The organism is Methanoregula sp. UBA64, from assembly GCF_002502735.1.
Lineage (GTDB): Archaea > Halobacteriota > Methanomicrobia > Methanomicrobiales > Methanospirillaceae > Methanoregula.
On the sequence record NZ_DAQC01000001.1, the window covers coordinates 394,695 to 449,156 of the forward strand.

At 58.2% G+C, this 54,462-nt stretch carries 63 protein-coding genes, 3 tRNA genes and 1 pseudogene (2 of these 67 running past the window's edge); 38 read left to right on the forward strand and 29 right to left on the reverse strand.

Annotation, left to right across the window (positions count from 1 at the left end):
- The 7 genes from BP758_RS01915 to BP758_RS01945 all read left to right on the forward strand — a co-directional run.
- Positions 1-407, forward strand: the 3' portion of a protein-coding gene (locus BP758_RS01915) for a hypothetical protein (RefSeq protein ID WP_292368180.1). The gene continues 163 nt to the left of window position 1, outside the view; the window shows 407 of its 570 coding nt (coding positions 164-570); its start codon lies beyond the left edge, outside the window; the stop codon is at positions 405-407.
- Between the two features lie 172 nt (positions 408-579).
- Positions 580-1,113 (forward strand): YeeE/YedE thiosulfate transporter family protein, encoded by a 534-nt coding sequence (locus BP758_RS01920; RefSeq protein ID WP_292368182.1) that lies wholly within the window; start codon positions 580-582, stop codon positions 1,111-1,113.
- A gap of 2 nt (positions 1,114-1,115) precedes the next feature.
- On the forward strand, positions 1,116-1,637 hold the full coding sequence (locus BP758_RS01925) for a YeeE/YedE thiosulfate transporter family protein (RefSeq protein WP_292368184.1): 522 nt from the start codon (positions 1,116-1,118) through the stop codon (positions 1,635-1,637).
- An 18-nt stretch (positions 1,638-1,655) separates the two neighbouring features.
- Positions 1,656-1,883: a sulfurtransferase TusA family protein gene (locus tag BP758_RS01930; RefSeq protein WP_292368186.1), complete on the forward strand. Its 228-nt coding sequence runs from the start codon at positions 1,656-1,658 to the stop codon at positions 1,881-1,883.
- An 87-nt stretch (positions 1,884-1,970) separates the two neighbouring features.
- Complete coding sequence (locus tag BP758_RS01935; RefSeq protein ID WP_292368188.1) at positions 1,971-3,197, forward strand: DsrE family protein; 1,227 nt, start codon at positions 1,971-1,973, stop codon at positions 3,195-3,197.
- Between the two features lie 76 nt (positions 3,198-3,273).
- On the forward strand, positions 3,274-3,459 hold the full coding sequence (locus BP758_RS01940) for a hypothetical protein (protein WP_292368190.1): 186 nt from the start codon (positions 3,274-3,276) through the stop codon (positions 3,457-3,459).
- Complete coding sequence (locus BP758_RS01945) at positions 3,456-3,815, forward strand: hypothetical protein (protein WP_292368192.1); 360 nt, start codon at positions 3,456-3,458, stop codon at positions 3,813-3,815. The genes BP758_RS01940 and BP758_RS01945 overlap by 4 nt, the downstream gene beginning before the upstream one ends.
- Positions 3,816-3,869: 54 nt before the next feature.
- Here the strand turns inward: BP758_RS01945 and BP758_RS01950 are convergent, their stop codons facing one another.
- The 13 genes from BP758_RS01950 to BP758_RS02010 form a co-directional block, all read right to left on the reverse strand.
- Positions 3,870-4,361 (reverse strand): C-GCAxxG-C-C family (seleno)protein, encoded by a 492-nt coding sequence (locus tag BP758_RS01950; RefSeq protein ID WP_292368194.1) that lies wholly within the window; start codon positions 4,359-4,361, stop codon positions 3,870-3,872.
- Positions 4,362-4,397: 36 nt separating this feature from the next.
- A complete protein-coding gene (locus BP758_RS01955; protein ID WP_292368196.1) occupies positions 4,398-5,147 on the reverse strand; it encodes an acyl-CoA dehydratase activase in 750 nt (249 codons plus the stop codon).
- Entirely contained in the window at positions 5,144-6,424 is a 1,281-nt protein-coding gene (locus tag BP758_RS01960; RefSeq protein WP_292368198.1) for a double-cubane-cluster-containing anaerobic reductase, read from the reverse strand. The genes BP758_RS01955 and BP758_RS01960 overlap by 4 nt, the downstream gene beginning before the upstream one ends.
- Before the next feature lie 24 nt (positions 6,425-6,448).
- Positions 6,449-6,970: an OsmC family protein gene (locus BP758_RS01965; protein WP_292368200.1), complete on the reverse strand. Its 522-nt coding sequence runs from the start codon at positions 6,968-6,970 to the stop codon at positions 6,449-6,451.
- Positions 6,971-7,190: 220 nt separating this feature from the next.
- On the reverse strand, positions 7,191-7,367 hold the full coding sequence (locus tag BP758_RS01970; RefSeq protein ID WP_292368202.1) for a hypothetical protein: 177 nt from the start codon (positions 7,365-7,367) through the stop codon (positions 7,191-7,193).
- Positions 7,368-7,445: 78 nt separating this feature from the next.
- On the reverse strand, positions 7,446-8,063 hold the full coding sequence (locus tag BP758_RS01975) for a cobalt-precorrin-7 (C(5))-methyltransferase (RefSeq protein WP_292368204.1): 618 nt from the start codon (positions 8,061-8,063) through the stop codon (positions 7,446-7,448).
- On the reverse strand, positions 8,060-9,064 hold the full coding sequence (locus tag BP758_RS01980) for a cobalt-precorrin-5B (C(1))-methyltransferase (protein WP_292368206.1): 1,005 nt from the start codon (positions 9,062-9,064) through the stop codon (positions 8,060-8,062). The genes BP758_RS01975 and BP758_RS01980 overlap by 4 nt, the downstream gene beginning before the upstream one ends.
- Positions 9,061-9,726 carry a precorrin-8X methylmutase gene (locus BP758_RS01985; RefSeq protein ID WP_292368208.1) on the reverse strand — a complete coding sequence of 222 codons (666 nt, stop codon included), beginning with the start codon at positions 9,724-9,726 and terminating at the stop codon, positions 9,061-9,063. Before BP758_RS01985 ends, BP758_RS01980 begins: the two co-directional genes overlap by 4 nt.
- On the reverse strand, positions 9,674-10,456 hold the full coding sequence (gene cobJ, locus BP758_RS01990) for a precorrin-3B C(17)-methyltransferase (RefSeq protein WP_292368209.1): 783 nt from the start codon (positions 10,454-10,456) through the stop codon (positions 9,674-9,676). The genes BP758_RS01985 and cobJ overlap by 53 nt, the downstream gene beginning before the upstream one ends.
- Entirely contained in the window at positions 10,446-11,318 is an 873-nt protein-coding gene (gene cbiG, locus BP758_RS01995; protein WP_292368211.1) for a cobalt-precorrin 5A hydrolase, read from the reverse strand. The genes cobJ and cbiG overlap by 11 nt, the downstream gene beginning before the upstream one ends.
- Positions 11,315-12,061: a precorrin-4 C(11)-methyltransferase gene (gene cobM / locus BP758_RS02000; RefSeq protein ID WP_292368213.1), complete on the reverse strand. Its 747-nt coding sequence runs from the start codon at positions 12,059-12,061 to the stop codon at positions 11,315-11,317. The genes cbiG and cobM overlap by 4 nt, the downstream gene beginning before the upstream one ends.
- Positions 12,062-12,063: 2 nt before the next feature.
- A complete protein-coding gene (locus BP758_RS02005; RefSeq protein ID WP_292368216.1) occupies positions 12,064-12,672 on the reverse strand; it encodes a cobalt-factor II C(20)-methyltransferase in 609 nt (202 codons plus the stop codon).
- Complete coding sequence (locus BP758_RS02010; RefSeq protein ID WP_292368218.1) at positions 12,663-13,205, reverse strand: bifunctional cobalt-precorrin-7 (C(5))-methyltransferase/cobalt-precorrin-6B (C(15))-methyltransferase; 543 nt, start codon at positions 13,203-13,205, stop codon at positions 12,663-12,665. Before BP758_RS02010 ends, BP758_RS02005 begins: the two co-directional genes overlap by 10 nt.
- Before the next feature lie 243 nt (positions 13,206-13,448).
- Between BP758_RS02010 and modA the strand changes: the two genes are divergently transcribed.
- The 19 genes from modA (at position 13,449) to BP758_RS02105 (ending at position 30,366) form a co-directional block, all read left to right on the forward strand.
- Complete coding sequence (modA, locus tag BP758_RS02015) at positions 13,449-14,297, forward strand: molybdate ABC transporter substrate-binding protein (protein ID WP_292368220.1); 849 nt, start codon at positions 13,449-13,451, stop codon at positions 14,295-14,297.
- An 18-nt stretch (positions 14,298-14,315) separates the two neighbouring features.
- Complete coding sequence (tsaA, locus tag BP758_RS02020; protein ID WP_292368222.1) at positions 14,316-14,822, forward strand: tRNA (N6-threonylcarbamoyladenosine(37)-N6)-methyltransferase TrmO; 507 nt, start codon at positions 14,316-14,318, stop codon at positions 14,820-14,822.
- A gap of 28 nt (positions 14,823-14,850) precedes the next feature.
- Positions 14,851-15,624 (forward strand): ABC transporter permease, encoded by a 774-nt coding sequence (locus tag BP758_RS02025; RefSeq protein ID WP_292368224.1) that lies wholly within the window; start codon positions 14,851-14,853, stop codon positions 15,622-15,624.
- A 12-nt stretch (positions 15,625-15,636) separates the two neighbouring features.
- A complete protein-coding gene (locus BP758_RS02030) occupies positions 15,637-16,746 on the forward strand; it encodes an ABC transporter ATP-binding protein (RefSeq protein ID WP_292368226.1) in 1,110 nt (369 codons plus the stop codon).
- A gap of 121 nt (positions 16,747-16,867) precedes the next feature.
- Complete coding sequence (gene tsaA / locus BP758_RS02035) at positions 16,868-17,272, forward strand: tRNA (N6-threonylcarbamoyladenosine(37)-N6)-methyltransferase TrmO (protein WP_292368228.1); 405 nt, start codon at positions 16,868-16,870, stop codon at positions 17,270-17,272.
- Between the two features lie 122 nt (positions 17,273-17,394).
- On the forward strand, positions 17,395-18,459 hold the full coding sequence (locus BP758_RS02040) for a sensor histidine kinase (RefSeq protein ID WP_292368230.1): 1,065 nt from the start codon (positions 17,395-17,397) through the stop codon (positions 18,457-18,459).
- A gap of 138 nt (positions 18,460-18,597) precedes the next feature.
- A complete protein-coding gene (locus BP758_RS02045; RefSeq protein ID WP_292368232.1) occupies positions 18,598-18,957 on the forward strand; it encodes a hypothetical protein in 360 nt (119 codons plus the stop codon).
- 11 nt (positions 18,958-18,968) lie between these two features.
- Positions 18,969-19,358: a DUF134 domain-containing protein gene (locus BP758_RS02050; RefSeq protein ID WP_292368234.1), complete on the forward strand. Its 390-nt coding sequence runs from the start codon at positions 18,969-18,971 to the stop codon at positions 19,356-19,358.
- A gap of 124 nt (positions 19,359-19,482) precedes the next feature.
- Positions 19,483-20,199: a DUF169 domain-containing protein gene (locus BP758_RS02055; protein ID WP_292368236.1), complete on the forward strand. Its 717-nt coding sequence runs from the start codon at positions 19,483-19,485 to the stop codon at positions 20,197-20,199.
- A 178-nt stretch (positions 20,200-20,377) separates the two neighbouring features.
- Entirely contained in the window at positions 20,378-22,339 is a 1,962-nt protein-coding gene (gene cooS, locus BP758_RS02060; RefSeq protein ID WP_292368239.1) for an anaerobic carbon-monoxide dehydrogenase catalytic subunit, read from the forward strand.
- On the forward strand, positions 22,336-23,160 hold the full coding sequence (locus BP758_RS02065) for an AAA family ATPase (protein ID WP_292368241.1): 825 nt from the start codon (positions 22,336-22,338) through the stop codon (positions 23,158-23,160). The genes cooS and BP758_RS02065 overlap by 4 nt, the downstream gene beginning before the upstream one ends.
- 123 nt (positions 23,161-23,283) lie before the next feature.
- Complete coding sequence (locus BP758_RS02070; RefSeq protein WP_292368243.1) at positions 23,284-23,427, forward strand: DUF5320 family protein; 144 nt, start codon at positions 23,284-23,286, stop codon at positions 23,425-23,427.
- A gap of 16 nt (positions 23,428-23,443) precedes the next feature.
- A complete protein-coding gene (gene atwA / locus BP758_RS02075) occupies positions 23,444-25,039 on the forward strand; it encodes a methyl coenzyme M reductase system, component A2 (protein WP_292368245.1) in 1,596 nt (531 codons plus the stop codon).
- A gap of 26 nt (positions 25,040-25,065) precedes the next feature.
- Positions 25,066-25,968, forward strand: a complete 903-nt coding sequence (locus BP758_RS02080) for an Mrp/NBP35 family ATP-binding protein (RefSeq protein ID WP_292368248.1) — start codon at positions 25,066-25,068, stop codon at positions 25,966-25,968.
- A 14-nt stretch (positions 25,969-25,982) separates the two neighbouring features.
- Positions 25,983-26,336 carry a hypothetical protein gene (locus tag BP758_RS02085; protein ID WP_292368250.1) on the forward strand — a complete coding sequence of 118 codons (354 nt, stop codon included), beginning with the start codon at positions 25,983-25,985 and terminating at the stop codon, positions 26,334-26,336.
- A 30-nt stretch (positions 26,337-26,366) separates the two neighbouring features.
- A complete protein-coding gene (locus BP758_RS02090) occupies positions 26,367-26,705 on the forward strand; it encodes a cupin domain-containing protein (RefSeq protein WP_292368251.1) in 339 nt (112 codons plus the stop codon).
- Between the two features lie 70 nt (positions 26,706-26,775).
- On the forward strand, positions 26,776-28,140 hold the full coding sequence (locus BP758_RS02095) for a deoxyribodipyrimidine photo-lyase (RefSeq protein WP_292368253.1): 1,365 nt from the start codon (positions 26,776-26,778) through the stop codon (positions 28,138-28,140).
- Between the two features lie 111 nt (positions 28,141-28,251).
- Positions 28,252-29,397: a hypothetical protein gene (locus BP758_RS02100; RefSeq protein WP_292368255.1), complete on the forward strand. Its 1,146-nt coding sequence runs from the start codon at positions 28,252-28,254 to the stop codon at positions 29,395-29,397.
- Between the two features lie 15 nt (positions 29,398-29,412).
- Positions 29,413-30,366: a hypothetical protein gene (locus BP758_RS02105; RefSeq protein WP_292368257.1), complete on the forward strand. Its 954-nt coding sequence runs from the start codon at positions 29,413-29,415 to the stop codon at positions 30,364-30,366.
- Between the two features lie 465 nt (positions 30,367-30,831).
- On the opposite strand, the gene BP758_RS02110 is transcribed toward BP758_RS02105, so the two are convergent.
- From BP758_RS02110 to hemB, 5 genes are read right to left on the reverse strand one after another with little or no spacing between them, the layout of a single operon-like run.
- Positions 30,832-31,302, reverse strand: coding sequence for a phosphate-starvation-inducible PsiE family protein (locus BP758_RS02110; RefSeq protein WP_292368259.1), 471 nt, complete (start codon positions 31,300-31,302; stop codon positions 30,832-30,834).
- A complete protein-coding gene (cobA, locus tag BP758_RS02115) occupies positions 31,299-32,060 on the reverse strand; it encodes a uroporphyrinogen-III C-methyltransferase (protein WP_292368261.1) in 762 nt (253 codons plus the stop codon). The genes BP758_RS02110 and cobA overlap by 4 nt, the downstream gene beginning before the upstream one ends.
- A complete protein-coding gene (gene hemC, locus BP758_RS02120; protein WP_292368263.1) occupies positions 32,057-32,941 on the reverse strand; it encodes a hydroxymethylbilane synthase in 885 nt (294 codons plus the stop codon). Before hemC ends, cobA begins: the two co-directional genes overlap by 4 nt.
- The gene (hemL, locus tag BP758_RS02125; RefSeq protein WP_292368265.1) at positions 32,938-34,179 is read right to left on the reverse strand and encodes a glutamate-1-semialdehyde 2,1-aminomutase; all 1,242 of its coding nucleotides are present in this window, start codon (positions 34,177-34,179) and stop codon (positions 32,938-32,940) included. The genes hemC and hemL overlap by 4 nt, the downstream gene beginning before the upstream one ends.
- A complete protein-coding gene (gene hemB / locus BP758_RS02130; protein ID WP_292368267.1) occupies positions 34,180-35,154 on the reverse strand; it encodes a porphobilinogen synthase in 975 nt (324 codons plus the stop codon).
- A 129-nt stretch (positions 35,155-35,283) separates the two neighbouring features.
- Here hemB and BP758_RS02135 point away from each other — a divergent pair, with 129 nt between their 5' ends.
- Positions 35,284-35,934, forward strand: a complete 651-nt coding sequence (locus BP758_RS02135) for a hypothetical protein (RefSeq protein WP_292368270.1) — start codon at positions 35,284-35,286, stop codon at positions 35,932-35,934.
- A gap of 9 nt (positions 35,935-35,943) precedes the next feature.
- Here BP758_RS02135 and BP758_RS02140 read toward each other — a convergent pair whose 3' ends face one another.
- The 3 genes from BP758_RS02140 to BP758_RS02150 are packed head-to-tail and all read right to left on the reverse strand — an operon-like array spanning position 35,944 to position 38,325.
- Positions 35,944-36,411, reverse strand: coding sequence for a GNAT family N-acetyltransferase (locus tag BP758_RS02140; protein ID WP_292368272.1), 468 nt, complete (start codon positions 36,409-36,411; stop codon positions 35,944-35,946).
- 13 nt (positions 36,412-36,424) lie between these two features.
- The gene (hemA, locus tag BP758_RS02145; protein ID WP_292368273.1) at positions 36,425-37,705 is read right to left on the reverse strand and encodes a glutamyl-tRNA reductase; all 1,281 of its coding nucleotides are present in this window, start codon (positions 37,703-37,705) and stop codon (positions 36,425-36,427) included.
- On the reverse strand, positions 37,702-38,325 hold the full coding sequence (locus BP758_RS02150; protein ID WP_292368274.1) for a precorrin-2 dehydrogenase/sirohydrochlorin ferrochelatase family protein: 624 nt from the start codon (positions 38,323-38,325) through the stop codon (positions 37,702-37,704). The genes hemA and BP758_RS02150 overlap by 4 nt, the downstream gene beginning before the upstream one ends.
- Positions 38,326-38,583: 258 nt before the next feature.
- Between BP758_RS02150 and BP758_RS02155 the strand changes: the two genes are divergently transcribed.
- On the forward strand, positions 38,584-39,345 hold the full coding sequence (locus tag BP758_RS02155) for a phosphotransacetylase (protein ID WP_292368275.1): 762 nt from the start codon (positions 38,584-38,586) through the stop codon (positions 39,343-39,345).
- 279 nt (positions 39,346-39,624) lie between these two features.
- Positions 39,625-39,696 (forward strand) — tRNA-Gly (locus tag BP758_RS02160).
- Positions 39,697-39,726: 30 nt separating this feature from the next.
- Here the strand turns inward: BP758_RS02160 and BP758_RS02165 are convergent.
- Positions 39,727-40,827, reverse strand: a complete 1,101-nt coding sequence (locus BP758_RS02165) for a DUF4238 domain-containing protein (RefSeq protein ID WP_292368276.1) — start codon at positions 40,825-40,827, stop codon at positions 39,727-39,729.
- Between the two features lie 499 nt (positions 40,828-41,326).
- On the opposite strand from BP758_RS02165, the gene BP758_RS02170 reads away from it, so the two are divergent.
- Positions 41,327-41,911 (forward strand): flavodoxin family protein, encoded by a 585-nt coding sequence (locus tag BP758_RS02170; RefSeq protein ID WP_292368277.1) that lies wholly within the window; start codon positions 41,327-41,329, stop codon positions 41,909-41,911.
- A gap of 100 nt (positions 41,912-42,011) precedes the next feature.
- On the opposite strand, the gene BP758_RS02175 is transcribed toward BP758_RS02170, so the two are convergent.
- The 3 genes from BP758_RS02175 to BP758_RS02185 all read right to left on the reverse strand — a co-directional run bounded on the left by BP758_RS02175 (position 42,012) and on the right by BP758_RS02185 (position 43,330).
- On the reverse strand, positions 42,012-42,293 hold the full coding sequence (locus BP758_RS02175; protein ID WP_292368278.1) for a hypothetical protein: 282 nt from the start codon (positions 42,291-42,293) through the stop codon (positions 42,012-42,014).
- Positions 42,290-42,595, reverse strand: coding sequence for a hypothetical protein (locus tag BP758_RS02180; RefSeq protein WP_292368279.1), 306 nt, complete (start codon positions 42,593-42,595; stop codon positions 42,290-42,292). Before BP758_RS02180 ends, BP758_RS02175 begins: the two co-directional genes overlap by 4 nt.
- A gap of 465 nt (positions 42,596-43,060) precedes the next feature.
- Entirely contained in the window at positions 43,061-43,330 is a 270-nt protein-coding gene (locus tag BP758_RS02185) for a hypothetical protein (protein WP_292368281.1), read from the reverse strand.
- A gap of 221 nt (positions 43,331-43,551) precedes the next feature.
- On the opposite strand from BP758_RS02185, the gene BP758_RS02190 reads away from it, so the two are divergent.
- From BP758_RS02190 to BP758_RS02200, 4 genes and pseudogenes are all read left to right on the forward strand, one after another.
- On the forward strand, positions 43,552-44,430 hold the full coding sequence (locus tag BP758_RS02190) for an alpha/beta fold hydrolase (protein ID WP_292368283.1): 879 nt from the start codon (positions 43,552-43,554) through the stop codon (positions 44,428-44,430).
- A 114-nt stretch (positions 44,431-44,544) separates the two neighbouring features.
- Positions 44,545-44,946, forward strand: coding sequence for a hypothetical protein (locus tag BP758_RS02195; RefSeq protein WP_292368285.1), 402 nt, complete (start codon positions 44,545-44,547; stop codon positions 44,944-44,946).
- Positions 44,947-45,868: 922 nt separating this feature from the next.
- Positions 45,869-45,940 (forward strand): annotated as a pseudogene (locus tag BP758_RS12340) (zinc ribbon domain-containing protein); the annotation flags it as partial.
- Between the two features lie 81 nt (positions 45,941-46,021).
- Positions 46,022-46,390 carry a hypothetical protein gene (locus BP758_RS02200; RefSeq protein ID WP_292368287.1) on the forward strand — a complete coding sequence of 123 codons (369 nt, stop codon included), beginning with the start codon at positions 46,022-46,024 and terminating at the stop codon, positions 46,388-46,390.
- 217 nt (positions 46,391-46,607) lie between these two features.
- On the opposite strand, the gene BP758_RS02205 is transcribed toward BP758_RS02200, so the two are convergent.
- The gene (locus BP758_RS02205; RefSeq protein ID WP_292368289.1) at positions 46,608-48,725 is read right to left on the reverse strand and encodes a C13 family peptidase; all 2,118 of its coding nucleotides are present in this window, start codon (positions 48,723-48,725) and stop codon (positions 46,608-46,610) included.
- 227 nt (positions 48,726-48,952) lie between these two features.
- Here BP758_RS02205 and BP758_RS02210 point away from each other — a divergent pair, with 227 nt between their 5' ends.
- A complete protein-coding gene (locus BP758_RS02210) occupies positions 48,953-49,918 on the forward strand; it encodes a ComEC/Rec2 family competence protein (protein WP_292368290.1) in 966 nt (321 codons plus the stop codon).
- A gap of 91 nt (positions 49,919-50,009) precedes the next feature.
- Here the strand turns inward: BP758_RS02210 and BP758_RS02215 are convergent, their stop codons facing one another.
- The 3 genes from BP758_RS02215 to BP758_RS02225 form a co-directional block, all read right to left on the reverse strand.
- Complete coding sequence (locus tag BP758_RS02215) at positions 50,010-50,774, reverse strand: PAS domain-containing response regulator (protein WP_292368291.1); 765 nt, start codon at positions 50,772-50,774, stop codon at positions 50,010-50,012.
- A gap of 429 nt (positions 50,775-51,203) precedes the next feature.
- Positions 51,204-51,277: transfer RNA gene (locus BP758_RS02220), tRNA-Thr, on the reverse strand.
- A gap of 162 nt (positions 51,278-51,439) precedes the next feature.
- Complete coding sequence (locus BP758_RS02225) at positions 51,440-52,471, reverse strand: mechanosensitive ion channel family protein (protein ID WP_292368292.1); 1,032 nt, start codon at positions 52,469-52,471, stop codon at positions 51,440-51,442.
- 45 nt (positions 52,472-52,516) lie between these two features.
- On the opposite strand from BP758_RS02225, the gene hypD reads away from it, so the two are divergent.
- From hypD to BP758_RS02240, 3 genes are all read left to right on the forward strand, one after another.
- Entirely contained in the window at positions 52,517-53,545 is a 1,029-nt protein-coding gene (gene hypD / locus BP758_RS02230; RefSeq protein WP_292368293.1) for a hydrogenase formation protein HypD, read from the forward strand.
- A gap of 71 nt (positions 53,546-53,616) precedes the next feature.
- Positions 53,617-53,688, forward strand: a tRNA-Arg gene (locus BP758_RS02235).
- 394 nt (positions 53,689-54,082) lie between these two features.
- On the forward strand, positions 54,083-54,462 hold the beginning of the coding sequence (locus tag BP758_RS02240; protein WP_292368295.1) for a hypothetical protein. The gene runs 994 nt beyond the window's last position; only the first 380 of its 1,374 coding nucleotides appear in the window; it begins with the start codon at positions 54,083-54,085; its stop codon lies beyond the right edge, outside the window.

Genomic DNA, 54,462 nt, shown 5'->3' on the forward strand with positions numbered 1-54,462 from the left:
AAGCTCTCAAGGAATGCCGGGCGGTGGCATATGAAAACGCCCAGCAGGTAAAAGACGTGCGTACCTTCCTTGATTTTTACTTAAAGTCTGACAAGACCTCCTCCCATATCATTCTCGAACGGGACGCGTACATGAAGATTTACCAGATCTTCAAGTGGGATGGTTCAGATGTGCGTGACCTCAAACGCTGGATAAAAGAGCTCACCGAGATCTGCGATAAGATCGGGCTCAACATGCGTGACCTCATCAACTTCAAGAAACTGACCGCTCAGCCCGTGCCGGAAGAACTGGTCAGGTTCCCGGTCTATGCCCTGGACAAGCAGGGGTACTGCCTTACCGGCCCGGCGTTCGATATGGTCATGCATATCGATGAGGTCCGGGAAAAAATTGCTGAAAAATCCTCATAACTATCCTCCCCCTCCATAACATTTTTTTTTACTTTTTTTGGCCTGTACCAGCACCCGCTCTTTTCAGGCAAATTAAACATGCGCGTTTTTAAAAAAAATCTGTTAATTTTAAATTATTTACCCCATGAAAAATTTCGTCACGTTTATTTATTCCGGGGCTGCACCGGTAGGTATGGCCGAAACAAAGGCTGATAAAAATGAAAAAGTGTCGTGTCTGGACACTCTTGCAAAGAACCCGCTCTATGTCGGGCTTGCAATCGGTATCCTTGCGGCACTCGTACAGGTCCTGTTGATCAGCGCCGGCGGCCCGGAAGCCTATGGGTTCTGCGTTGCCTGCCATACCCGTGATGTTGTAAACGTTGCCGTAAACGATATTGCCGGGACAAAACTTGCCGTGGCTGCGATCTCGCAGAACGCAATCCTGCCGGTCCTCACCGTTATCGGCGTCCTTATCGGGGCGTTTATATCGGCCCGGTACTACCGGGAGTTCCGCGCAAAGACCGGCAAAGCGGTCTCGTATGTCTGGTACCTCGCGGGCGGGATCTTCTTTATGATCTTCGCGCTTTTCATGGGCGGCTGCCCCTATCGCCTGGGCCTGCGCATCGGGTACGGCGATGTGGTGGCACTCATCGGTGTCATCGCGATCATTGCCGGTGTCCTTGCCGGGATAAAAATTGCAACAGCTCTTGCGGAGCGTGAGGGATAATCATGGTCGCAGCAGGCTGGCTCTCAAAGGACGTTGCCATTATTGCCGTCCCCATCGTAACGCTCATCCTCGGCCTTATTATCGGCTGGCTCGGCCAGCGTTCCGGGTTCTGCTCCATCGGGGGATTCCGGGACTTCTTCATGTTCAAACACACCCGGCTCCTGTTCGGGTACCTTGCGCTCATAGTCGGGGCATTTATCGGCTACCTCGTCTTCTGGCTCATCACCCCGTCGGCATTCACGAACTTCTTCTGGCTTCTCCACAACGGCCTCATGCCCGTGCCCGGTGCACCGGCAGGCCTGACCGTGGCCGCGTACGTGATCCTTGCAGTCATCGGCGGGATTGCGGTCGGGCTTATCGGGGTCCTTCTTGGCGGCTGCCCGCTCCGGCAGTGCGTCATGACCTCGGAAGGCAACCTGAAATCCCTCTGGTTTGTAATCGGGATGTGCGTGGGTGCGGTTGTCTATACCATGTGGATCTCCGGCTGGGGCGTAGCGCTCCTGAAAGCCGCAGGGATTGCGTAAAAGGAGGGAAAAACAGGTATGACCACAACAAATCTCGACATAACCGGGAAAGTCTGTCCCTACTGCCTGCTCGCCGTGCAGAAAGCTGCGGCCGGCATGAAATCATCGGACGTGCTGGTGATCCGCTGCGATCACCCGCCGGCAGCAACGGCCACGATCCCGAAATTTGCAGAAGATGCCGGTATGGCGATCGATTCAAAGAAGATCGAGTCGGGTCTCTGGGAGATCCGGCTTACCAAAAAATAAAAAAAATCGCGGGTAACATAATTCATAAATATTCCTGTCGGTGTAACTTTATGAGAGATACACGGCATGAACCCGCATTTTTTTCTGTTGAGCAGCCCTGTCACCCAGGAACGGCTCACGTGGATCGGGGAATGTCTGCGCTATTATTTTATCAAACTCAATCCCGAGAATTTCCTGCACCACGCAAAGGCCGATGAAGGAACGTTTACGTTCCTCCTGACCGGGGATGCGCTCTACAGCCTTCACGACCCGGCAACGGTCCGGCTCTGGGAAAACCTCCTGGCACTGCCTTCGGTAATTCTGATCTGCGACCGGCAGGAGCTGTCGCTCCGGGGCATCTCGATCGAGGGCCTGAAACGAAAACTTCCCGACCAGGTGATCGACCACAACCGGCTGGGCATCAACGGGCAGCAGTCGTTCTGGAACGATGTGGCAAAGATCGCACGCCAGCACGAACAGCCGATCCCGAGCATCATCGGGTACCTGCAGCTGGACTCTCCCTACATGAACCGCTCCCCGCTCTATTGCGTGAAATGCCTCCAGGCCGCAGTCGAGGTCCATGCCTCGGTCGAACTGTATGCCTACCTTGACGGGATCCACTGCGGGCATATCAGCCAGTCTCCTTCGGATTTCGACAATATCGGCGACCGGCTCGAAGATATCGCGGAAAAGGCGGCAAAACGCGGGCTCCAGTCCCTCATGCTCTCGTGCAGCCGCTGCGCCCTTGCCCGGGGGTACAGCACCTGGGACGAGGGGGAGGGAGAACTCGTTTCGTCCTGTACCATCCGGCCATACCGGATCCGCAATCTCAATGAGATGGTGGAACGCTTCGGGCGCAACCATATCATTTTAGCGGAAAATTCCGCATCCCTCCAGATTAAAAAAGAAGGGTCGTCGTCTTCGTTCTCACGTGCCGAACCCGGCCGGGCCACACCGTTACTTATCCTCGTGACCGGTACCCCGTACGGGTCCGAACGTGCATTCGGGGCGGTCTCCTTTGCGGTGGCCTGCGCCGGCCAGGGGATCCTGACTAGGGTGGTCTTTATCGAGAACGGCGTTTACTGCCTGACCGGAAGTCCTGTACCGGCAGCAAAAAACATCTGGTTTTTCAATCTCCAGGAAGTGATCGATGCCGTTGCCGGCAGTGCGGATCTCCAGTTCTTCTCCTACCAGCCGTCGTTAACCAAGCGTGGAATGGCAAAAAACCCGAAGATGAACGCTGTACTGGATATCGGCACGTCCGAACTCGGGCAGATGCTCTTTACCGTACCAAAGGGACACCTGGCAGGGCACCAGCGGGTACTGTTCTTTTAAAAAAACACCGGGGCGATCGTTTACGGAAACCACTGATACCATTCCGGATTTTTCCGACCTGACCTGCACGAACCTGATGATCCGGCTCAAGATGCTGTTAAAGAAAACACCTGCCGATATGCCGGTCGCATTTTTTGTCCGCCGTGACCAGAAGGACACCGTGGAGGTCCCGTTCTCACGGTCCGGGTACGAAGTAGGGGTAGAACCGGCCGGTACAAACCGGTACCGGATTGTCATGACAAAGAAAGGAGCCGGCAGATGACGCATCAGGATCCCGTGATCGGGAAGATCCACGATACGTTCTCGCGCCACGACCGGAAGTACTGCCTCTTTTCGGTTGCGGGAAGAGATGACGATCTCCTTTACTACTCCCACCGGTCAAAACCCCTCCGGTCGCTGATGTTCGGGAAGGATTTTACCGGCCGTATCCCGGCTCTCATCCGGGAGAACGATTCTCTCTGTATTGAATGCGGCCTCGGGCTTGCCGTTGCCGGGGGCGTGGCACTTGACAACGGGGATCTCCTTGCATGGAATTTTTCCACAGAAGAGGCAAACCGGATCCTTGCTGCGCTCAGGGACCGGCTGGGAAAAGAGGGCAGCTGGATCGTCCTGTTCTGATCGTTTCGCTGCTTACGTGGGAGGACCGGCCCGGTACCGGGACAAAAACATTTTTTATAATCCGGCCTGGCGTTCCCGCAGGATTATCCTTGCCGTCTCCTCGGCCACTTCCCCGGTCAGGGAAACGCATTTTTTAAGATGTTCCGGGGATTTTAAGATCAGGCCCCGGGTCAGGGAACGGCAGCAGGCGCACCCGTGGCGTGCGGTAAACCGCTCGTGAAGTTCCCGGGAGAGCATAAGGCACCGCTCTACCGCAGGGTCGCGGGGATCTTTGCGGCCAAAGGCCATGCCAAGCGCCATGACGCCCCCGGTCACCGCCCCGCAGGAGCAGCCGGCCCCGCCCATTCCTATCGGGAACCCGGAAGCACACCGGATCACATCTTCCGGGTAGCCGAGCCTGAACTCATCGTTGATGGTCTTAACGATGGCCTCGGAACAATAGAAACGGCCGGACCGGTAGTAATCCTCTGCGATCTCCCGGATTTTGCGGGGATCCGGTTCACCGGTCGTAGCCGGCATTTTCCGGGACGGGACGGCAGGTTCCATGCTGTTAACCACAATAAACCCTCTAAAAAGATATAATCAGAGCGGATCCGATGCCACAAGAGCTGCCCCGACTGCCCCGACAATCTGGGGATCGGGCGGGACGATGACGTGCCGGTGTGTCTCCTTTTCAAGAAGGACTCTCATGCAGGGATTGAGCGCAACTCCCCCGGCAAAAAAGATCTTCCCGTCCGTTGCAACCCGGCGCAGCAGGCCGGCCGAGCGGCTGGCAATTGCCTTGTGGATGCCCAGCGCCACATCGTTTCTTGTTGCACCCTGGTTGATGAGGGAGACGACTTCTGACTCGGCAAAGACCGTGCACATGCTGTTGATCTTTTCCGGCTTCTGTGCGGTAAGGGCGGCCGCTGCGAACTCTTCGAGCGTAAAACCGAGCGCGGTTGCCATGACTTCAAGGAACCGGCCGGTCCCGGCGGCGCACCGGTCGTTCATCTCGAACTTTTTTAAATTGCCGTTCTCGTCAAGCGAGATGGCTTTTGTGTCCTGCCCGCCGATATCGAGAACCGCCCTGCATTCCGTTGAAAAAAAACGGGATCCCCGGACAAAGGCCGTGATCTCGGTTACCACCGGGCAGTCGAGATGTCCTTTGATCAGGTGGCGCCCGTATCCGGTGGCCACCGCCCGGTCGTATTCCACGCCCTTCAAAAGATCGCGTGCGATCCCAAGGGGATTGTGGGACGTGGCCGATGTGCGGGAGGAGACCAGCCTGCCGTCTTCAAGTACGGCAAGCTTGACGGTCCGTGAGCCTACATCGATTCCCGCGTATCTCATTTCTTCTTCAGGCGCTCGTTGAACGCTTCGATCCGGGTCTTGAGCTGCCCGGCATCTTCCTGGCTGTAATCGGTCTCCAGGCGCAGGGTCGGGATGTGCGAGTTCTCCAGCTCCTTTTCCACCGGCCCGCTCTCGATGATATAAGGCTGGCAGAACTGGAGGCTGTAATGGAGGACGCCGTCCGCGTGGAGGTTCTTTGCCATCTCCTTTACATGGTTTACCCGCGACGGGTTGGGGGTAAAGACCGCACAGTCGACATTGAAGTAACGGTCGGTGATTGCATCGAGCAGTTCTTCGACCGTGTTCCCCTTGATCTCGGTGAGCCAGCGGGTACCGCGTTCTCCCACGCAGGACTCTTCGCCGACGATGACGGCATTACTGGTCTCAATGAGCATGGGGAGCTTCCAGTTCGGGACCGCCATCGGGCAACCCGAGACAATGATACGGGTGGTCCCTTTGGGCATTACGCCCTTGTGCTCTTTTACGCGGGTTTCGAGCTCGTCGCAGAGCTTGTTGACCGAGTCGGTAAACCGGGCCGGGTCATCGTGGAAGAAGACCTGGTTGATGAGCAGTGCGTCAAGGCCGGAGATCGGCGCCGGGTCTGCTGCCCTGAGGGCGGCAAGCCGGATCATTGCCTTGCGCTTTGCATTGACCGTCTCGATGGCTTTTTTAAGCGACTGGACCGTGATCTTCTTCCCGGTCTCCTGTTCGAGTTTTGCAATGAACTTGCGGTACTCTTCCTTGAGCATCAGCCGGCCGGCATCGCTCTTGGTCTGCGGGAGATCCATGACATAGAGATCTTTAACAAGCGGCCGGAAGATCTCGTATGCCTTCTTTTTGCCATCGCAGGTATTCTCGCCGACAATGACATCGCACGACTCAACGTACGGGCAGAGCTTCCCGAGCTTGAACCCGAACATGGACTTAATGAGCGAGCACGTGTTCCGCGGGAGGAGTTCCTCGGCAGCTTCAAAGCCGAGCTCCGCGCCGGCACAGAGACCGACCGCAACGCCGTCGACTGCAAGCACGAGTTCTTCCGGGACAAAGACGCAGTACGAGCCGATCACTTTTTTGCCCTGCGCCTTTGCATCCATAATCTCCTTGATCCGCAGCCCGTGAACCTCGCTTACCACAAAGTCGAAGTACTTCATGCCCTCGGGCCGGTTCTTCTGGGAGAGGAAGATATCGGTATATGCCTGACCCAGGCCGGCTAGCAGGGCATTGTGGTTCTCGACATCGATGCCCAGTGATTTCCACATTTCCGTATAATCTGCCATGATGTACAACCGCTCCGGAAAAATTCAGACCTTTTTTACTTCGGCTTTTAAGGGAAGTGCGTGCTGGACGGAGTACATGCCCATGCAGTGCGTGACCGCATATTCCCTGAGTTCTTCAATCTGTGATGCGGAAATGTCCCCGCCGACATCCATGAAGACACGGACGGCACCCACGAGGGGCTGCTTGCCGAGATCGAACTGGGCGGTGTAATCCAGGTCTGCCTCGACCCGGGTCTTCACGTGGGTCAGCCGGATATTCCGCATCGACGCTTCGGTGACAAAGGTGCTCGAGAAACAGGCTGCATACCAGAAGAGCCCGAAAGCCATGGGGCCCGGGCGGCTGCAGGGACCGGCAAAGTTCGGGTGACAGGCTTCCATGGTGTAGCTGCCGTCCTTTACCTTAACGACAGACCGGAACTGCGGCCCGCCTTCGGTAAAGAGCCAGTCGCCCTCGATCTTTGCCGTGAACCGGGCATCGGCGGGATTCTTCTCGATCTCCTTTTTGTACTCAATGACCTGCTTGGTATCGATGTTGTTGAGGCTCATACGTTAATACCCAAAGAAAATTGGCCACCACTGGTAAAAATAGTATAGCCTTTGACAAACTCAAAGAAATCTTTTTAGTTTAACTTTAAAAAAATCCGGTGCAGACCTGATTACAGTTTCCCTGAACCGCCAAAAAAGTACACACGGGATTTTTCCCGAACCTGAGTACGGCAATGATATTCCGGACGGGAGCCGGAAAAAAAAGAACCGGCCCGGTCTTTTACCGGAGCCAGTACCCGATGATCACGCAGGCAAGTCCCGGGTAGAAGACCACCGAAAAATACTGGCGGATCTCGTACGGGACGAACCCGAGCCCGTTGAGCTCCGGTATGAGGAGCATGATAAGGCCCGCGATGAAGAAGAGGTAACTGAACTGGGTTTTTGTTGCTTTATCCATCTAAAACCTCCGTATCTACCGTGGAGGGGCAAAAAAGAAAAATCTTTGTCCGGTGGTTTTGTGTGCGGGAGGGACGATCTACCGGGGCAGCGCATGGCCCGACGGGTCTTCGAATTCGCCGATGGTAAGGGTGTAGAGGTCCGATTCCGGGACCGGGGGGGCGGAAAGATCGTCAACGGTGATCCGTTCGTCCGGGTACCCGAGGTTCTCACAGACCGCGACCCTGATCTCCGGCGGGAGGACGGCAGCACCGAGCCTGCGGTAGAGTTCGTGCACGTTAAACTTCGGGTCGGCAATCAAAAAGACGATCCGGCCGCGCCGGAGTTCGTCAAGAGTATCGTGCATTGCCTTCTCGTGGCCCCGGCCATGGGCAACGATCACGATCACCCGGGAGAGCGGGATATGAAGTTTGGAGGTCGCGACCTGGAGGGACGAGATCCCGGGGATTACCTCCCCGGGAAGATACCCGAGGCCGGCAAGCATCGGGTCGCCGGTCGAGAGGATGACGGCATTCTCGGGCAGCTGGGCGAGGTTGCGGTAGTCCGAGATCGGGCGGACCAGGCTGTGTTTGGGGATATATTTCCGCGCCAGTTCAATGGCCCGGCCCGACCCGTAGATACTCTTTGCCGTTTTTATTGCCTGGATTGCCTGCTCCGTGAGCATGCCCGGCCCGCACCCGACTCCAACGATCTTCATGGCGATTCTCCTATGATCTCCCCGTCCCGGTTCACCAGTACCACCCGCACCTGCGGGCTTCTGGCCTTATATGCCAGGAGGGCCCGGCCGGCAATTTTTTTAAAATCCGGCGAAGCCGCGAGTTCTTCCACGGTAGCATACCCGGTCCGTACCAGAATATCGGGTTCGATATATTTTAAGATCAGCGCCGGCAGGCCGCAGAGAACAACGCTCCCGCCTGCGGCTGCAAGCGCTTCTTTGATCTTCCCGCCGGCAAGCACGACCTCGCGGTCGGGAAAGAGGAGGCGCGAGTACCGGAGCCCGACCCGGCCGGTGGTGATGACCGGGTTCTCTGCCCCGGCAACCCGGGCCTGCACCGATTCTTCCAGGTGGTCGTCCCAGGGCTCGACAAGCCCGGTTGTACCGAGCACCGAGATCCCGCCTTTAACACCGATCTTCGGGTTGAGGGTCAGGTTCCCGACCCGCTCCCCTGCCGGGATTTCGAGCGTGACCGTGGCACCGGCCCGGCCGGTTCCGGCGAGCGCCTCTTCCATGCCGGCAAGGATGCAGGCAAGCGGCGCTTCGCTGATCGCCGGCGCGCCTTTTTTGTAGCGCGGGGTGTCCCGCACGAACCGGCCTATGCCGGCACCGGGGACAAGCCGGATTCCTTCCGGTGCGGGGACCGCGGTTGCAACGAATTCAATCCCCGCGGTCACATCGGACGGGTAGTCGCCGGAGTATTTTTTTGCGAAAGCCCGTCCGGCCCGGGCAGTCACCGGGACTTCGGCCACAAGGCCGCAGGGCAGCCGGACGCTGACGCGGTCGATCCCGCGATCGAGCGAGAGGACTGCTGCCTTGCAGGCCGCGGCCGCGGTAGTCCCGGTCGTGTTTCCCCGGAGAAGAACGGTACCGGACGCGGTCAGGACGGCAAATCCCTGCCCGACCCGGGCAAGTCCCGCAGGGTCGGTGCATTTTGCAATCCAGCCGGGGGGATAGACAAAGCCGGTGACCGGGTCCCTCATTGCGCGGATTCCTCAGAAAGGATCGTGATACACTCGTTTATCGCTGCAACAGCGACCGGCGTACCTCCCCGGGTCCCTTCGGTCGAGATCGAGGGGATATCGATCGTGCGCAGCAGGGCCTTGGACTCTGCGGCATTCACAAAGCCGACCGGGATGCCGATCACGACTGCCGGGCGCACGCCCTCCCGGATAAGATCGCAGATAACGAGAAGCGCGGAAGGTGCGTTCCCGATCACCAGTATGGAGCCGGGGAGCCGGTCGCGGAGTGCGAGGATTCCGGCCGAGCTCCGCGTGATCTCCCGGGCCTTTGCAATATCGCTGCCATAATCCAGAGCACAGAGCACTTCGGACCGGTGCCCTTTTTTCTGGATGCCGACCTGCACCATCCGGATATCGGTGATCACCGGGGCGCCGGCTTTGAGGGCCATGATTGCCGCGCTGACCGGATCGTGACTAAAGCGCAGCAGGTCTGCCATGGCAAAATCCCCGACCGCGATCGAGCACCGCTGGCGCACCCGGTCCTCGGGAGTGTTGTTCCCCAGTTTTTTCCGGGCAAGTGCCCGCGAAGTCTTTGAGATCCGGTAGGCCTCGCCGGTCGTTGCGCCGAGGTCAATATACGTATTTGCGCTGATATCCCCGTGGCGTGATGATTCCTCTGACATGGTCTCCCATCCTCCAGATCCTGCTCTCCAGTCCCCCGATAATAACGGTCGTGTGCATATCGATGAGATCAATGGATCGTTCGATCTCCCCAAGTGTAGTTATCACCGGGTCGGCCTGTCCTTCCCGCAGGGCGTTTTTTACGATCGCTACCGGCACGGTTGCCGGGTAAAACTTCCGTGCGTGCTCGATGGCAAGCGCGAAGTTGTGGGGCCGGCCATTGCTCCGCGGGTTGTAGAGCACGACCGGGATCCCGACCGAGAAGACCGCATCGAGCCGTTTCTCGATCACTTCGAGCGGGGTTAAGAGATCGGAAAGGCTGATCGTGGCATAATCGCCCGAGAACGGCGAGCCGATAAGCGAGGCTGCTGCCTGCGCCGCGGTGACCCCCGGGACAACTTCGACCGGAACTTCCGCACCCGAATGTTCGAGCACTTCGAGCACGATCCCCGCCATGCCGTACACGCCCGCATCGCCTCCCGAGACGATCGCCACCCGGTGCGATGCTGCGAGTTCGATGGCTTTCTTCGCCCGCTCGACTTCTTTGCCCATCGAGCTCTTAATCACGTTCTTTCCCGCAATGAGCGGGGCGAGCGGGACAAGGTAACTGTCGTTCCCGATAATGTACTCTGCCCCGGCAAGCGCGGCAATGGCGCGGCCGGTCATGTACTCCTGCTTCCCGGGTCCGCACCCGACAATCCAGAGGCCGTTTTTGGTATCTTCAGCGGGCAATGGCAATGGTCACCTTCCCGAAAACTTTCTTTTTCATAACGAGCTCGCGGTGCCGGGCCGTTGCAAGCGCACACGGCTCGGCTACCCCCACGAGGCCGATCCGGCCTGCTCCCGATGGCGACTGGGGGGACTGCGCGTTAATAGTGTCATCATCAAGGAATATTAAATTGGCAGGGATTGCGGCAACCCCTTCGATAAGTCCGGTCTCGCCAAGTTTTTTTGCGGTGGTTGCACAGCACAGGAGATCCTTTGTCTCAATTTTTGCCTCTTTCAGAGCGGCGCGGACGGCTGCCGTGACCTCGCCGGCCTCCACGCCTTTGCGGCACCCGATGCCAATCGTACAGGTGCCGGATTCGAGGAGCACCGAGACATCCGGGCCGGCTATTACCATGCCCGGCCCCGGGACCGGCCAGACCCGGCTCTTCCCGTCGAGGATTCCCGCATTGACCGCCCGGGTCGAGGCCCGGTTGAGGATCTCGCAGCCGTTCCGTTCGGCAATCGCCTCGACCGAGTCGTGGCCGAACGCTTCGGTAGCGGTCGAGATGACCGGGACAATCCCGATGCCGGCAAGTTCTTTTGCCAGGTCGTTTGCCCCGTGGTGGCCGCCGAGGATCGGGATCGCGTACGCAAGATCCGGGGTCACGACAACCACGGCCGGGTCGTCCCACTTGTCCGAGAGGAGCGGTGCGATACTCCGCACTACGATCCCGGCCGACATCAGGGCAACGATCCGTTGTGCCGAGAGGAAACACTCGGCAAAGACCCCCTTGTGGTACTCGTAGTATTCCCCGTCAAGGAAGAGCGCGATCCGTTCGGCATTGTGCCGGAACCGGGCCAGGGCAATGACAGCGGTACCGTTCATGAGTAGAGGTGCGAGCGGGTGTGGCCGTGTTTTGTCTCGCCGGCAATCCCCCCGATAACAAGGAGTGCCGTGTGTTCGATACCGGCCGCTGCTGCTTTCTCTGCGATATCGGCAACGGTGCCCCGGACAACCTTCTGGTCCGGCCAGGACGCATGGTACACGACCGCGGCCGGGGTCTCTTTGGGGCATTCGAGCTTTTGCGTGATCTCGCTGAATTTCTCGGTGCCAAGGAAGACGACCATGGTCTGGCCCATGCGGGAGAACTCCCGGATCTGATCGGATTCAAGGGTCTTTCCCGCCGGCCGGGTCACGATCACGGATTCCGAGACGCCCCGGAGCGTGAGCTGGGTTTTGAGAGCCGCCGCTGCCGCAAAGAGCGATGAGACGCCGGGCACGATCTGTACCGATACTCCCCGCGCTTCGAGCAGTTCGATCTGCTCGACAATTGCGCCATAGAGCGAAGGGTCGCCCGAGTGGAGCCGGACAACTTTCTTCCCGGCTTCAGCCTCGCGGACCATCACGTCCACCATCTCCGGCAGGTGCATGCCCCAGCTGTCGAGCTTGAGCGGTGCTTTCGATGCCGCGACAAGGTCGGGGTTCACGAGCGATCCCGCGTAGATGAGGACATCAGCATCGTGTACGAGCCGCTGCCCTTTTACGGTGATAAGCTCCGGGTCGCCCGGGCCGGCGCCGACAAACCAGACTACCGGCCCGTGCGTCCCGTTCTCTTTTTTTGCGGTCATGATCAGCGCCCCGCGTACAGCACGCTCATGTAATCGGTCTTCTCCGGGATCTCATCGTTCCGGTACACTTTCATATCGGAAAAGAACATCCGCTCGACAAGCACGAACTCGCGATAGCCTTCGCGCCGGAGATCGGAAACTATCTTTTGGGGGTGCCGTGCCTTTAGCCGGATCAGGGCCGACGGATCCTTGTTCCCGTCCGAGACGATAAAACTCCCGGCAAGCGGGACGTCTGCTGCGGACGCAAATGCGGTAATGGCACTGATGCCCGGTTCGGTCCGGCACGCGATCCCCGGGTGGCGCTCTGCAAGGATTGCGGTAAGCCGGGAGAAGGTGGAGAAAAAGTTCGGGTCGCCGAGGATACCAAAGACGGCAAGGCCGGTCTTTGCCACCGGCGCGATCTTTTCCGCATTTGCTTCAAGGCACGCACGGATCCGGTCCTCGTCACCGGTCATGGGAAAGTCGAGCATCACGGACTCGCGGTACGGGGCGACAAGGTCTGCCGCGATCCGGCCCGGGACAAAGACCGTGTCCGCCTCTTTGAGCAGTCGGACGGCGCGGAGCGTCAAAAGCTCCGGGTTTCCCGGCCCGAGACCCAGACCTACGAGCATGCCGTTCCCCTCCCCACGATGATATAGACCGGATCGATCGGGACAAACATGAAACTCTTCCCGAGCGGGTGCGAGCGCGAGACCTGGACCTGCACGGCTCCGGAGAAGATCCCGAGCGTCTGCATGGCATCCGTTACTGTGGCAAGCGTGGAGACAAGAACCGCGTTTACCACGATCGTCCGCTTCACGGTTCTGGCAAGTGCCGGCAGGAACGATTCGATCTCCCGCGAACCCCCGACAAAAGCGCAGTCCGCAGCGGGTGCGGTCGGAAGGAAATCCGCAGCTTCGCCGCAGAAAAATTCTATATTGGTTACCCCTGCCTTTTCTGCCGCAGCGGTTGCACAGGCAATCGCTTCCGGGCGCCGGTCAATGGCCCAGACCTTCTTTGCCCGGCCGGCCATGGCGATCGCGACCTTCCCGGTTCCGCAGCCGATATCGAAAACCAGATCTCCGGGCCGGATCCCGAGCTTAAAGAGCGAGACCGCCATGATCTCGTCCTGTGTGGGACCGCCGGCAAGTGCTTTCTCTCCCATCTTCTCAACTCTTGTTGCGTTATGGTATTAAGACTTGTTTTGGGCAACCGGGCGTGATGAACGGGGGCATCTTTCCGGCCCGGATCCGGGCTCAATTCCAAAAAATTCCGGGCGGTACCCGGGCGTTTTTTAGATCCGCGAGTATTCATGAGGGAGCTGCAAGGTAATCGATTATAGTATACATATCCGGCAAGTCAAACCAGATCATTAGGTATATCAGGGAATTTTGCGCATATGTGGAGTATGAAATCATTACGAAGTATCGGCATCCTTGCCATCCTGGTTGTCTGCCTGCTTATTGCGGCAGGCTGCACGTCGACCTCCTCCGGCTCTGCCGGGACCGCTGCAACCCCGGCAGTATCCGGGACTGCGGCCGCATCGCAGGGAACCTCCATCCTTGTGTATGCCGGCGCCGGCCTCAAGGCCCCGCTCGATGAGATCGGCACGGTATTTAACAAAAAGACCGGCATTGTCGTCCAGTACAATTACGGCGGCGCGGGAACGCTCGTCCCGCAGATGAACCTCTCGAAGAAAGGCGATGTCTTCATGCCCGGCTCGACCGTTGAATTTGGCACGGCAAAGAGCCAGGGACTGGTAAACGACAGCCAGTATGTTGCCTACCACATACCGGTGATCGTTGTCCAGAAGGGCAACCCGAAGAATATCACCTCGCTTTCTGACTTTGCCCAGCCCAACCTCAAGGTCGGCCTTGGCGATGCGAATGCAACCGCAATCGGGAAGGCTGCCGCAAAGATGTTCAAGGCGCTCAACATCACCGCCGCAGTAGAGAAGAATGTCGTGACCCGGACCCCGACCGTGAACGAACTCACCACCGCGGTCAAGACCGGCCAGGTCGATGCTGCCGTCCTCACGCTCGACCAGTATGACCCGGCAACCATGGACAAGATCGATATCCCGCTCGCACAGAACGTTGTTTTGATCGTCCCGATTGGCACGACCACGTTCTCGCAGAACACCGATGCGGCAAACCAGTTCGTCAACTTCGTCGCATCCGATGAGGGTAAGGCAATCTTTGCTGCGCACGGATTCGTATCCTACCCGAACGCCACCTACGCAAACGTCAAGCCGTAAGCAGGGAGATACTGCTGCATGACCGTAGCGTTTACCCCCGTTGGCGTTATCCACAGCGGACTGTGTACGCCCGGGGCCCCTCCCATCCAGAGCCGGTTTTCCCGGTGTAAGGGAACCATCGAAGTCTTCCCGGAGTTTGCGGCAGGATTAAAGAACCTGGAGGGATTCTCCCACCTTATTTTGATCTGCCACTTCAACCGCTCAAAAAAGCAGGCGCTCTGTGAAAAACCGCTCATGGACGGCAGCATGGAGCACGGCATCTTTGCCACCCGGCACTTCAATCGCCCCAACCCGATCGGGATCGGCTATGTGGCGCTCGAACGTATCGAAGGAAACATCCTGCACGTAACAGGTCTCGACCTCCTTGACGGGACGCCGATCCTCGACATCAAGCCGTACATCCCGGCGTTCGATTCGATCCCGGATGCAAAGACCGGCTGGGTGACAAAAGAGCACCTGTCACGGCTGGCCGAAGCTTCCGCGCAGGTATCGGGGACACCGGATACAACCGGACACCACGCGTGACCGGTTCGTCCCGGAGGGCAGAAGACCGATGAGACGCTGGTTTCTGGCCCTCACCGGCATCGTCTTTTTTATTATCGTAGTTATCCTTGCAGAGCTGGTTCTCTATCCTCCGCTCCCGGCGCTTGCCGCAAGCCTCGCGAGCCCCGAGATCGAATTTGCCATCACCTTAAGCGTGGTAACGAGCACGATCTCGACTGCCATCTGCGTTGCGCTTGCCATCCCGGCGGCCTATGCGCTGGCGCGCTACGATTTCCCGGCAAAAAAGATCGTAAGCCTCCTTCTCACCGTGCCGCTCGCGCTTCCCCCGCTTGTTGCCGGCATTGCGCTCCTGCTCTTTTTCGGGACAACGCCCTGGGGAAAGGCACTCGATGCGGCGGGCTTTGGCGTGGTCTTTACGCCTCTTGGGATCATCGTTGCAGAGGTCTTTGTGAACCTCCCGTACATGATACGGATCCTCAAAAGTTCCTTTGTGGCGGTGAACCCGCGGTACGAGAACGTGGCAAAGACACTGGGCTGTACGGATGCCGGCGCGTTCGTGCAGGTGACCCTGCCGCTTGCACGCCCGGGCCTTGTCGCGGGCACGACGATTACCTGGGCAAAGGCGATGGGCGAGTTCGGGGCAGTCCTGATGCTTGCCGGGGCAACCATGATGCGGACCGAGACCCTGCCCATTGCGCTGTACCTCAATCTCTCGACCGGCGACCTCGACCTTGCGGTTGCGGCAGCGGTCATCCTGATCCTGATCTCGCTTGCCGCCATCTGTATTGTCGAGGACTTTGCCGATGAGGTGCATGTCTTTTAGGGGGATGATGCCGTGACGCTGACCGTTGAATCCGTAACTAAAACGCTCGGGAACTTTTCGGTAAGGGAGATCAGTTTTACGATCCGGACCGGGGAATACTTCATGCTCCTTGGGCCCACCGGTGCGGGAAAGACGATCGTGCTTGAAACGATTGCCGGTATCCATACCCCGGATGCCGGGCGGATCTGCTGGGACGGCGAAGATATCACGCATGCCGAACCGCGCGACCGCCATATCGCGGTCGTGTACCAGGACTACATGCTCTTCCCCCACCTTACAATCCGGGAAAACATCGGGTTTGGCCTTACACAGAAAAAAACGGACCCGTCAGCAAAGGAAGCAGCCGTGCGTGTGACCGCGGGGATGCTCGGAATCCTTCCCCTGCTCGACCGGTACCCGGAAACATTGAGCGGCGGCGAACAGCAGCGCGTGGCCCTTGCCCGGGCGCTCGTCTTGAAACCCCGGGTGCTCCTGCTCGATGAACCCACGAACGCGCTTGACTCCGCAATGCGCGAGCACATGCGCCAGGAGCTCGCGCGTATTCACCGGATCACGGGTACGACCGTGATCCAGATCACGCACCATTTCGAGGAGGTCTTTGCCCTTGCCGACCGGGTCGCGGTGATGCGGGACGGTCAGATCGTCCAGACCGGGACGCCGGACGAGGTCTTCTGGCACCCGCGGGATACCTTTGTTGCGGACTTTGTGGGAATAAAAAACCAGATCCGGGGTACGGCGCGGCGGGCCGGGGACCTTACCGAGATCGTAACGGGATCGGGCGCGGTCATTGTCGCGGCGGAGGCAGAGGAGGGCCCGGCAGTCGCCACGCTGCATGCCGAAGACATCATCGTCTCACGGGAACCGTTCGTGTCGAGTGCGAGAAACCGGCTCGAAGGTACGATCGTCGCGATCGTCCCGTCCGGGAGCACGGTCCGGGTCATGATCGATGCCGGCTTCCCGCTCTGTGCGCTGCTCACCCGGGAGAGCGCAAGCGAGCTCTGCCTTACCGAAGGCTGCACGGTCTATGCGACGTTCAAGGCCTCGGCCGTCCACGTGATTCCGGAGAAAGCGCCCGATCTGCCGGCAGGATCAAAAGAGAAGACGGTTCAGGAGTACGGGTAATTCCGCACTATTGCTATCGGGAATGCCCCTGCGGCGGAGCGAATCCCCGGGACCGTTCCACTTTTTGGAATGAGTGCAGGGAAACAAAAAACCTTAATCTGTTCCGGCAGAAGGTTCCGGTATGCAGATGACCCTGTGCCCCATCGGGTACGTGCGCTCGCCCTACAAGCTACCAAAGGACGCCCCCCGCCAGGGCCGGCTTTCGGACACGGTCTCGGAGATCGTGATTGACGAACAGTACCTTCCCGGTCTCCGCGACCTTGCCGCAAAAAAGCACGTGATCGTCCTCTCCTGGTTCGACCGGGCCGACCGTTCGGCGCTCGTTGCAACCCCGCCCGGCAGCAGCACGGACCACGGCGTCTTTGCCACCCGCTCGCCGAACCGTCCCAACCCGATCGGACTCTGCGTGGTAGACCTCATAAAAACGGAAGGTCCGGTCCTTACCGTCCGGGGCCTCGACTCGCTCGATGGCACACCGGTCCTTGACCTCAAGCCGTATTCGCCCGAGATAGACTGTGTCCGGTAAAACCGTGGGGTTACGTAACAGTATATTTCCCAATTTATAAACGGACGGTTTTTTGAACAGATTTCCAAGCCTATATATCGCAGTATGTGGCATTTTTCCGGGTAATTTTGCGAGGAAACCAGGTGATCCGTACCCCGAGCAATCCGCCGGCGTGGTGGCTGGATATCTCCGCCCAGCCCCGTCTTCTCATTTTCATTGCCCTCGTTACTGCCGGTCTGATCCTTGAAATAGTCCTCCATCTCGGGTACGGGATATCGGTAGTCTATACCCATTTCTTCTACCTGATCGTTGTCGCAGCCGGGGTCTGGTTCGGGAAACGGGCAGTCTGGGTTGCGCTCTTTTTCGGCGGACTGCATGTTGCCGTGAGCTGTCTTGTTGCCCCGGGCATTCCGGTCGATGCTCTGCTCCGGGCCACGATGCTCGTCATTGTTGCAGCGGTGATCGGGACCGTGGTCGACCAGATGAATGCCTATTACGAGCAGGTGCTTGCAAAGAACCGGGAGCTCACCGAGATGAACAGCCGGCTCGATACCTCCCAGAGAGCTATCGTGCTCGCGAACAAGAAACTCAACCTGCTCTCTTCCATTACCCGGCACGACATCACCAACCAGCTTACCGCGCTCCTTGCTTATATCGAACTCTCGAATATGATGGCCACGGACGACGAGATGAAAAGAACGATCGCAAAGGAGGAGACCGTGGCAGGAAATATCCTCCGCCAGATCGAGTTCACGAAAACCTACGAGGATATAGGGGTAAAAGAACCGCAGTGGCAGAACGTGGCCGGTCTGCTCTCCTCCTTAAAACCGGCAATCGAAGGGACCGGCATCGCCCTGTCTGCCCCGCCCAAAAGCCTGGAGATCTATGCCGACCCGCTCCTTGCAAAAGTTTTTGAAAATCTTCTCGACAACTCGATCCGGCACGGCGAGCATGTCCGGCGTATCGCGGTCCGGTACGAGATGCGCGGCGAAGCCTGCCTGCTCCTCTATACCGATGACGGGGCGGGAGTCCCGGCAAAGGACAAGCAGCGGATCTTCGAGCGAGGCTTTGGGAAACATACCGGCCTTGGCCTGTTCCTGACCCGCGAGATCCTCTCGATAACCGGTATTACCATTGCCGAGACCGGCCTGTATGGCGGGGGCGTGCAGTTCGAACTGTGTATCCCGGCCGGATCCTTCCGGTGCTAAAAAAATTTTACCGGGTTCCTGTTTTCGCGTGCCGTTTCCACAGGTTTTAATTGTTTTTGCGCATATGTGTAATATAAGACCGGCCTTCCCCGTATGCCCGTATGAGGGAACGGGAGCCGGGAGGTTTGAAAAAAACCCATGAACGGACGCGACCCCTTCTTCCCGGACCTGCTTGCACGCTTTATGCATACGCAGGCAAAACGGGAATGCTGGATCACGGTCGAGGAGTTCCGCGATCTATTTGGCCTGGACAAGTCGTTCTCCTGTGCACTCTCGGGATTTTTCCGCCGGATGTACAACAGCCCGTCCATCCCCGGCCCGTATACGGTCGTGAGGATCGAGACCGTGGCCGCCCCGGAGATGCCCGGCAGGATGATCCGGCGCTACCTTATCCGGGTCCGCCCGGTAAAAAGAGCCCGGCCGGATGCGGAACCTGCCGGTGCCGCTGCACACCCGGGTGCGGCTATAGTTAAATCCCGGCAGCAGGGAATTATATAATCACAGGATATATGGAGCCAGACGAGACAGTTGCCCCGGCTGAATGCCGGCGGCGCGGCCGGCCGCGGGTCCGGAGAATTATCGAGGGGAGAGCGGATGCCCGCTGCTATGAGCCGCGGTGCTGCCCGGAAAAGGACGGGGCCAATGTCACCCTGACCCCCGAGGAGCTCGAACTGCTGCGGCTGATCGATATCGAAGGGCTCGAACAGGAGGAAGCAGCAACCCGGCTCGGCGTCTCGCGCAAAACCGCATGGCGCGACCTGCACGAGACAAGGAAAAAGATCACGGATGCCCTTGTCAACGGCAAGGGGATCGAGATGACCGGCTGCCGCCGCGCTGCCGAAGGCCGGTGCCCGTGTTGTCCCCGGGCACAATCACCGGATACGGAAAACCTGTCCTGAAAAACCGCTCCCGTCCCGGTTATCTTCTGCCGGGCATACCGCCGACCCACCATCTTTTAAGTAGTTCTGCTCATATGGGTAATTAAGGCCCGCCCGACAGGCAGCGGCGCCGCGAGGTTATACGATGACAGACGAACCCTTAAAGATCGCAGTGGATTTTAAGGAATCCGCTGAAGTCCTCACAAAATACCTTGGCCTTGAAGGCTCCCCGGTTGCCTTCAAGTTCGCGACAAAAAAGGAGGATATCCCGGCCGGCATGCCCGAGATCGACAAGGTCATGAGGCACTGCACCATGGTCATGGTTGCAAGAAAAGAGAACAAGGCCTTCTATGCAACAGCCGACCGCCACGAGTGCAATGGCGGTGCATGGGCGCTCGGGTTAAAGGACATCACGCAAACGCTCAAGACCGGTGAGTTCTACTTCAAGCTCGGCAAGTTTGCGAGCGCTCCTTCGTGCAAGCGCACGATCGAACACATCCCGCACCTGGGCCTTAAGGAGACGTACGCAACACTGTATGCGCCGCTTGAAAACGCGCCCTTCGTCCCGCAGGTTGTCTTTATCATTGCAAGCCCCCGCACCATGCTCAAGCTCGCCCAGGCCACGCTCTTTACGCTCGGCGGCCGGATCCACGCGGAGTTCTCCGGCATCCAGTCGGTCTGCGCCGATGCAGCCGCACAGACATATCTTACCGGCCACCCCAACTTCTCGCTCGGGTGCGACGGGTCGCGGCGCTACTCCGGTATTGCCGAAGGCGAGATGGTGATGGGCCTGCCCGCGGAGATGCTGCCGGAACTTACTGCGGCAATAAAAGTCGTTGTCGCTGCACCGGGTTCAAAGTAATCAGCGGTATTATCGTTGTCTTTTTTAAAACGGGGGCCGATCTTCCAGCGGCCGGCCCCCGCCCGTACCTTTTTTTCCTGCCGCATTTATCGCTGGTATCCGGGTATGGTGCGGTCAAAAAGGGTTTATACTATCCTATAAAGAATACGCCCTGTTAACATGCCTGGTGTGATATGCCATGGGAGACGAAGAACCAAAACCCGTACTGGTGCGGGAAAGGCTCGATGTCTGCGAGCTTGACCGCGCCCGAATGTCCCTTTTGAACCCGGCACTTGTCGCGCAGAAACGCGAGGAGCGCACAATCGACGAAGTCGCCAAACCGCTTATCGAGATGGCGTTAAAAGAAGGTCTCGAAACGGTCTGGGACCGGTTCGAAATGCAGCAGCCGCCTTGTAAATTCTGCGAGGCCGGGATCTCGTGCTCCCGGTGCACGATGGGGCCGTGCCGGATCATCCCGCCCCACCGGATCCGCGGCGTCTGCGGTGCCGATGCCGATCTCATCGTTGCACGGAACCTGCTGGATGCAATCGCGACCGGGGCTGCCGCCCATTCCGATCATGGCCGGGATATTGTCGAGACGCTGTACCTGGTCGGGACCGGGAAAACTACCGATTACGGCATCGCCGATCCGGAAAAGCTCCGCCGGCTCTGCCGGGAGTACGGCATCAGTACCGAAGGAGCGGACGATAAAAAATGTGCCGGCGAACTCGGGCGGGCCATGATCGAAGAGTACGGCATGGCAAAGAACCTGCTCCAGCTTACGGCCCGGGCGCCAAAGGCCACCCGGGATCTCTGGGACGCCGCCGGCATCGCGCCCCGGGGAATCGACCGCGAAGTCGTGGACTGTATGCACCGGATCCAGATGGGGGTGGGTGCGGACTATGTCAATATCCTGCTCCAGGGCCTGCGCTGCAGCCTTTCCGATGGCTGGGGCGGTTCGATGATCGGGACCGACATCTCCGATGTCCTCTTTGGCACGCCGGAGATCCGCACGTCGTCCGTGAACCTGGGGGTGCTCAAAAAAGAATACGTCAACATCGCGGTCCACGGCCACAACCCGGTGCTCTCCGAGATGATTGTCCGGGCGGTTGCCGACCCGGAGCTCGTCGCCCTTGCCCGGGCAAACGGCGCAGAAGGGATCAACCTTGTCGGGCTCTGCTGCACGGGAAGCGAACTTTTGATGCGCAAGGGCGTCCCGATGGCGGGCAACCACCTCAACCAGGAGCTGGTCATCATGACCGGGGCGCTCGAGGCAATGGTCGTGGATTACCAGTGCATCTTCCCCTCGCTCCCGCGCACGGCGAGCTGTTTCCACACGCTGGTTATCTCAACAAGCCCCAAGGCGAAGATCCCGGGTTCCTATTACTTCGGTTTTACTCCGGAGAACGGGTATGCCACGGCAAAGGCTATCGTGAAAATGGCAGTCGGGAATTTCAAAAACCGCAACCCGCAGCGCGTGCTCATCCCGGGCGAACCGGTACCGCTCATGTCCGGTTTTTCCAACGAAGCCATCAAAAAAGCGCTCGGCGGATCGTTTAAGCCGCTCATCGATCTCATCGCGGCCGGGAAGATCCGGGGAGCGGTCGGGATTGTCGGCTGCAACAACCCCCATATCCAACATGACTCCGCCCATGTGGCGCTCACAAAAGCGCTTATTAAGAAAAACATCCTCTGCGTCGAGACCGGCTGCGCCGCAATCGCTACGGGAAAAGCCGGCCTCCTGATGCCGGAGGCAGCGGCCCTTGCCGGTGACGACCTGCGGGCGGTCTGCGAATCCTTAAAGATCCCGCCCGTGCTCCACATGGGCTCGTGCGTAGACAATTCAAGGATCCTTGTCCTTGCAGCGGAGCTGGGTAATGCCCTCAACGTCCCGATCCACAAACTGCCGATAGCCGGTGCCGCGCCGGAATGGTACTCGCAGAAGGCGGTCTCTATCGGCGCCTATTTCGTTGCTTCGGGAGTGTATACCGTGCTTGGCGTGATGCCGCACATTTCAGGAAGCCCGCCGGTCGTCTCGCTCCTGACAACCGGCCTCACAAACGTGACCGGGGCAAATTTCGCTGTCGAACCAGACCCGGTAAAAGCCGCGGACCTGATCGCAAACCACATCGAACAGAAACGGACGGGACTGGGAATATGAGTATGCCGGAAGACGGCGGGGCCGGTATCCGGGTCGTCATCACCGGGAAAGGCGGGGTGGGGAAGACCACGGTTGCCGCCCTGCTCGCCCATATCTTTGCCCGCAAGGGAAAACGGGTGCTTGCCGTGGACGGCGATCCCCAGCAGAACCTTGCAGCAGCCCTCGGGCTTTCCCCGGATGCCGCCGCCCGGATCGTCCCGGTTGCAGAGAGCCGGGAGTATATCCGGGAAAAAACCGGGGCGGGGCCCGGGGTTACGCCCGGCGGGTTCTTTGCGCTCAACCCGGACGTGCGCGATGTTACCGACCGGTTCTCCGTTGAGGTCGCGCCCGGTCTTCGCCTGCTCGTGATGGGGAGCGTGAACCAGGCCGGTGCCGGGTGCCTCTGCCCGGAGTATGCCCTGCTTGCCGCAATTCTCCGGCACATGCGCCTCTCACCTGACGATATCGTCATCCTCGATACCCCGGCCGGCCTCGAACATTTCGGGAGGGCGGTTGCAGACGGCTTCTCCTGTGCGGTAGTGATCGCGGATCCCTCGTTCAATGCAGTAGCGGTTGCACGGGAATCCGCCCGGCTTGCCGGTGAACTCGGGATCCCGAAAATTATCTTCGCGGTGAACAGGGTCCGCGGCGATGAAGATGTGGCAAAGGTTTGCGGGAGCGACCGCTGCCGGCCCGCGTTTCCGACAGCAGTCTTCCTGCCGTACGATCCGGAAGTAATGGCCGCCGATCCTGCGGTTGCCGGGCTCCTTGACCGCGACTCCGTGTTCGGCGAGGGGGTCCGGGCGCTTGCCGCGGCCCTCCTGCAGACCGGCGGCACATAAGGTTCTGCCCGGCTCCGGCACCCCTGCCGGGAACCAATAGCTCTGCCCTTTTTTTAACGTCAAATCCGCACTTATTTATGCTCATATGGGAAATAATTCCACATACTACGAGGTTGATGCGAGATGCCAGATTTTGACGGGACCGGCCCCTTAAAGCGCGGCCGGATCATCGGGAGGGGGCGCGGGCCCTGCAGGAAACCGGCCCGTGCGGATCCCGCTCCCAAAAAAGAAGAATCGGACCCGGAAAAAGAACCAGCACTCAAATAACCTGCGAACCGATACCATGACCCAGCCATTTGTCAGTGTACGCGATCTCTGTATGGATTACAGCGGTAACCGGGTGCTCGACCATGTCTCGTTCGAGATTCCCGAAGGAGAGATTGTCGGCATCATCGGAAGGAGCGGTGCCGGAAAAAGCGTTCTCATGCACCTGCTGCGTGGCGTCGAGGACCCGCCCACCGGCGGCTCGATCGTTTACCATGTTGCTGCCTGCCCGGACTGCGAATACGTGGATGTCCCGAGCCGGGTAAAAACGGCCTGCCCGAAATGCGGCGGCACGCTCGCGGCGCTCGATGTAGACTTCTGGAACCCTAAAAACGAGGCCCTGAAGTCCCGGGTAATGCACCGGACCGCGATCATGTTCCAGCGGACGTTTGCGCTCTATGGCGACGACCGGGTGATAGAAAACGTGCTGCGTGCGCTCGACGACATCGGGTACCCGTCCGACAATGCGGTGAACCGGGCCGCTGACCTTATCGACCAGGTCCGGCTCTCCCACCGGATGATGCATATTGCCCGCGACCTCTCGGGCGGCGAGAAGCAGCGGGTGGTGCTTGCCCGGCAGCTGGCAAAAGATCCCGCGCTCCTCTTTGCGGACGAACCCACCGGCACGCTCGATCCCGAGACTGCAAAAATCGTCCACGCCATGCTCTCCGAAGCCGCGAAAGCAAACACGATGGGCATGGTTGTCACCTCGCACTTTTCGCAGGTGATCGAGGACATGGCGCATACCGCGATCCTCCTTGTCGACGGGAAGATCGCAGCCATGGGCGAGCCGAGAAAGATCGTGCGGGAGTTCACCCGCAATGCAGCGGAAGACGAGCGCGAGGAAGTACCGGAGTTCGGCAGGACGATCCTTTCGGCACGCGACGTAGCAAAACGGTACATCTCCGCGGACCGCGGCGTTGTGCGGGCAGTCAACCTCGTTACCTTCGATGTAGCGGAAAAGGAGATCTTCGGGATCATCGGCAAAAGCGGCGCCGGTAAGACTACGCTCTCGCGGATTATTGCCGGGATAATCGAGCCCACGAGCGGCGAGATGAACGTGCGGATCGGGGACGAATGGGTGGACATGACCAAACCCGGGATCAACGAGCGCGGCCGGGCAAAGGAGTACATCGGCCTGCTGCACCAGGAGTACGACCTGTACCCGCACCGGACCGTGATCGACAACCTGACCGATGCGATCGGCTTGGAATTCCCCAAAGAACTTGCCATACGCAAAGCCGTGATCACGCTTGGCATGGCCGGGTTCACGCCGGAAAAATCAAAGGCGATCCTAAACCGGCTCCCCTCCGAACTTTCCGACGGGGAGCGGCACCGGGTTGCGCTCGCGCAGGTGCTCATCCGCGAACCGCGCCTCGTCATCCTCGACGAGCCGACCGGGACCATGGACCCCCTCACCAAAAAAGACGTAAAGCATTCGATCCTGCACTCGCGGGACGAGATGGACGAGACCTTTGTGATAGTCTCGCACGATATGGACTTTGTCGAGGAGATCTGCGACCGCGTAGCCCTCATGCGGGGCGGAAAGATCGTCAGTATCGGAAAGACCAAAGAGATCCTCGCACAGGTCACCGCAGAAGAGAGAAAGGACTAACCGTACCGTTTTTTCCCCGATTTATCATGACCCAGACTACAAACACCCCAAATCCCGCACAGAATACCGAATGCAGCGGCAGCTGCGACAGCTGTTCTTCGGCGCAGAAGACCCCGCAGCCAAAGGGCCTCCCTCCAAAAGTAAAGGTCAATATCCGGCACGTCATCCTCGTCCTCTCGGGCAAGGGCGGGGTCGGGAAATCGACCGTTGCCGTCAACCTCGCGACCGCGTTTGCCAACCGCGGGAAGAACACCGGGCTCCTCGACCTCGATATCCACGGCCCGAGCATCCCCAAAATGCTCGGGATCGAAAAGGAGCGCCCGGCCGTGCTTGCAAAATGCATCCAGCCGGTCATGGTAGCGCCGAACCTTGCCGTGATGTCGATGGCGTTTCTCCTTCCCGACACGAGCACGCCGGTGGTCTGGCGCGGCCCCATGAAGATGGGCGCAATCCAGCAGTTCCTTGCCGAGGTTAACTGGGGCGCACTCGATTACCTGGTCGTAGACCTGCCCCCGGGCACGGGCGACGAGGTGCTCTCGATCGCGCAGCTGGCCCCGAACGTCCGCGGTGCCGTGATCGTTACAACCCCGCAGGACGTTGCGGTCCTCGACGCGACAAAGGCCATCGAGTTTATCAAAAAGATGGACCTGCCCGTGATCGGCGTTGTCGAGAACATGAGCGGCATGGTCTGCCCTCACTGCCACGAAGTCCTCGACCTCTTCGGGAAAGGCGGCGGGAAGAAGGCAGCGGAGAAGTTCGGTGTCCCGTTCCTCGGCGCAATCCCGCTCGATCCCGCCATGGTTACCGCGGGCGATGCAGGAAAACCCTTCATCAATGCCGATCCCGGATCCCCCACGGCAAAAGCCGTGGATGCGGTCATGGAAAAGATCCTTTTTGCCATTGAGCAGGATCCCGGGGCTTCGACATAAGGTACCGGAACAGGATGGCAAAATACGCAGCAGTCCCGGATCTTGTCGCCCGGTTCATGGAAGAGTCCGGGGAGCCCGAGCAGTGGGTGACCGTGCGGGAGATCCGGGAGCGCTACGGTCTCCCGCGGTACCAGTCCGGGACCATTGCCGGGTTTTTGCACCGTCTCGAATTTTCCTCGTACGGGGAGTTTCCCTATATTGTAAAAAAGGTCGAGATGCTGGAGCGCGAGGGCCGTTCATCCCCCCTGCGGTACCGGTATCTTCTTGCCCGCCGCACCGGCCGGTGCACCGGCCGCGACCCGTCCCGGTATGCCGGCGGGATCCCCGCCGGGACCGCAGCGACCGGGTGCGGGACGGGAAAAGCATAATGGTAGAATAACCGAAAGGAAGGAACAACCATGAAGATCACTGCTGTTGCCGATATCGTGCCGGGCCCCAACCCCCACCATGTTGATGCGAGGAAAATTTACGACACCCCCCATGCCCAGGCCGTTGTTATCCTGCTCCGGCCCGCGGAGTCGCTAAAAAAACATATCACGTCGGTCGATGTCTTCTTTTTTGTGCTCGAAGGATCCGGCACGGTCGAGATCGGGGACGAACAGAAGTCCGTTGGTAAAGACTGCATTGTCGAGAGCCCGGCACGGATCCCGCACCGCTGGATAAACACCAGCAGCGCAGACCTCCGGATCCTGGTCGTCAAGGTGCCACGACCGACCGAAGAGACAAAACTGCTCTGAAATTTCCCGCCAACGGTACGCCCCTATATAAGCGCCACCTTTTAAGACCCGGCAGGTCAAGAGAAGACCGATGGCAGAGAGCCGGGTCGATCCCGACCGTATCCGGGTGATCACCAGCGCACCGCCGCGTTCAAAAGACTATGTCCTGTACTGGATGCAGTCCTCGCACCGTGCGGACGATAACCCGGCGCTTATGTATGCCATTGACCGGGCGGATGCCCTGCACCTCCCGGTGGTCGCATACTTCGGCTTTTTTCCCAAATACCCGGAGGCAAACCTCCGCCATCTCACATTCATGCTCGAAGGGCTTCATGCAGCCGGCCGTGCGCTTGAGGCGCTTGGGATCCGGTTTGTGCTCGCGGTTCAGGATCCGGCGGACGGCATCCTCTCCCTTGCAGGAAACGCTGCGCTTCTTGTCGCCGACCGGGGCTACCTCCGGCCCGAACAGGAATGGTACGAGCGTGTTGCGGCCCGCTGCCCGTGCCCGTTTTTGCAGGTCGAGGCAAACGTGGCAGTCCCGGTCCGGACCGCATCGGACAAGGAGGAGTACTCGGCAGCAACGATCCGGAAAAAGATTGCCGGACAGCTCGACCGGTTCCTTGTTCAGGTGCCGGCCCGGGCCCCGGCCCGGGCCCCGGCCCGGTCCTCGCTCTCCCTTGATATCCCTGCCCCTGCCGGCGAACCGGTCTCCACAGTCCCTGACGGGCAAAAAATCGACCGGAGCGTACCGCCATCGCCGGCGTTTCGGGGCGGCACGGACGAGGCCCTGCGCCGTTTCGACGCGTTCCTTGCTACGGGCCTCGACCGTTTTGGCGAGAGAAGGAACGACCCGGGCACCGGTATTGCATCCGGCATGAGCCCGTACCTCCACTTCGGGCAGGTCTCGCCGGTCACGCTCGCCCTCAAGGCCCGGGAGCACGGCGGCCCGGGTGTTCCGGCATTTCTCGAAGAGCTCATCGTGCGCCGGGAACTCGCAATCAACTTCGTGACCTATAACAACCGGTACGATTCAATTGCCTGCCTTCCCGCGTGGGCGGGGCGTACTCTTGCCGCCCATGCCGGCGACCGGCGGGAGTACCTGTACACCCGGGACGAACTCGAACGGGCCGCCACCCACGACCCGTACTGGAACGCAGCACAGAAGGAGATGGTCCGGACCGGGAAGATGCAGGGCTACCTGCGGATGTACTGGGGAAAGAAGATCCTCGAATGGTCGCCGACCCCAAAGGAAGCATACGAAACTGCCCTGTATCTCAACAACAAGTACGAGATCGACGGGCGCGACCCGAACGGCTATGCCGGGGTTGCTTGGTGTTTTGGCAAGCACGACCGGCCCTGGAAGGAACGGCCGGTCTTTGGCATGGTGCGGTACATGAACGCGGCAGGGCTCGAACGGAAATTTTCCATGGACGCATACCTGGAAAAGAACCGGTGATCTTCGGAATCTTTTAAAAAATATAAATAATGCTAATATACTATCGGCCGCATTGTATTTCCCTGAGAACCCGCGTTCCTGCACGCGGGATTTGTTCCCCGGAGCAACACCATGCAAAAAAAATGGCGCATCAACCTTATCCTGCTCGTCATTTTCGGGTGCGGGATGCTCTGCATCTTCTTGTCCGGGATCATTCCCCTGCCCAAAACCCCGCTCTCCGTACGGTTCGAGCAGCAGGGACCGCCCGGCGGGGATATCGTGTTCCGGGCCCGGGATGCAAAAAACCAGACGCCGCTTGAGGGCGTGTCCTATTATATCGACGATACGTTTGCCGGCGTTTCCGGCAGCGACGGGATCTTTGTCCTGCGGGAAGGATCGTATCCGGTAGGGACGGTCATGTTCCGGGCAGCCCGGCAGGGCTACCGGGACTGGATCTCGCAAATCGATCTTGCCGAGATATGTTCGCTGGACCTCGACTTCGAGGAGTCCTCGATCCACCCGGTGCTCATAAACGGCCCCCCGGACCGGAAGATCGATGTGGTCTTTGTGCCCTCAGACACCGCGTTCAACGGTTCCACCCGGACAAAGCTCCGGTATGCCGGCTATCCCGGCGGCCGGGAACAGTTTGCGGCCGATGTATCCCGGTTTATCAACCGCACGTTCCTTGCAAGCCCTTCCCTCATGTACGAAAACGCGTCGGCTGCAAATGCCTACCCTGGTAAGTTCAACTTCTACTATTTCTGGGACGGGCAGACATTCGGCGATGCCTTTGACGGGTGTGCGGGCACCATCCCGGAACGGTACTGGGAGGAGGTAACGTTTGGCGATCTCACCATCCTGCTCTACCCGAAATATTACGGACGGTACCTCGATCCGGCCAGCCAGCCGATCGGCTGCACCAATACCAACGGCCTCGGGAACGTGTACCTCAAGATTGCCGCGGACCAGTATTCCCTGGGCATACACGAGACCGGCCACGGGCTGTACAGTCTCATGGACACGTACTGCGGGAACACCTACTACCGCGAGAACGATCCCAATCCCAATATCTGGAGCTCGGAGGAGAAGTGCCGCGAGGATGCGGTACGGCGCGTCCGTGACCCGGACGGCTGCCGCCGGATCAGCGATGATTCGGCAGGATGCCGGAAGGACTTCTGGCGCTGGGATCCGGATCCGGATATCATGAACGAGGCATATTACGGGAAGTTCGGGAGCGCATCGACGGACCGGATCCAGGGAATCCTGGCGGGGTACTAACCCGGGTGGCAGACGATGAGAAAAAAATTGTCCTGGGCTGCGGTTGCGGGAGTGGCGCTCGCGCTCCTCCTGCTCTGTACGCCCGCTGCCGCGGAGAGCTTCGGCGCATGGCAGAAGATCTTTATCGTGGATTTTATCTTTGACGATCACGGGGTGACCGAGGAATCGTCGGGGATCTGGTACGGGACCGCGCCCGACCCGGGTATCCAGGCCGGGCCGATCGAAGGCACCCTTGCCGATTCCGGCAACCGCGCCCTGACAAAATTCTATCTCCGCGATCCCCGGTACCAGGTAGGCGATGCCCTGATCGAGCATGACGATGGCACGGTCTCGGTTGCTGAGTATACCCAGTATACACCGGCCGTGGAGATCCGGGTGGTCCTCCCGTACTCCCCGGATGCACGGACCCTTACGCTGGTCGATACCGGCACCGGGACCACCCTGGCAACGGTCGACATGGTGCAGGCCGGGTCCCGGCTGGCAGAGACTGCTCCGGAGGAACTGGAATTCTACGAGCATGCCACGTTTGTCCATCGCCCGGGAAGCGGTACCTCCGGGAGCATTATTCCCCCGTGGCTGTTCCTCGGTGCGGGACTTGTCCTGATTGCCGGGGCCGTTCTCTTTACCCTGCGCTCTGCCCGCCGGCCCGACCCTGCCGGCAGGGCGGCACTCTGGAGCCGGGCAGGGGCCGTTACCCGGCTGGCCGGATCGGCTGTACGTGCACGGGCGGCAGGCTTTGCCGGCTTTTGCAAGCGCGCCGTGGATGCACTCTACCATACCTCGGTGCTCATCAACTTCGCCCTGATCTTTGCCATGATCTTTGTCATGCTCCAGGGATCCTTTGTCATTGCCGGTCACAATGGTGAGGAAATCCTGCTTGTCGTTCTTGTCTGCCTCGAAATACCGGCACTTCTCCTTCTCGATGTCTCGCTGATTACCACGTACCGTTCGCTCGTGAATAATGCGTGATCATCATTAACCGTTTTTTTTAAAGGGTAATGTACTGTTTCAGCCCCTAACGACAAGAAAGATTTACGGAATGATTATGAGTGAAAATTGCATGCCCAAAATGTAATGCGAAAAAGTTCATCCGTTTTGGACCGGAAAATGCTGACGCTCCAGGGGCTTCGCCCCGCACGCTCGTGGCGCCCCATTTGCGATAGTGCTGTATTACCTGAATCGGGATTTAAGGTAATACAGAGGAATCGCTGCGCCCCCGCCCCCTATGGGGGCAGGGTTGGCGCGAAGGGGGGTGGATGATTGTGAAAAATAGAGGGCAGTGGCTAGATTGGCACTTTACCCGGACTGATTTCTGGGTCCGTGCGAAAACATCGGACGTAAAATTTTCTGGCCGTCAGGGGCCATAAAAAAAGATTACAAACCAAAAATTGTTTTTTCCTTCAGCCGGTGGGGATACCGGGAAACGACAGGGTCTTACCCGCTCTTTTCCGGGACCGCGGCCTCTTTTTCTGCGGGCTCTTTATTCTTCGGTGTCCCGAGGGTAAAGCCTGCCTTCCGCAAGAGATAGTAGGATGCGGCAAGCCCGATGATGATGATGCCGATGCCGATCAGTTCAATACCGTCGGTCTCCGCAGGATCGAGCAGGATCACTTTCCGGGCGATCGCGATGATCGCAAGAAGCACCACGATCTCCACGTGGATCACGTTCTCCTCGATATATGCCTTCATCGTATCCAGGAGTTCGACCGCGATGAGCACTAAGAGGAAGGTACCGAGCACCGAGGTCAGTTCGTGGTTTTCCAGGAGTCCGACGGGAGCGTTCGATACCGAAACCCACAGGTACCAGAACATCTCCCCCAGCGCAAAGATAAGGACGATCACCAGCAGTGCGATGAGGAGCATGTAGACAAGCCGTTCAAAACGGTTGATGAAATCGAGCATCATTTTCCTCCGTACGGGATCAGATCGGGGCGGTTCTTGTCGTAGAGCCGTACGACATCGCCGATCACAATTACCGCAGGCGGTTTAACGCCAGCCTGTGCGGCGATTGCACCAATCCTTGCAAGTGGCCCGGTGGTGACGCGGCGGTCCTTTCGGAGGCCCCGCTCGATCACGGCGACCGGCGTCTGTGCATCCTTGCCGTTTGCAATCAGGGCCTCTGCAATGCCCGGCAGGTTTGCAACGCCCATCAGGATCACGATTGTGCCGCGCCCCCGGGCAAGCAGTTTCCAGTCAAGGGCCGATGCGGCCTTTGTCGGATCCTCGTGGCCGGTGAGGATCGTGACCTGCGAGGCGTACTTCCGGTGCGTGACCGGGATCCCGACCGAGGCGGGAACGGCAAGGGCGCTGGTGACTCCCGGCACCATCTCGACCTCAATGCCCGCCTCGCGGAGGGTTTCGAGCTCCTCGCCGCCCCGGCCAAAGAGGAACGGGTCGCCGCCCTTGAGCCGGACGATCGTCTTTCCCTGTTTTGCCCGGGCCACCATCTCGTTTTCGATCTCGTGCTGTTCGAGCGTATGCTTCCCGCCGAACTTCCCGCAGTCGATCTTCTCGGCCCGCTCCGGCAGGGTGGCGAGAATTTCCTCGCCCGGGAGCTGGTCGTAGAAGACCACATCGGCTTTTTCGATGAGATCTGCTGCACGCTGCGTTAAAAGACCGGTCCCGCCCGGGCCGGATCCGACAAGGTAGACTTTCCCGGTCATAAGGAGATCCCCAGTGTTTTGTATGCTTCCTCGATGAGGCCGCCGGCCTTTTCACGGAGGTCTTTACCGATCGCCCGCGCCTCTTCGAGCGTACCGATATCTTTCTCTATGCGCTCCACGCGCTTCCCGTCAAGGGAGAGTACCTCGGCAACCAGGTGGCCGGCCTTACAGTAGATCCCCATGGGCGTAAAGCACCCCGCGCCCACCTGCTCCATCACGGCCCGCTCTATGGCAACGTCTTTCCTGGTGCCCGGGTGGTCGAGCACGGAGAGCACTTCCATGAGCGAGGGGTCGGCCCGGCTTACGACCGCGATCGTGCCCTGATTGGGGGTGGGCACGAACTTCTCGGGGGGCAGGCGCTCGCCCGGGATGCGGACGCCGAGACGCTGGAGGCCGGCCTCCGCGAGCACGATTGCATTGTACTGGCCTTCGCGGAGCTTGCGCATCCTCGTATCCACGTTCCCCCGCAGGTCGCGGATCTCGAGGTCCGGGTCGTGGCGGAGGAGCTGGGCCTTTCTCCGTGTGCTCGACGTTCCCACGACTTTTACGGCCGAGACCGCGCCAAAGTAGGCAAGGTAGTCGGCCGGGGAATCGCGGGGAAGGATGGCGGCGATCACGAGGCCCGAGGGCCGGATCGCGGGGATGTCTTTCATGCTGTGGACCGCGCAATCGATCTCGCCGTCGAGGATTGCATCGTCAAGGGCTTTTACAAAGACGCCCTGCTTCCCGATCTCATGGAGCGGGACGCCGGTCACTTCGTCTCCTTGAGTGCTGATGATCTTCTGCTCTACCTTGATCCCGAGCCCGGCCAGTTTTTTACCTACGATCTCTGCCTGGGCGAGCGCGAGCTTGCTTCCCCGGGTGCCGATCCGGACCGTCATGCCAGGTACCCTCCTGCAATCGTCTCGATGTCCTGCGGGGTGTGAGCCACCGAGAGGAAATTGGTCTCGAACTGGGAGGGCGGGATAAAGACGCCGCGGTCAAGCATCTTCTGCCAGAACGCACCGAATGCCTGCGTGTCGCATTCCTTTACTTCCGTGTAGTTCTGCGGGGCATCTTTGCGGAAGAAGTACTTGAACATCGAACCGAGCCGGACAAACGATCCGGTATCGAGCTTCTCCTCCGGGAGCGACTCTTCGATCACCCGGGTCTTCTCCGCGAGATCCGCATACGTCTTCGGGTGGTCGTGGAGCCAGCGGATGGTGGCAATCCCGGCCGTAAGCGAGAGCGGGTTTCCCGAGAAGGTGCCGGCCTGGTACACCGGCCCCTCGGGGACGGTAAGCGACATTATCTCGCGCTTCCCGCAGAAGGCGCCGATGGGGAGGCCGCCGCCGATGATCTTCCCGAGCGTGGTAAGGTCGGGCTTGATACCGTACATCTTCTGCGCCCCGCCTATCCCGAGCCGGTAGCCGGTGATTACCTCGTCGAAGATGAGGAGTACGTCATGGGCCTGTGTGATCTCCCGGACGCTCCTGAGGTACCCGTCCTGCGGGACCACCGGGCCGATATTCCCGAGAACCGGTTCGATGATGAGCGCCGCGATATCGTTGTTCTTCGCAAGAAGCGTTTCGAGCGCCTCGGCATCGTTGTATGGAACCTGCCGGGTGTGGGCTACGAGATCGGGGAGCACGCCGGCCGAGTCCGGGACGCCCATCGTGGTTGCGCCCGAGCCGGCCTTTACGAGCACCGCATCGTGAGCGCCGTGGAACCCGCCCTCGATCTTCACGATATCGGACTTCCCGGTAAAACCCCGGGCGAGCCGGATCGCGGCCATCGTGGCTTCCGAACCGCTCGAAACGAACCGGGCCATATCCATGCCCGGGTGGTCGCCGGTGATGAGCTTTGCGAACTCCGGCTCCTCCGGGATCGGCGTGCCGTACAGCCAGCCCTTTTCGAGCCGGTCCGCGATCGCTTTTTTGATCTCCGGGCGGGCGTGGCCTAACAGGAGCGGGCCATAGCCCATGCAGCAGTCGATAAGGGCTGCACCGTCAACCGTATAGAGGTGCGAGCCTTCGGCCCGTGCCGTGTAAAAAGGATAGGGTTTTATTGCCCGGACGGGACTGGAGACCCCGCCGGGGATCAAAGTTTTTGCTGCCGAGAAGAGTTCTTCGCTCTTCATTTACAGCCACCCGCACACGTCGCGTGCAAAATACGTGATGATAAGGTCGGCACCGGCCCTTTTGATACACATGAGCGATTCAAGCACGGTCTCTTTTTCCTTTATCCAGCCGCGCTCCGCCGCGGCCTTGATCATCGCGTACTCGCCGCTCACCTGGTACGCGGCAACCGGGATCCCGATGGTTGCGATATTCGCGAGCACGTCGAGGTACGGCCCCGCGGGCTTGACCATCAAAATGTCGGCGCCCTCCTCGTAGTCGAGCTGCGATTCGAGAAATGCCTCGCGGCCGTTTGCCGGGTTCATCTGGTACGTGCTGCGGTCCCCAAACGAGAACCCGGACTCCGCTGCCTCGCGGAACGGGCCGTAGAGGGCAGAGGAGAATTTTGTCGAATAGGACATGATGAGCACGTCGCCGTAGCCTTCCGCATCGAGCGCACCGCGGATCGAGGCTACCATGCCGTCGAGCATGCAGGACGGGGCAACGATATCCGCCCCGGCCTCCGCATGGCTTATCGCAATCCGGTTCATCAAAAGGAGCGACTCGTCGTTTAAGAGATCCTTCTCCCCGCACCGGGTGCTGCCCACGATCCCGCAGTGGCCGTGACTCGTGTACTCGCATGCACAGACATCGGTGATGACCACCATCTTCGGGTACGCGGCTTTCACCCGGCGGACTGCCTGCTGCACGATCCCGTCGGGATCGTAGGCGCTTGTCGCCGCCTCGTCCTTAAAGGCCGGGATCCCAAAGAGGAGGACTGCCCGGCAGCCCCGCTCGTACAGGTCGCCGGCAACGGCCGCGATCATGTCGACCGGGTAGCGCGACTGGCCCGGCATGGACGCGATCGCGACAGGGGCTTTTACAGTCTCATCCACAAACAGGGGGGCAACGAGATCGTTTTTGGAAAGCGTTGTCTCGCATAAAAGAGGCTGGATCGTGCGGGACCTGACCCGCCTCATGCGTCGCTCGGGAAACATACGCAACATTACCTCGGAGAATACTAATTACCATGTGCTGGGTTATCGTATATATGGTTGTATCCCCGGTACGGGCCAAAAAACAAAAACACTTCGTTTTTTAGGGGAACGGGTACTACCGGGTACGATATGCAGCATTATTCCTGGTCTGTACCGGTCATTATCATGGCCGCTCTCATCCTCTGCGCCGGGTGTACTTCCGCGCCTGCCGCACCGCAGGCCGCAGTAACGCCGGCCCCTGCAACCCCTGCGCTTTCCGCATACGCGCTCGCACCCTCCGACCTGCCCGCCACCTGGACCCCGGTCTCGTCCCGCGAGAAGACCGCTGCCGAGATGGGCACGGCTGCCCGCGAACTCGGCTGGCAGGACGGGTACGTTGTCGTCTATACGCTGCCTGCCGGTAACGCGGCCGGCACCTGCACGCTCACCCAGACCGTGACGCGCTATTCGGGGCAGAACATGTCCTCGCTCGTCCCGCTCGTTATCGCAAACGAACGCAAAGTCGGGGGCCTTGCCTTTACCGATCTTGCCGCACCGGCAACCGGGCCCGATACCCGGGCGCTTTCGGCAGTGCTCGTGAATGCAACGCCGACAGAAATCTCGGCCGGCGGCATGTCCCCGCTCTCATTTGAGAGCAGCGCCCCCGTTGCAACCGAAGGCTATACCGAAGTGGTCTTTGGGAAAGGCGATATTCTCGATGTGATCCGGATGAGCGGGACCTGCCCGTCCTACGACACGCTCGCCTCCCTCTCGCAGACCGCGTTTATAAAACAGGGATAACCCTTTTTTTTAGCAGGTCCGCTTCATGATGAACCGGTCCTCGCCATTGCCAAAATAGGCCGGGACAAGCGATTCTTTATTAAACCCTTCCCGGGTGTAGAGCCGGACCGCCGGCTCGTTCTTTGGCGAGACCGTAAGGAAGATCTCGCGCACGCCCCGGCCGGCAAGCAGCCGGCACATCTCGCGCAGGAGCCCGGTCCCGATCCCGCAGTGGCGGAACCCGTTGCCTACCATCATGCGGAGGATCCAGGCCGTATTGGGACGGTCGTGGACAATGGCGGCAACGGTAAACCCGACGATCGTTTCCTCTTCGACCCCGACCAGGAAGGTGTCCGGGGAGAGGGCGACCTGCTGCCGGACAAAGACCGCGGACCGGTACGGCTCGTGGATGCCGTTGATCTCCAGCGCCACGACCGCGGAAAAGTCCTCGTCTGCATACGGGCGGACACGGAGTTTTTCGGGAGGCTCTGCGGTCATGGTGCCCTCCCGGCTATTCCCGGACTTCCCCTTTCTTTTTTTGCGGCACGGTGCCCCGGGTAAGGGCGGCAACGAGCGCTTCGGCCGCGGCCCGGTCGCCGGCATGGGCGTTCTCCCGGATCGAGGCGGTTGCATCGGCAAGGATCTTTTTGGTGAGCACCCGCGAGAGGTCGTCGAGGATCTCCGCGGTCCTCTCGTCGCATGTCCCAAGCCGGGTAAGCGCCCGGTCCCGCTCACGGATCCGCACTTCCTCTGCCCATGCATGGAGAACGGCAATGCAGTCGTCGGAGGACTGGCGCCGGAGCTGCGAGAGGAAGACCGAGAGCTCTTCTTCGACAAACGCAGAGGCCCGTTCCGCCTCCGCCTTGCGGGTCGCCATGTTCTTCTCGTTTACCTCGCGCAGGTTGTCGATGGTAAAGAGCCGGACGCCCGCTATCTCCCCCGCGGCCTCTTCCACGTCCCGGGGCTGGGCGATATCGATGATGATGAGCGGCTTTGGAGAGCCGTCCGCGAGCTTTGGCCGTGCCTGTACGGCCTGGTCCAGTTCCGCTGCACGGATCACCGCGTGCGGGGCGGCGGTGCAGGAGATGACCACATCGGAGAGCGCGATATAGTGGTAGAGCTCGGAGAACTTTACCGCATTCCCGCCGATCTTTTCCGCGAGCTGGACGGCGCGGCCGAATGTGCGGTTTGCCACGTACATGGCGGTGAGCTGCTTTGCGGCAAGCGCCTGGGCCACAAGAAGGCCCATCTCGCCGCTCCCTACCACGAGGATGTGCCGGCCGGCAAGCGACCCGAGCTCGGACTCGGCAAGGATCACGGCAGCCGAGCCGACCGAGACCGACCCCCGGTTGATCCGGGTGCGTTTCCGCGCTTCGATCCCTACGTGGACGGCCTTTGTCACGCACTGCGCAACAAAACAGCCGGCGCTTCCCGCCGCCTCGGCGTCCGCAAGGCTTTTCTTGAGCTGGCCGATGATCTGGTCCTCGCCCACGATCATCGATTCTATGCCGGCGGCAAGCGAGAAGAGGTGGCGCAGTGCATCGCGGCCGTCAAGGAGAAAGAACCCGTTCCGTCCCTGGCTGCACAGGAAATCCCGGAGATCCGCTGCGTTGCCTTCCACCATCACTTCGACCCGGTTGCAGGTTTGGAGGAGGAGCACGCCGCCGAACTGTTTTTTTGCAGCGGCAAGGAACGCGGGTTCGTCCGGGAACCGGAACGCTTCGAGCGCCGTGACATCAGCGGTCTGGTGGCTGACGCCGGCAATGGCAAGACCCGCCTCGCGGCCGGTCATGCAAGATACCTCTCCGCCACCCGGTCCCACGCCCGGCCGGGGGACTTCTTTAAGAGCGACCAGAGGGTCTTGTCGTGGAGCACCTCCCAGAGGATCCGGCGCCTGCCCGCGGGCGTGGTGTCTCGTTTCTTTAACTCCACGCGGAGCCGGTGCTGGAGGGCGATCATGGCATCGAGCGCCGGGTAGCGCTTCTCGAGGTCCTCGCGGATGAACCGGGAGACCGCGGGGCTCTCGCCAAGGGTGCTGACCGCAACCCCGTAATGCGCCCCCTGCGTGATTGCCGGGATGATCACGTCCCCGGCCTCGCCGTTTGCATTGTTGAAGAGCACGCCGTAGTCTTTGCAGAGCGCACCGATCCGGTTGTTCTCTTCCTTGTCGGAGAGGGCGCCGATCACAAGGAACGCGTGCTCGATGATCCGGTTGAGCTCCTCGTCGCTTGCGGCCCGGGTGTCGAGCGTCTGGATCTGGACGGGAAGCGCTTTTGATTCGGGATTGAAGGTTTTGCTGACCATGAGCACCTCGGCCTCGTAGGCAAAGTGCCCGGCCTTGCGTGCGGCAACCACCCCTCCTCCAAAGATCACGACCTGTTTTCCCGTGCAGTCCACGAAGAGGGGTATCATTGATCAGTTATTAGGGCGCACGCGTTACATTAAGGTATAGGATTCGGGTCGGGGCCCTTACCGGCAGGCGCATGAAACGGGGCCGGTCCCGTTGTTTTTTACGGCATACGCAGAAAACCCGGGGATATCCGGTTTTTTTTGACTGAAAAATCCATTTCGGTCAAGCGTATCCTTATCATTTCCGGCACGAGAGGGATGGTATCGACCGGTGGTGCAGGGTCTGTCCGGACCCCGTCACCACGCCCGGGGACGTATTTTATGACCAGACGAACCGCCATTGGAATCGGGATGGGCCCGGATGCAGAGAAGATCATCCAGAGTGCGTGCCGGGCGGAGATCCCGTACGATATTATCTGTTATTCGCGGCCGGGCACCGCACAGCTCCCGCCCGGTACCGCCCGCGTGAGGATTGCCGAAGAGAGCGATCCGGACGCTGCCCTTGTCTATGCTTTGAAGACAGGAACGATCGCGGCAGCGGTACGCGGGAACCTGCCGGGCGAGATCACGTTAAAGCTGCTCGCGGCAGCGGCTGGCGTCTTGCACCTTGAACGCGTTGCGCTCCTTGAGACGGCCGGAAAAAAGAAGTTCCTGTTTGCGCCGGTCGGGATTGCCGAAGGCTGGACCATCACGGAGAAGCTCGCGCTGATAGAAAAAGGCCGGGCACTTGCCGTAAAGTTCGGCCTCCCCGAAAAAGTGGGCGTGCTCTCGGGCGGCCGGTTCGGCGGCATTGGCTGGAATGCGGCCGTGGACCGGAGCATGGCCGATGCCGAGCTCGTGGCAAAGCTCGCGGGTGCCGAGCATTTCGAGTTCCGCATCGAGGATGCCATCCAGTCCTGCGGACTTATCATTGCGCCGGACGGCATCACGGGAAACTTTGTGTTCCGGACGCTCGAACACCTGGGGGCCGGACGCGGCCACGGGGCACCGGTCGTCAACATCGACAAGATCTTTGTCGACACTTCGCGCTCCCAGAAGGACTACACGTATGCCCTCAGGCTTGCGGCGGCGATGATAGAATAACCCGGGAGACCGGGCGGGGGCAGGAAGCCGGTGCAGAAGCGACAACGAAGGCCGCCCGGCTCGCGGCCGGTCGCGGTCGCCGGGCCGGGAACCGCCATAAATCCGCGGGAAGAACCGGAGGGAAGAATCCGAAAAGCGGCATCCGGACAATCCGCAGGTATGCGAGCGTACCTGCACGGAAACATTCCTCCGACGGAACCATCCGGCAAATGCGCCCGTTTCATGCCTGAAAGCACGATATACTTAAATCATATGAGTGCCTACTTTTTAGAGCGCATTGCGCCGATAGTGTAGTGGTTATCACTAGGCGTTGCCAACGCCTAAACTCGGGTTCGAGTCCCGATCGGCGCATTTTTCTTTTTGGTTTTAAATTAGACATTTCTAAAAATTATTCCTTTGAACGTTCCTTACAATATGTTTCTCATTTTTGAAATACGAGCTGATCACATCATTAAATTCTAAAATTAGTTTATCTGCACTTTTATTTGACTCATCATACAACATGCGATTTCTAACAGGGAGATTGTCTTTTGGAGAGTTTTTTTCAAATTGAGAGAAATCGATACCCTCCCTTGCAGATAAAAATGATAAAGGAATACTATACACTCTATCTTTTGTATCCTCGAATCTTCTCTTTAAGCAGAGATCTCTCAATTTATCTTTTATCAAACCAGATTTTTGATGCACGTAAAAGAAATACTCTGGAATTTCTTGTTTAGATAAAATAAATTTGTCACAATTGATAAATTGTAAACAATTGATTGAATCAATATCCTGTTCTTTAGAAAGTTCTATGACAGAATCCCCTGATGTTAAGAGATCATATAATTCTGAATGTATTAGTAACAAACAGAGCGTGTCAGAAAGAGGACAGATAACTTGAATGCCTGGAGTATATAATCCATATACACCCAAATCTTGATAAAAATAATTATTGAGAACAACAGGATAATCACTTGAAATAAATGGGCGTTTTGTTGTATTTTTTAGTAAAAATAATTTTAAATCCGAAAGGAGAAGGGAATCTTTAGATATTAATTTTATGTAATATTCAAAAATGACACTTCCATACTTTTTTTTATCTCTACGCAGTATTCTCAATTCATTAGGATATTTTTTACTAGGTCGGAGAAGAAAATTTTGCATTATCCTTTTTGAGGATTCTGTACGAATAGATTGTAAACGTAAAAAAAGACCAATCTTCTTTAACTGGGATTCATCAATTTTTTCATTTTTTATTATACTGGCGATAGGAATTGAAGTTTTTTCATCTAATCCTTTTAGAAATGTGGATTCAAATATTCCATCGACCCCATAAAAATTTTTAATCATCGCAGTTTTTTTTATTGTACCTGTAATAACTTTCTTTTTTTTGAGCAAGTAGAGAAAAATATCCCCATCCTTTTGGTATTTATTATAGTTCGGAGAAAAATTTCGTAAATACCATCTAGGAATAAAATGCTGATTTACATATGCCGTCATAATTCACCAATTTTTTTATGATTTCGCTTTTCATTATATATTTATTGAAATTGCTCGCAATTCTTACAAAGTCAAAATTTTGTATTTAATAATATTTGTATCATTCATTATCTTATCTTCTAGAATATACCTCAACCTCCCACCGATAACAATCACATTCCTCATTTGTAGGGGTATTCAGGAGACCCCCAGCTTCTTACGATGTCCTCAAACCCTCTACATCCCATAATGAGTTCCCCCCTCCTCGCTTCGGCTCGGAGTCGCTCGGGCGCCTCGTCGGGCCCTCGCTGGGCAAGTGAGTGTACGATCTCTCTAGAATCTCACTGCGGCCAAAGATCCCGGTAAGTGCGTAGCGGGAAAACCCGACGAGGCGTTTTCCCGCGTCTGGCATCGTTTTGTTCCAGCTGTCCGAACACGTTTGTTTCCTCAGCACGGCCAAACGGAATGACGATCCGTAATCCCGGCCTCATGATAGAATAAAGACACCCTCCGGTCAACCATGAAAGCAGAAAAGATGAAGATCCTCGGAATTATCGCAAGTCCGCGAAAAGATGGCAATACCGCGTGGACCGTGAACAAGATACTCGAAGGCGCGAAAGAACAGGGAGCCGAGACCCGGTCCTGGTACTTCAGCGGGCATGATATCGAACCGTGCCGGGGCTGCCTGTGCTGTCATGACGGAAAGGACTCCGGTTGTATAATCGATGACGATATGCAGGAGCTGTATGACGCGATTGACAAGGCCGACGCCATTGTCCTTGGCTCGCCCGTGTACATGGGGCAGATGAGCGCCCAGGCAAAGATCATCACCGACCGGTTGTTTGCGCAGATCTCCCCGCGTTTCTCACCGCATTACAAGGAAAAAGTATCAAAAAAGAAGCTGCTCCTTGTGTTCACGCAGGGCAATCCCGATCCCGGCATGTTCCGGGAATATTTTGATTACACGAGAAAAATGTTTCAGATGCTGGAGTTCGATACCCGGGATGTTGTTGTCGTTGCCGGTATGCGGGACAAACCAGCGCATGAAAGAAAAGATCTGGACAGGGTCATGAAAGATACCGGTTCGTTGCTGGTCCGGGAATAAATCCCGGCCCGTTCCCCCCACCCCTCCCCAAAAGTTCCGGGCGACAAGGCGTTTTCCCGCGTCGGGTATCGCATTGTTTTATCAAAAAGGGATTCCGGTTTTATTCCACAACCCCGCGTTCCACCAGCAGCGCGAGATACTCTTCCCCGGACAAAGGACATGCGATAAGATTCTCAAACTCTTTTCCCGAGAGGTGCAGCTGGGTCCGCATCTTTGCCAGAAGATCCGCAGGATATTCCCGGAGACCGTGGCTCATGAACGTGTGGACGCCGGTGATCTTCCCGGCATTTGTGAGATAAAAGAGTCTGTGGTGGGAGTCCTTTGCCAGGAACCCTTTCTTGAGTAACGCTGCTTCGATATCCCGGGCCTTGCAGGTCTTCACAGGCTGACCCCGGCCGGCACAAGCGAGGTCAGGTTGCTGCGGAGCCGCAGGGCATCTGCGGTAAGGTTGGCCGGATCTTCATCGACATAGACTTCCCAGAGTGCTGCGAGCTCTCCGGAAAGACCGGCAATTCCTTCTTCCAGCGTTTCCGCAGAGACAACGAGGCCGAACTCTTCATTGAAAAGTGTCAGCCGGTCGTCTTCGTGTTCCACGGTAACGATCAGCTTCCGGGCAAGACGGCAGATGCGGCCGTTGATCCTGATACGGTCGAGACTGATTGTCTGGTCTGCCATCTTAAGCATATTATACATACGTTCCGTTTCCGGTGTAATAGTGTTTCTGTTAAGGGAACCCGGATATTTCCGGCTTGTTCCCCCAGCCGATGCCGGCCCGTGACCCCCCACACCTCCCCAAAAGTTCCGGGCGGGGGGGTGGCCTTTAAAAAATATTGCTACCCCCCTCCCCCTGGTTTTATTTTTTCGCGAACAGACCCCCCCCCGTACTGCACAAAAGAGGGGACTACCCCCCCCATCGTTCCAGTTCCAGAAGGTGTGTTTCGTGTGGAGTGTCCGGCGATCGGGGGAGGGGAGACCACCCCCTCCGGTTACGAACGGGAGGGTGGAGTGATCGCATGGTGGGGGAGGGGGTGTCCCCCACTCCATAAAAATGAATGAGGCCCTCCGGCCCCGGATCAAATTTTTTTGTCCGGCCCCTCACCCCTCCTGCCACGAAAAGATGTGGGGGGGAGTCTTCCCGCCCGGTAGTGATCAGTCAATCCACTGGGATGCCGAGCTCATTTCATCCGTGCTGGTACAGCAATCCGTATAGCAGCAGACCGATTCCCAGCGATTATTCTCATACTCATACGTACAGTCCCCATGCGTGTATGCACAACCATTTGTCGGCGCATGCACGCTCTGCTGCTGCGGGAGATCGACTGCGTAATACTGCACACCGGCCATGAACAACCCGACAACCGATAAACAGATCATGAAGAGCACGAGCCGTGCAAGGGGCGATTTTATTGATTCAGACATGATAAAAAACCATCCGGGCCAGGCAGCAAACGCGGCCGTGGATCGTTCCCCGGCCGGGACTGATCGTCTGGTCTGCCCTTTTGGGCATGATGGTAGATACGTACCGTTTTTAGTGTAATAGTGTTTTCCGTTCAGGGAAAACCCGGGTCTTCTCCCCGACCAAGCGTTTATCAGGGCTCGTCCCGAACAGTGAATCTAACGATCCCGAGGATGAAACGAGAATGAAACAGACTCCCGTCATTATTGTGCTTGCCGTCATTGCGATCATGGTTCTTGCCGCCGGCTGCACCGGCACCGGGCCGGCCACTGCCAGCCCGTCACCATCGGCACCGGCAATGTATAAACCGGTCTCCATTGCCAATACGCCGGTCGAATACAAGGACGTCAATGGCGTCCGGCTCGCATACTGGGAATGGGGATCCGGCGAACCCGTTCTCCTCATCGAAGGATTCGCGAGCGAGGTCGCGAACGATACTCCCGCGCAGGCCCCGTGGAACGAGACATTCCTTTCGATCCTCTCCTCCAAATACCATGTCTATGCCTACGATCACCGGGGAATGGGATACAGCAGCATGAACAACGTGACCCCCACAATCCCCCTCTATGCGGACGATGCGGCAGGTCTGATCAAAGCCCTCGGGTACGACAGCATGAACGTGTACGGGGAGTCCATGGGCTCGACAACCGCACAGCAGCTGGTCATTACCCACCCCGAGCTCGTGAAAAAGCTGGTCCTCGATTCCAATTCGTACAATGCAAACATCCCCGCGTGCCAGACCCTGCACGCGACCCTCATTGCGGTTGCAAACGATACGACCGCGAGCCCGGGCCTCCGGGCCGAGGCAAACGCGAACCTTGCCTTTAACGGGACCTGGAACGGTCTTGCCGGCATCAACAAGACCGTCATGCTCGTTGTCGGCACGGGCGACGTGATCACGCCCCAGGCGGTCTCGGCCCAGATGGCCGGGCAGATCAACGGCTCCTGGCTCGTGAGGTTCCAGGGGCTCCCCCATATCGGGAACCGGAATGCACCGGTCCAGTATGGCGAGAACGCGGTGTACTTCCTCGATACGAACGAAGCCCCGCTTGCATCCCTGTAACGGTACGGGGATCAGACTTTTTTTTAACCAACCGGTCCGGGAATAATTCCCGGTACCGTTTGCTCCATGGGCCCGACCACAAACGCTTCAATTCCCGGCCTATAAAAAATCCTTATGACCCGGGGGAAGAAGCCGACCGCCACGATAAACGAAGCAAAAAAGTTTGCAGAGCGGATGGGATACCGCTGGCAGGAAAACACTCATGAAGACCTCGGGTACGATCTCTTCATCTTCAAGCGCGAGACGGCCTGCATGGTCCGGGTCCGGCAGACTGCATACCGGATCGACCCGGATATCTTTTATGAAGAACTCTTACGGGACGATCTTGGCGCGGTCCGCTCGCTCCCGCTTCCTTCGTGGTTCCCAAAAGAGATCTGGCTGCGTACCCGGCACGAACGGGCCTGGCGCCGGCTCCGGGTCCTGCCCGATCTCGTAGCCGAGATTGAATGGTGGCAGCCGGACGGGTACATCAACCCCTATGCGAAACAGGCCCCCTATACCAAAAGAGGGGGGTAGCCGGACCTACGGTCACCATGGATCGTTTCTCCGACGGAGAGGTTGCAGGGCCGGATCGCGGCCGGAAAGTTCCAGTGGAAACGGTGCCAATCCACTCCACGATTTTTGTTTTAAATGGTTATTTTCAATAACAGGGCATTTTAAATGAGATTTGACCGGCGTCTTTAGCGGCCTTCCTGCAGGGGCCAAAAATGGGACAATGAATTGCCTTACCCTGCCCTGTACAGATGAAAGAAACGCATTGCGGGCCGAAAATTTACAGGGTTCCCGGGCAGGAAAAAACGGATCGGTTTTGAGAGGGTTTACGGGAGATTAGCGGCCGGTGCCCGTTTGTACCACTACCGGGGGCATTATATACCGGAGATACTGTCAGGACCGCTGAAATGAGGGTGTTTTTGGGGTAAGTACTGCCCGCACCGGCCCCGGCCGGCCCGGCAGGATCCGGGAAAATTATTTTTCCTGCAATCCGGGCGGCAGGATTTTTTTCGGGCGCAAAGGCGATCCGGGTCACCGGAAGATCGGCAGCTCATGCATGTCCGGCAAAGGTTGCCATGAGGGTGACCGCTGCAAGGGACAGTACGAGAATTGCCCGGGTTATCCATACCGGATGAAAAGGGAGATCCATGCTGGGTTCCGCCACCGTTTTATTTTGAGCCGCTGGTTTGGAGACAACGGCCATGAACCACCGGGACCGGGAACATTTCCCGCGGTTTTTTTCCGGCACCCGGGTCCCGGCGGCCCTGTTTTTTATTTTTGGCGGCCGGGGATTATAGCCCCGGGGTTAACGAAAAAATTTTTTGCACCAACGATCCCGGCCGATCGTTCCCGTCCCGGATATTTTGCCGGTCTCCCGGGACCGTGCAACGCCCCCGCCCCAACGAACATCTATCTCGTATGGCCGCAAAGATCACACTGAAAGACCATAAAATACTGTCCCGAATGCGGCAAGCCTCTGGCAAACGAAGCCGCGAACTTCTGCGACAACTGCGGGGCAAAACTCCAGGCAGCCCCGACCATCACGGTCCAGCCACCGGAAGGCAGCGGGGCCGGGTCATCGTCCCCCGCCCCGGAACCCGTGACCCTTGTCCAGCCGGACGAGGAGAAGAGCACGGCGATTGCAGCCATCTGCTCGCTCGTGATCCCCGGGCTCGGGCAGGTCTATGACGGCAAGCTCGAACGCGGTTTTTTGATCTTCTTTGGAACAATTATCGGGTTCTTTATCTTCATCATCCCCGGCCTGTGCGTCTGGGCATTTGGGATCTACGATGCTTACGAGATCGCGTGCAAAATGAATAACAATGAGATCCCGTTCCTCCCGACAAAAACCTCACACCTGCTCCTCTTTATCATCCTTGCCATCGTCACGGTGCTCATAGCGTTTATTCTCCTGTTACTGCTCTCGTTTGCGATGTTCGTGAGCCCTGCGACAATGCACATGGTGTGAGCCGGGACTCAGCCGCTCTTTTTTCGCCATCCCTTTTTGTAACCGGGAAGAGCGATGGGGCGATTGCCGGTCCCCTGTCGTGGAATGCATCGGGTTTTCCCGGCACCCGGCCAACCGGGTACATCACGGCCGGCTCCCTGCGCCAGTATCCGAAAAAACAAAAAAGATCCGGGCAAAAACCGAACAAGGATTTTCCCGTTCCCTGCCCCGCGGGCGGTTATGGCGACAAAAACTTCATGACCTCAGTATCGATGTCGCCGAAATTCCTGGTGTTGAGCATCTGCACGTGCGAGCCGGTCACCTGTTCGTAGGTTGTGGTGTACAGGTCGCGGAACGTGATGTGCGGATTGTTCCGTACGGCGATAAGGACGTTCTGGGTAAACTCGTCCGAGAGCCACTGGCGGATGTTTGGATCGTAAACCGCCCCGAGCGAGGGTTCGTTCCGGTTTGCACCGGTAAAGTACAGGAGTCCTTTTGCCGTCGCATTCGTGGCAACGCTCTCCCCAAAGCAGGTGTCCACGAAAAAGACCATCTGCCGGTATCTCCCTTCCCGGGCCATCGTGTCGGTGAGCGTGGCAAACTCGCCGGCCGATAACGAGGTATCCGGAGTAGGGAAGAGAATGCTGCCCGGGGAACCGTGGCTTGCGATATAGACAAAGACATCGGTACTGGCATTGGATTCGAGGACCACCGGGGTCTGTGCAGACCTGTTGCCGGTAAGGACCGCCGCAAGCGTTGCTGCGGTCACATTTGCGCCCCGGTAATCCACCCGGGCCTCGGACCGGAGGTTTGCCCCGCCCACCATGTTGTGGACATCCCCGCGGACAGGGTTCTGCGGAGAGGTGGGGACATCATCGTAGAGCATGAGGATGATGTGGTCGTCGGGAACCCCGTTGTCCTTAAGGAGCGTGTACATGGCAAGGGCATCGGATTCGTGCCGGTAGTTTGTCCAGCCCGGGGACGGGCCGACAATAACCGCCTCAAAGCCGGTCCGGTTTACCCGGGGAACATAATTCCCGTTTCCGGTATCGGGTGCACCTGCCGGTGTGTTCAGGGTCATGAATCCTTGCGAGGCCTGCGAGAGCCCTCCCGATTCCGCGATCAGCTTGGACGCGCCGGATTTTTCCGAACCAAGCGTACCAAGAGACACATAGGTCCCGTTCCTTATGACCCAGTGGGAGTAGTAGGTGATCACCGGGTCCACCCCGTATTCCGTATCGTAGATGAATGGCTGGCTGGCGCCGGTAACGTACGGGCTCTGGCCTTTTACCAGGCCGTCAATCGCATCATGGGACTGCTGTGGGGTCCAGTCCTCCACGGTATCGTTGCCGTCCACAACGTACCGGAAGGAATCCGGCGGTGATTCAAACGGTGCCGCCTCCTGACGTGCTGCGGTATAGGCGGCAAGGAGAACGGCATCGTACGCGGGCGCTGCATAATCGGTAGGGGCGGTCCCGAATTTTTCCGTATATGCGGTTGCAAATCCGCTCGTCGGGTCGGCTGTCGGAGACGTGCCTTCGAGGCCCTCTGCACTGCTCCCGAGCGTTGAGACAAGCACCGGCGTTGCCGCAGCATCGGTAAGGATCAGCTTCGTGGACGATCCGGACCGGTCGATAGCCTTTTTTATGGTTGCCGCATCCTCCGGGCCGCAGGCCGCGATGATATATTCCGGACGGGTGGCAAGGGCTGCATTCACCTCCGCATCGAGCGTGGCGGAGCCGGGTTCAAACTCCTGAATAGACGTGAGATCGATACCGGATTCCGTGGCAAAGAACCCGGTCCAGTCATAGAACGTGCTGCCATAGGTCGTGTTCTCGGTAAGGAGGGCTGCATGTTTCACGCCTTTTGCGTGGAGGATAGTGACCAGCGCTTCATCCTGTGCCACATCGCCCTGGACCGTCCGCCAGAAATACCCGGTCTTCCCGAACGCCCGGATGATATCGCCCGATGTTGCAAGCGGGCTGATGAGGAGTTTCTTTTTATTGGCAAATTCCGGCGCGAGCGTATAGACATCGTCGCTGGTCGGCGGCCCGATCACCATGTGGATGGAATCGTCGGCAAGCAGTTCGCGGGCAAGCTGTGTGGTATTGCCGGAGCCGGTATCCCTGTACACGAGTTCAACCTGCCGTCCCCCGATTCCCCCCCGGGCATTGATATTGTCCTTTGCCCATTCGAGCGGGTCTTTGAGATCCACATCGCCGGTTATGGGGAGCAGGACTCCGATACGGACCGGCGTATGGGCATGGACCCAGAAATATCCTGTATATGCCGCGCCAATGGCCAGCAGGATGAGCGCAAGTATCAGTGCAAATTTCTTTTTGTCGATGATGATCACCCGGGATTTCAGGAGATACTACCGGTCAGGGGGTTTACCGGATATATGTATCCGCACGTTTTGTTAACCGTTTTTTTCAAAGCTTTATGAAGCACATGTACTCGATCCTGAAAATTGCCGAATCCCGATAAAAAGAGTACCGGGTAGTGATCATGCCAGTACCGGCACGACAGGAATCCTAAAAAAAAGAGAGCCCTTATACGGGAACAATTCCCACCGGGAAAATCATGCAAAAGACCGGCGCGATCCTGCTTCTTCTCTGCATCCTTGCGGTATCCGCCGGCTGTACCGGGACAGCCCCCGCGGTTGCAGGAACTCCCGCACCGTCACCGGCGCCGTTCCTTTCCCCGGCCGCTCCTGCCATAACTGCGACCCCTGCGCCCGCGCCGGCCCTCAGGAATCTCTCGGTCTTTTTCATCCCGGTCGGGCAGGGCGACTCGATCCTTGTTATCACACCGAACCAGAAGGCCATACTGATCGATGCCGGTCTCGCGGATGCTGCGCCGGACGTGATCCGTCTCCTGCGGCGCGAGAATGTCTCGGCGCTCGATATTGCGCTTGCCACCCATGCGCACGGCGACCATATCGGGGGGATGCCGGAGGTGCTTGAAAATTTCCCGGTCCATGAGTTTGTCTGGAACGGGCACCCGCGAAAGGCATCGCCCTACACGAAACTGATGGCAGAGATCGGGAAAAAGAAGATCCCGCTGACTGCAGTAAAGGCCGGGGATACCCTCAGCCTCGATCCGGACCTCTCCATTGAGGTCCTCAACCCGCCAGCGCCGGGCTTTGACGACCCGAACAACAACAGCATCGTGCTGCGCATGACCTACCGTAATGTCTCGTTCTTGTTTACCGGCGATGCAGCGCAGGCATCCGAGGCGTCCATGCTTGCCGGGAATATGACGCTCTCTGCCGATATCCTCAAGGTCGGCCACCACGGGAACGTGCACTCAACGAGCGCCGCATTCCTAGCCGCGGTCCACCCCTCGCTTGCCATCATCGAAGTGGGCGCTGCAAGCGAAGGCCACCACCCCTCGGACAAGACGCTTGCCCGGCTGGCACAGGAGAATGTTACCGTCTACCGGACCGACCGGGACGGGATCGTTGAGGTCTCGACTAACGGGACCGGCTATGCGGTCACTGCGCTTTCTCCCACAGTGTACACATCAGCGGGACGGGCATCCGCATAAAGGAAAGCACAGGAAAGTCCTGGAAGATGGAAACATGGCGGAGGTTCCGGTACCGGGCCGGTTTTAATTCTCCGGTTCGTGCACGAGATCGTTACGGGTGGTGGCGGTCGGTGATATCCCGGAGGGAGACCAGTATCGCGGGTGCATCCTGGAACGTGATCATCTTCCCGATACATTCGACCAGCATCCCCTCGTGTTTCAGGTTGAAGATATGATACCGGGAGATGTATCCTTCAGTGCCCTGCCGTACCATTTCGTAGTCGTGAAGGACCACCTCCTTTGACAACGGTGCAACGAACTCCATCACGTTCTTTTTCCCGATAATTTCTTCAACCGATTCTGCTCCGGCCATCTCCTTTGCCGCATTGTTGGCAAAGAGAATATCTCCGGTGGGAGAGGTAATGATAATCCCGTCAAAAGAGTTATCCACCAGCATCCGGAATTTCCTCTCGCTGTCGTGGAGATCGTGCAGCGCCTTTTTGAGCTCTATTGCTTTTTTTATCTTGTGGGCAAGCTCGGCAAACTGCGCCTTCTGGGCCCCGCCCTTCTGGAGATAGAAGTCCGCCCCGGCATTGATCGCCTCGATGACAATCTCTTCCCGGCCCTGGCCGGTAAAGATGATGAACGGGATCAGGTTGTTGTCAGCCCGGATCTTTTTGAGAAAGGTAAGGCCGTTTGTTACCGGCATCTGATAATCGGAGATGATGGCGTCGAAGTGCTGTGCGGTCATTTCAGAGAGCGCAGATTCGACGGAAGGTACCGTGGTAACTACAAATTCCCCCGAAGCTTCAAGGAACACCTTTCCAATATCGAGGAGTGCCGGTTCGTCGTCAACATAGAGCACGGAATAGGTCACGGAAAATCTTCCAATCGTTTTGAAAAGTTATTGCCGGGAAATATTTTAATCGATGAATCATGTTATAGTGATCTACAAATATAAAAACATTGTTTATTGTATCAAATAATGATTTGAGCCCCGTTAACCAAAGGCAAGGATATTCTGATGCCGTTTGGATTCTGCCGGTATTTTCACCGGGCCCAAAAGAATGCTAATGCATGGCATATGGTTAAAAGATCTCCCGTGCAACCGCTGCGCGGCCCGTACCCGCCCGGTTATCCCCGGGTTATCCCGGCAGGAGGATTGCGGGGCCGGTGAACAATCGCAGAATAGGATCGACGTGAGTCGGGGCAGCGGACGCCCGGCCGGTCAGGGAACAGGAAAAACAGGATATGCCGGAAAGTAACCGGGGAAACAGCAGCCAAAAACGGGGAGAACTGTAATGAGAGCCTAAGGCGAGATTCGAACTCGCGACTTCCTCCTTACCAAGGAGGTACTCTACCGGGCTGAGTCACTTAGGCATAACACATTCTGCATATATGAGAATCCGGGACTACCGGATTTTACTTCACAGGCAGATTGCCTAGATACATTGTAGGTTTACCTTATAAAATATTACGGAAAAAACGGGAATTTTCCTGCGGCAGGCCGGGCAGAAAAGCCGGTCGTGCCGCACGAAACGATCAGGGTTTCATCTTTACTTCGAGCTGCGGGAACGGGATCTCGATGCCCTCTTCCGCGAAGCGGCGGGCAATCCGGGTATTGATCGCATCTTTCACCTCGTCCGGCACATTGTAGGCCTTTGCCCAGATATAGATCACGAACTTCAGGCTCGAATCCCCGAACTCCTGGAAAAAGACCTTCGGGCCGGGCTCGCTCAAAAAGAAGTCCGTATTCTTGATGGCATCGTCGGCTATCCCGGCAAGCACCGATTTTACCTTTGCGATATCGGAACCGTACGCAACCGTGATAGGGATGGTGTACCGGAGCATCGGGTCGGGCTCGGAATAGTTCATCACGCTGTTGGAGGTGATCTTGCTGTTCGGGATCGTGACCAGTTTCCCGTCGATGGTCCGGATGCGGGTGCTCCGGGTCCCGATCATGAGCACGTCGCCGTAATAGGTATCGACCATGATCCGGTCGCCGACCTTAAACGGCTTGTCGATGGTGATGACCACGCCGCCAAGGAAGTTGGAGAGGAAGTCCTGCGATGCGAGGGCGAGGGCCGCGCCCGCGATGCCTGCGCCGGCCAAAAAGGGAGTGATGTTGATGTCGAGGTTGACAAACACCAGCATGATGCCGGCAAACCAGATGATGTAGCGTGCCGCCAGTTCGAGCAGATCGACCAGCCGGTCGTCGGTATCGCCTTCGGTCTTTGCGGCCCATTCATGGCCGTAGATCTTGATGATATCGTGGAGCAGCGATGAGACGATCCAGGTCCCGAGCAGGATATAGATCGAGTTGAGTACATCGTCGGAGATGATCCAGGCAAACTGGTCCGGCACGATGCTGAAAAATTTCAGCGCAATATAGAACGAGACCGCGATGATGCCGACCTGGACCGGCGTGCCGATGGCGGCAACGATGATATCGTCCCACTTGGTCTCGGTGGTCTCTGCATATTTTTCCAGCCACCTGACAATAATCCGCGCGATCCCGGCGATGGCAAACCCGACAAGGATCACCACGACAGCGAAGAGGAGGTTGTCACTCATATACGTATACTTATGACAGCGGCCAGTAAATAACTATGAGATAGCATGGCGACGGGAAAAGAGATCGCGGAGACGCTTCGCGGACTGGTGGACCGGAATATGACTTTCATGCACATCTGCGGTACGCACGAGGCCGCGATTGCACGGACCGGCCTGCGCAGTATCCTGCCGCCGCAGCTCAAGATCGTCATGGGCCCGGGCTGCCCGGTCTGCATTACGCCGCAGGGCGAGATCGATGCAGCGCTCGATCTCGTGGACAAGGACTGCATCATCGCTACCTACGGCGATCTTTTGCGGGTGCCCGGCTCGAAAGGGTCGTTAGAGTCCTGCGGCGGGGACGTGCGGATCGTGCAGGGCGTCCACAAGGCCGTGGAGATAGCTGAAAAGACCGACAAGGAAGTGGTCTTTATCTCGGTCGGCTTTGAAACGACCGCACCCACGGTTGCCGCAACCATCCTCTCCCGCCCGCCCAAAAACTTCTCGATCCTCTCCTGCCACCGGCTCGTCCCGCCCGCCATGAAGTGGATGCTCGAACAGGGCGAGGCAAAGCTCGACGGGTTCGTGCTCCCCGGCCATGTCTGTGCGATCATGGGGTACGAGGAGTACGAGCAGTTTGCGGTGCCGCAGGTCGTTGCCGGTTTCGAGGCCGACGATATTCTCCTTGGCCTGCTCATGCTCGCAGAACAGCTCCGCGAGGGAAAAGCCCGGGTCGACAATGCCTACCCGAGAGTCGTTACCCGGGAAGGAAATGTCAAGGCAAAGAAGATCATGTACGAGGTCTTCGAGCCGTCCGATGTCGAGTGGCGCGGTTTCCCGGTCATCCCGAAGTCGGGGCTGAAGCTCAAGCCCGAGTTCGAGCAGTATGATGCGCAGAAGAAGTTCGATCTCGTGTACAAAAAAGTAAGCAAGCACTCGGCCTGCATCTGCGACAAGGTCCTGCGCGGCATTGCCGAGCCCAGCGACTGCAAGCTCTTCGGGAAGGTCTGCACGCCCCGGACACCGGTTGGGCCCTGCATGGTCAGCCACGAGGGCGCCTGCAAGATCTGGCACATGTACCAGGTAAAGAAACTCTAAAACCGCTTCCGGGGCCCGGACCATCCTTCTCTTTTATAAGGAAGTACACAAGATTAAGTAAGGTAAAATTTGCCTCGGTAGGGTAGTGGACATCCTAGAAGCCTCCGGAGCTTTTGACCCGGGTTCAAGTCCCGGCCGGGGCGTTTTGTTGTTTTTCCGGATCGTTTCCTGTGACCGCAGGTTTTTTCGCGCTGTTCCTGCGGAAGTAAAATGATCCGCAAAAGATCCCGGCAGAACGGGTGCATTTTTTTTAGAAGAATTCTCTTGTACCGGATCCCCGGCCGACAACTGGTGGTGTAAACTTTAAATTACATTAAGTCTCATTGTAGTTACAAATACGCCGGCAGTGCTTGCAAAGAGTACGTGGTACCGGTCCCGGGATGCGGGGGCAAAGGGCCTGTGCGTTACCGCACGACCGGATGCCCGGCACTTCCCGGGAATACCGTTCCCGTACCCGTGCACTGCCGGATCTTCCTGATTACAAAAAAAATCCCTTGGCATGCAGGTTGTCTCACCCATGGTTTCCCGGAGAATTTTATGAAAGCAAAGCTTGGATTTTTGTGCATTTTCCTCGTCGCCCTGCTGGTCCCGTTTGCATATGCAGCGGGTACTGACAGCAGCAGTTCCAGTACCAGTTCGACAAGCAGTAGTACGAGCACCGGTTCGAGCAGCAGTTCGACCTCGAGCATCGATGCTTCCGCGCTCGTGTACGTATCGAATGTCACCCTGTCGCCGGATGTCTTCTTCCCGTACGAACAGGGCACCATTGCCGTTACGCTGACCAATGCCGGTACATCCGCGATGGGTCTCTCCGGCCCGGACATCATCAGCGACAAGGTCCATATCGTAAAACAGGTTGACTGGGGCACCATGACGTATGTTGGTGCCGGATCGACCGTCACCTACAAGTTTGTCGT

What these genes read in the sequence shown, in the direction of transcription:
- BP758_RS01920 (WP_292368182.1), top strand. Translation starts at nt 580, where the DNA reads ATGGCCGAAACAAAGGCTGATAAAAATGAAAAAGTGTCGTGTCTGGAC.
- BP758_RS01925 (WP_292368184.1), top strand. Translation starts at nt 1,116, where the DNA reads ATGGTCGCAGCAGGCTGGCTCTCAAAGGACGTTGCCATTATTGCCGTC.
- BP758_RS01930 (WP_292368186.1), top strand. Translation starts at nt 1,656, where the DNA reads ATGACCACAACAAATCTCGACATAACCGGGAAAGTCTGTCCCTACTGC.
- BP758_RS01940 (WP_292368190.1), top strand. Translation starts at nt 3,274, where the DNA reads ATGATCCGGCTCAAGATGCTGTTAAAGAAAACACCTGCCGATATGCCG.
- BP758_RS01945 (WP_292368192.1), top strand. Translation starts at nt 3,456, where the DNA reads ATGACGCATCAGGATCCCGTGATCGGGAAGATCCACGATACGTTCTCG.
- BP758_RS01950 (WP_292368194.1), bottom strand. Translation starts at nt 4,361, where the DNA reads ATGGAACCTGCCGTCCCGTCCCGGAAAATGCCGGCTACGACCGGTGAA.
- BP758_RS01955 (WP_292368196.1), bottom strand. Translation starts at nt 5,147, where the DNA reads ATGAGATACGCGGGAATCGATGTAGGCTCACGGACCGTCAAGCTTGCC.
- BP758_RS01960 (WP_292368198.1), bottom strand. Translation starts at nt 6,424, where the DNA reads ATGGCAGATTATACGGAAATGTGGAAATCACTGGGCATCGATGTCGAG.
- BP758_RS01965 (WP_292368200.1), bottom strand. Translation starts at nt 6,970, where the DNA reads ATGAGCCTCAACAACATCGATACCAAGCAGGTCATTGAGTACAAAAAG.
- BP758_RS01970 (WP_292368202.1), bottom strand. Translation starts at nt 7,367, where the DNA reads ATGGATAAAGCAACAAAAACCCAGTTCAGTTACCTCTTCTTCATCGCG.
- BP758_RS01975 (WP_292368204.1), bottom strand. Translation starts at nt 8,063, where the DNA reads ATGAAGATCGTTGGAGTCGGGTGCGGGCCGGGCATGCTCACGGAGCAG.
- BP758_RS01980 (WP_292368206.1), bottom strand. Translation starts at nt 9,064, where the DNA reads ATGAGGGACCCGGTCACCGGCTTTGTCTATCCCCCCGGCTGGATTGCA.
- BP758_RS01985 (WP_292368208.1), bottom strand. Translation starts at nt 9,726, where the DNA reads ATGTCAGAGGAATCATCACGCCACGGGGATATCAGCGCAAATACGTAT.
- cbiG (WP_292368211.1), bottom strand. Translation starts at nt 11,318, where the DNA reads ATGAACGGTACCGCTGTCATTGCCCTGGCCCGGTTCCGGCACAATGCC.
- cobM (WP_292368213.1), bottom strand. Translation starts at nt 12,061, where the DNA reads ATGACCGCAAAAAAAGAGAACGGGACGCACGGGCCGGTAGTCTGGTTT.
- BP758_RS02005 (WP_292368216.1), bottom strand. Translation starts at nt 12,672, where the DNA reads ATGCTCGTAGGTCTGGGTCTCGGGCCGGGAAACCCGGAGCTTTTGACG.
- BP758_RS02010 (WP_292368218.1), bottom strand. Translation starts at nt 13,205, where the DNA reads ATGGGAGAGAAAGCACTTGCCGGCGGTCCCACACAGGACGAGATCATG.
- modA (WP_292368220.1), top strand. Translation starts at nt 13,449, where the DNA reads ATGAAATCATTACGAAGTATCGGCATCCTTGCCATCCTGGTTGTCTGC.
- tsaA (WP_292368222.1), top strand. Translation starts at nt 14,316, where the DNA reads ATGACCGTAGCGTTTACCCCCGTTGGCGTTATCCACAGCGGACTGTGT.
- BP758_RS02025 (WP_292368224.1), top strand. Translation starts at nt 14,851, where the DNA reads ATGAGACGCTGGTTTCTGGCCCTCACCGGCATCGTCTTTTTTATTATC.
- tsaA (WP_292368228.1), top strand. Translation starts at nt 16,868, where the DNA reads ATGCAGATGACCCTGTGCCCCATCGGGTACGTGCGCTCGCCCTACAAG.
- BP758_RS02045 (WP_292368232.1), top strand. Translation starts at nt 18,598, where the DNA reads ATGAACGGACGCGACCCCTTCTTCCCGGACCTGCTTGCACGCTTTATG.
- BP758_RS02050 (WP_292368234.1), top strand. Translation starts at nt 18,969, where the DNA reads ATGGAGCCAGACGAGACAGTTGCCCCGGCTGAATGCCGGCGGCGCGGC.
- BP758_RS02055 (WP_292368236.1), top strand. Translation starts at nt 19,483, where the DNA reads ATGACAGACGAACCCTTAAAGATCGCAGTGGATTTTAAGGAATCCGCT.
- cooS (WP_292368239.1), top strand. Translation starts at nt 20,378, where the DNA reads ATGGGAGACGAAGAACCAAAACCCGTACTGGTGCGGGAAAGGCTCGAT.
- BP758_RS02065 (WP_292368241.1), top strand. Translation starts at nt 22,336, where the DNA reads ATGAGTATGCCGGAAGACGGCGGGGCCGGTATCCGGGTCGTCATCACC.
- BP758_RS02070 (WP_292368243.1), top strand. Translation starts at nt 23,284, where the DNA reads ATGCCAGATTTTGACGGGACCGGCCCCTTAAAGCGCGGCCGGATCATC.
- atwA (WP_292368245.1), top strand. Translation starts at nt 23,444, where the DNA reads ATGACCCAGCCATTTGTCAGTGTACGCGATCTCTGTATGGATTACAGC.
- BP758_RS02080 (WP_292368248.1), top strand. Translation starts at nt 25,066, where the DNA reads ATGACCCAGACTACAAACACCCCAAATCCCGCACAGAATACCGAATGC.
- BP758_RS02085 (WP_292368250.1), top strand. Translation starts at nt 25,983, where the DNA reads ATGGCAAAATACGCAGCAGTCCCGGATCTTGTCGCCCGGTTCATGGAA.
- BP758_RS02090 (WP_292368251.1), top strand. Translation starts at nt 26,367, where the DNA reads ATGAAGATCACTGCTGTTGCCGATATCGTGCCGGGCCCCAACCCCCAC.
- BP758_RS02095 (WP_292368253.1), top strand. Translation starts at nt 26,776, where the DNA reads ATGGCAGAGAGCCGGGTCGATCCCGACCGTATCCGGGTGATCACCAGC.
- BP758_RS02100 (WP_292368255.1), top strand. Translation starts at nt 28,252, where the DNA reads ATGCAAAAAAAATGGCGCATCAACCTTATCCTGCTCGTCATTTTCGGG.
- BP758_RS02105 (WP_292368257.1), top strand. Translation starts at nt 29,413, where the DNA reads ATGAGAAAAAAATTGTCCTGGGCTGCGGTTGCGGGAGTGGCGCTCGCG.
- BP758_RS02110 (WP_292368259.1), bottom strand. Translation starts at nt 31,302, where the DNA reads ATGATGCTCGATTTCATCAACCGTTTTGAACGGCTTGTCTACATGCTC.
- cobA (WP_292368261.1), bottom strand. Translation starts at nt 32,060, where the DNA reads ATGACCGGGAAAGTCTACCTTGTCGGATCCGGCCCGGGCGGGACCGGT.
- hemC (WP_292368263.1), bottom strand. Translation starts at nt 32,941, where the DNA reads ATGACGGTCCGGATCGGCACCCGGGGAAGCAAGCTCGCGCTCGCCCAG.
- hemL (WP_292368265.1), bottom strand. Translation starts at nt 34,179, where the DNA reads ATGAAGAGCGAAGAACTCTTCTCGGCAGCAAAAACTTTGATCCCCGGC.
- hemB (WP_292368267.1), bottom strand. Translation starts at nt 35,154, where the DNA reads ATGTTTCCCGAGCGACGCATGAGGCGGGTCAGGTCCCGCACGATCCAG.
- BP758_RS02135 (WP_292368270.1), top strand. Translation starts at nt 35,284, where the DNA reads ATGCAGCATTATTCCTGGTCTGTACCGGTCATTATCATGGCCGCTCTC.
- BP758_RS02140 (WP_292368272.1), bottom strand. Translation starts at nt 36,411, where the DNA reads ATGACCGCAGAGCCTCCCGAAAAACTCCGTGTCCGCCCGTATGCAGAC.
- hemA (WP_292368273.1), bottom strand. Translation starts at nt 37,705, where the DNA reads ATGACCGGCCGCGAGGCGGGTCTTGCCATTGCCGGCGTCAGCCACCAG.
- BP758_RS02150 (WP_292368274.1), bottom strand. Translation starts at nt 38,325, where the DNA reads ATGATACCCCTCTTCGTGGACTGCACGGGAAAACAGGTCGTGATCTTT.
- BP758_RS02155 (WP_292368275.1), top strand. Translation starts at nt 38,584, where the DNA reads ATGACCAGACGAACCGCCATTGGAATCGGGATGGGCCCGGATGCAGAG.
- BP758_RS02165 (WP_292368276.1), bottom strand. Translation starts at nt 40,827, where the DNA reads ATGACGGCATATGTAAATCAGCATTTTATTCCTAGATGGTATTTACGA.
- BP758_RS02170 (WP_292368277.1), top strand. Translation starts at nt 41,327, where the DNA reads ATGAAAGCAGAAAAGATGAAGATCCTCGGAATTATCGCAAGTCCGCGA.
- BP758_RS02180 (WP_292368279.1), bottom strand. Translation starts at nt 42,595, where the DNA reads ATGCTTAAGATGGCAGACCAGACAATCAGTCTCGACCGTATCAGGATC.
- BP758_RS02185 (WP_292368281.1), bottom strand. Translation starts at nt 43,330, where the DNA reads ATGTCTGAATCAATAAAATCGCCCCTTGCACGGCTCGTGCTCTTCATG.
- BP758_RS02190 (WP_292368283.1), top strand. Translation starts at nt 43,552, where the DNA reads ATGAAACAGACTCCCGTCATTATTGTGCTTGCCGTCATTGCGATCATG.
- BP758_RS02195 (WP_292368285.1), top strand. Translation starts at nt 44,545, where the DNA reads ATGACCCGGGGGAAGAAGCCGACCGCCACGATAAACGAAGCAAAAAAG.
- BP758_RS02210 (WP_292368290.1), top strand. Translation starts at nt 48,953, where the DNA reads ATGCAAAAGACCGGCGCGATCCTGCTTCTTCTCTGCATCCTTGCGGTA.
- BP758_RS02225 (WP_292368292.1), bottom strand. Translation starts at nt 52,471, where the DNA reads ATGAGTGACAACCTCCTCTTCGCTGTCGTGGTGATCCTTGTCGGGTTT.
- hypD (WP_292368293.1), top strand. Translation starts at nt 52,517, where the DNA reads ATGGCGACGGGAAAAGAGATCGCGGAGACGCTTCGCGGACTGGTGGAC.